51 protein-coding genes, 3 tRNA genes and 3 pseudogenes (2 of these 57 running past the window's edge) are annotated in these 56,533 nt (G+C 71.8%); 25 read left to right on the plus strand and 32 right to left on the minus strand.

Annotation, left to right across the window (positions count from 1 at the left end; all coding sequences use genetic code 11):
• Window positions 1-93 (plus strand): annotated as a pseudogene (locus OG470_RS08150) (replication-relaxation family protein) (it extends 845 nt beyond the left edge of the window).
• Between the two features lie 914 nt (window positions 94-1,007).
• Here OG470_RS08150 and OG470_RS08155 read toward each other — a convergent pair.
• The 3 genes from OG470_RS08155 to OG470_RS08165 form a co-directional block, all read right to left on the minus strand.
• Window positions 1,008-2,570, minus strand: a complete 1,563-nt coding sequence (locus tag OG470_RS08155; protein WP_328422320.1) for an AMP-binding protein — start codon at window positions 2,568-2,570, stop codon at window positions 1,008-1,010.
• A gap of 217 nt (window positions 2,571-2,787) precedes the next feature.
• Window positions 2,788-4,002: an acyl-CoA dehydrogenase family protein gene (locus tag OG470_RS08160; RefSeq protein WP_328422322.1), complete on the minus strand. Its 1,215-nt coding sequence runs from the start codon at window positions 4,000-4,002 to the stop codon at window positions 2,788-2,790.
• 1 nt (window position 4,003) lies between these two features.
• Window positions 4,004-4,456: an SCP2 sterol-binding domain-containing protein gene (locus OG470_RS08165; protein WP_328422324.1), complete on the minus strand. Its 453-nt coding sequence runs from the start codon at window positions 4,454-4,456 to the stop codon at window positions 4,004-4,006.
• 75 nt (window positions 4,457-4,531) lie between these two features.
• Here OG470_RS08165 and OG470_RS08170 point away from each other — a divergent pair, with 75 nt between their 5' ends.
• Entirely contained in the window at window positions 4,532-5,170 is a 639-nt protein-coding gene (locus tag OG470_RS08170; RefSeq protein WP_328422326.1) for a TetR/AcrR family transcriptional regulator, read from the plus strand.
• A 16-nt stretch (window positions 5,171-5,186) separates the two neighbouring features.
• On the opposite strand, the gene OG470_RS08175 is transcribed toward OG470_RS08170, so the two are convergent.
• Entirely contained in the window at window positions 5,187-5,834 is a 648-nt protein-coding gene (locus OG470_RS08175) for a DedA family protein (RefSeq protein WP_328426214.1), read from the minus strand.
• A 167-nt stretch (window positions 5,835-6,001) separates the two neighbouring features.
• Between OG470_RS08175 and OG470_RS08180 the strand changes: the two genes are divergently transcribed.
• Window positions 6,002-7,153 carry a sensor histidine kinase gene (locus OG470_RS08180; RefSeq protein WP_328422328.1) on the plus strand — a complete coding sequence of 384 codons (1,152 nt, stop codon included), beginning with the start codon at window positions 6,002-6,004 and terminating at the stop codon, window positions 7,151-7,153.
• Entirely contained in the window at window positions 7,150-7,791 is a 642-nt protein-coding gene (locus OG470_RS08185) for a response regulator transcription factor (RefSeq protein ID WP_328422329.1), read from the plus strand. Before OG470_RS08180 ends, OG470_RS08185 begins: the two co-directional genes overlap by 4 nt.
• A gap of 33 nt (window positions 7,792-7,824) precedes the next feature.
• On the opposite strand, the gene OG470_RS08190 is transcribed toward OG470_RS08185, so the two are convergent.
• From OG470_RS08190 to OG470_RS08220, 7 genes are all read right to left on the minus strand, one after another.
• On the minus strand, window positions 7,825-8,445 hold the full coding sequence (locus OG470_RS08190) for a DedA family protein (RefSeq protein ID WP_328422331.1): 621 nt from the start codon (window positions 8,443-8,445) through the stop codon (window positions 7,825-7,827).
• 79 nt (window positions 8,446-8,524) lie between these two features.
• Window positions 8,525-9,787, minus strand: a complete 1,263-nt coding sequence (locus tag OG470_RS08195; protein WP_328422333.1) for an adenylosuccinate synthetase — start codon at window positions 9,785-9,787, stop codon at window positions 8,525-8,527.
• Window positions 9,784-10,743 carry a hypothetical protein gene (locus tag OG470_RS08200; RefSeq protein ID WP_328422335.1) on the minus strand — a complete coding sequence of 320 codons (960 nt, stop codon included), beginning with the start codon at window positions 10,741-10,743 and terminating at the stop codon, window positions 9,784-9,786. Before OG470_RS08200 ends, OG470_RS08195 begins: the two co-directional genes overlap by 4 nt.
• A 9-nt stretch (window positions 10,744-10,752) precedes the next feature.
• Window positions 10,753-11,724, minus strand: a complete 972-nt coding sequence (locus tag OG470_RS08205) for a serine/threonine protein kinase (protein ID WP_328422337.1) — start codon at window positions 11,722-11,724, stop codon at window positions 10,753-10,755.
• The gene (locus OG470_RS08210; protein ID WP_328422339.1) at window positions 11,721-12,476 is read right to left on the minus strand and encodes an NUDIX hydrolase; all 756 of its coding nucleotides are present in this window, start codon (window positions 12,474-12,476) and stop codon (window positions 11,721-11,723) included. The genes OG470_RS08205 and OG470_RS08210 overlap by 4 nt, the downstream gene beginning before the upstream one ends.
• A gap of 92 nt (window positions 12,477-12,568) precedes the next feature.
• Entirely contained in the window at window positions 12,569-13,393 is an 825-nt protein-coding gene (locus OG470_RS08215) for a MaoC/PaaZ C-terminal domain-containing protein (protein WP_328426216.1), read from the minus strand.
• Window positions 13,394-13,545: 152 nt separating this feature from the next.
• Entirely contained in the window at window positions 13,546-14,964 is a 1,419-nt protein-coding gene (locus tag OG470_RS08220; protein ID WP_328422341.1) for a 3-oxoacyl-ACP reductase, read from the minus strand.
• Between the two features lie 55 nt (window positions 14,965-15,019).
• On the opposite strand from OG470_RS08220, the gene OG470_RS08225 reads away from it, so the two are divergent.
• The 3 genes from OG470_RS08225 to purB all read left to right on the plus strand — a co-directional run bounded on the left by OG470_RS08225 (window position 15,020) and on the right by purB (window position 19,786).
• Complete coding sequence (locus OG470_RS08225; protein ID WP_328422343.1) at window positions 15,020-16,312, plus strand: acetyl-CoA C-acetyltransferase; 1,293 nt, start codon at window positions 15,020-15,022, stop codon at window positions 16,310-16,312.
• 148 nt (window positions 16,313-16,460) lie between these two features.
• The gene (locus tag OG470_RS08230; RefSeq protein WP_328422345.1) at window positions 16,461-18,167 is read left to right on the plus strand and encodes a sugar ABC transporter permease; all 1,707 of its coding nucleotides are present in this window, start codon (window positions 16,461-16,463) and stop codon (window positions 18,165-18,167) included.
• A 197-nt stretch (window positions 18,168-18,364) separates the two neighbouring features.
• Window positions 18,365-19,786, plus strand: a complete 1,422-nt coding sequence (gene purB, locus OG470_RS08235) for an adenylosuccinate lyase (protein WP_328422347.1) — start codon at window positions 18,365-18,367, stop codon at window positions 19,784-19,786.
• 68 nt (window positions 19,787-19,854) lie between these two features.
• Here purB and OG470_RS08240 read toward each other — a convergent pair whose 3' ends face one another.
• The 3 genes from OG470_RS08240 to OG470_RS08250 all read right to left on the minus strand — a co-directional run bounded on the left by OG470_RS08240 (window position 19,855) and on the right by OG470_RS08250 (window position 22,789).
• Window positions 19,855-21,138: an IS110 family transposase gene (locus OG470_RS08240; protein ID WP_328416230.1), complete on the minus strand. Its 1,284-nt coding sequence runs from the start codon at window positions 21,136-21,138 to the stop codon at window positions 19,855-19,857.
• 379 nt (window positions 21,139-21,517) lie between these two features.
• Window positions 21,518-22,081, minus strand: coding sequence for a YbjQ family protein (locus OG470_RS08245; protein ID WP_328426218.1), 564 nt, complete (start codon window positions 22,079-22,081; stop codon window positions 21,518-21,520).
• Between the two features lie 24 nt (window positions 22,082-22,105).
• On the minus strand, window positions 22,106-22,789 hold the full coding sequence (locus tag OG470_RS08250; protein WP_328422349.1) for a S1 family peptidase: 684 nt from the start codon (window positions 22,787-22,789) through the stop codon (window positions 22,106-22,108).
• A 354-nt stretch (window positions 22,790-23,143) separates the two neighbouring features.
• Between OG470_RS08250 and purS the strand changes: the two genes are divergently transcribed.
• From purS to OG470_RS08270, 4 genes are all read left to right on the plus strand, one after another.
• A complete protein-coding gene (gene purS, locus OG470_RS08255; protein WP_328422351.1) occupies window positions 23,144-23,407 on the plus strand; it encodes a phosphoribosylformylglycinamidine synthase subunit PurS in 264 nt (87 codons plus the stop codon).
• Complete coding sequence (purQ, locus tag OG470_RS08260) at window positions 23,404-24,087, plus strand: phosphoribosylformylglycinamidine synthase subunit PurQ (protein WP_328422353.1); 684 nt, start codon at window positions 23,404-23,406, stop codon at window positions 24,085-24,087. Before purS ends, purQ begins: the two co-directional genes overlap by 4 nt.
• Window positions 24,088-24,154: 67 nt before the next feature.
• The gene (gene purL / locus OG470_RS08265; RefSeq protein ID WP_328422355.1) at window positions 24,155-26,881 is read left to right on the plus strand and encodes a phosphoribosylformylglycinamidine synthase subunit PurL; all 2,727 of its coding nucleotides are present in this window, start codon (window positions 24,155-24,157) and stop codon (window positions 26,879-26,881) included.
• Between the two features lie 4 nt (window positions 26,882-26,885).
• Window positions 26,886-27,641: a 2-phosphosulfolactate phosphatase gene (locus OG470_RS08270; RefSeq protein WP_328426220.1), complete on the plus strand. Its 756-nt coding sequence runs from the start codon at window positions 26,886-26,888 to the stop codon at window positions 27,639-27,641.
• A 93-nt stretch (window positions 27,642-27,734) separates the two neighbouring features.
• Here OG470_RS08270 and OG470_RS08275 read toward each other — a convergent pair whose 3' ends face one another.
• The gene (locus OG470_RS08275) at window positions 27,735-29,792 is read right to left on the minus strand and encodes a carboxypeptidase-like regulatory domain-containing protein (RefSeq protein ID WP_328422357.1); all 2,058 of its coding nucleotides are present in this window, start codon (window positions 29,790-29,792) and stop codon (window positions 27,735-27,737) included.
• Window positions 29,793-29,982: 190 nt separating this feature from the next.
• On the opposite strand from OG470_RS08275, the gene OG470_RS08280 reads away from it, so the two are divergent.
• The 5 genes from OG470_RS08280 to amcA all read left to right on the plus strand — a co-directional run bounded on the left by OG470_RS08280 (window position 29,983) and on the right by amcA (window position 34,668).
• Window positions 29,983-30,306 carry a sterol carrier family protein gene (locus tag OG470_RS08280; protein ID WP_328426222.1) on the plus strand — a complete coding sequence of 108 codons (324 nt, stop codon included), beginning with the start codon at window positions 29,983-29,985 and terminating at the stop codon, window positions 30,304-30,306.
• A 168-nt stretch (window positions 30,307-30,474) separates the two neighbouring features.
• Window positions 30,475-32,013, plus strand: coding sequence for an amidophosphoribosyltransferase (gene purF / locus OG470_RS08285; RefSeq protein WP_328422359.1), 1,539 nt, complete (start codon window positions 30,475-30,477; stop codon window positions 32,011-32,013).
• A gap of 61 nt (window positions 32,014-32,074) precedes the next feature.
• On the plus strand, window positions 32,075-33,229 hold the full coding sequence (purM, locus tag OG470_RS08290; RefSeq protein WP_328422361.1) for a phosphoribosylformylglycinamidine cyclo-ligase: 1,155 nt from the start codon (window positions 32,075-32,077) through the stop codon (window positions 33,227-33,229).
• A 130-nt stretch (window positions 33,230-33,359) separates the two neighbouring features.
• Complete coding sequence (gene amcB, locus OG470_RS08295; RefSeq protein ID WP_328426224.1) at window positions 33,360-34,463, plus strand: cyclophane-forming radical SAM peptide maturase AmcB; 1,104 nt, start codon at window positions 33,360-33,362, stop codon at window positions 34,461-34,463.
• Window positions 34,432-34,668: a multiple cyclophane-containing RiPP AmcA gene (gene amcA / locus OG470_RS08300; RefSeq protein WP_328422363.1), complete on the plus strand. Its 237-nt coding sequence runs from the start codon at window positions 34,432-34,434 to the stop codon at window positions 34,666-34,668. The genes amcB and amcA overlap by 32 nt, the downstream gene beginning before the upstream one ends.
• Before the next feature lie 143 nt (window positions 34,669-34,811).
• Here amcA and OG470_RS08305 read toward each other — a convergent pair whose 3' ends face one another.
• Window positions 34,812-35,027 carry a DUF3073 domain-containing protein gene (locus OG470_RS08305; RefSeq protein ID WP_328422365.1) on the minus strand — a complete coding sequence of 72 codons (216 nt, stop codon included), beginning with the start codon at window positions 35,025-35,027 and terminating at the stop codon, window positions 34,812-34,814.
• A 299-nt stretch (window positions 35,028-35,326) separates the two neighbouring features.
• Window positions 35,327-36,409 carry a Leu/Phe/Val dehydrogenase gene (locus tag OG470_RS08310; RefSeq protein WP_328422367.1) on the minus strand — a complete coding sequence of 361 codons (1,083 nt, stop codon included), beginning with the start codon at window positions 36,407-36,409 and terminating at the stop codon, window positions 35,327-35,329.
• 192 nt (window positions 36,410-36,601) lie between these two features.
• Here OG470_RS08310 and OG470_RS08315 point away from each other — a divergent pair, with 192 nt between their 5' ends.
• Complete coding sequence (locus OG470_RS08315) at window positions 36,602-37,441, plus strand: hypothetical protein (RefSeq protein WP_328422369.1); 840 nt, start codon at window positions 36,602-36,604, stop codon at window positions 37,439-37,441.
• A gap of 250 nt (window positions 37,442-37,691) precedes the next feature.
• Entirely contained in the window at window positions 37,692-37,901 is a 210-nt protein-coding gene (locus tag OG470_RS08320) for a BldC family transcriptional regulator (RefSeq protein WP_007073996.1), read from the plus strand.
• A gap of 77 nt (window positions 37,902-37,978) precedes the next feature.
• On the opposite strand, the gene OG470_RS08325 is transcribed toward OG470_RS08320, so the two are convergent.
• Window positions 37,979-38,368 (minus strand): PPOX class F420-dependent oxidoreductase, encoded by a 390-nt coding sequence (locus OG470_RS08325; protein WP_328422371.1) that lies wholly within the window; start codon window positions 38,366-38,368, stop codon window positions 37,979-37,981.
• A 54-nt stretch (window positions 38,369-38,422) separates the two neighbouring features.
• Here OG470_RS08325 and OG470_RS08330 point away from each other — a divergent pair, with 54 nt between their 5' ends.
• Window positions 38,423-39,202 (plus strand): class I SAM-dependent methyltransferase, encoded by a 780-nt coding sequence (locus OG470_RS08330; RefSeq protein WP_328422373.1) that lies wholly within the window; start codon window positions 38,423-38,425, stop codon window positions 39,200-39,202.
• A gap of 51 nt (window positions 39,203-39,253) precedes the next feature.
• Here OG470_RS08330 and OG470_RS08335 read toward each other — a convergent pair whose 3' ends face one another.
• Complete coding sequence (locus tag OG470_RS08335) at window positions 39,254-39,556, minus strand: hypothetical protein (RefSeq protein ID WP_074315850.1); 303 nt, start codon at window positions 39,554-39,556, stop codon at window positions 39,254-39,256.
• A gap of 176 nt (window positions 39,557-39,732) precedes the next feature.
• On the opposite strand from OG470_RS08335, the gene OG470_RS08340 reads away from it, so the two are divergent.
• Window positions 39,733-40,590 (plus strand): 3-hydroxyacyl-CoA dehydrogenase family protein, encoded by an 858-nt coding sequence (locus OG470_RS08340; protein ID WP_328422376.1) that lies wholly within the window; start codon window positions 39,733-39,735, stop codon window positions 40,588-40,590.
• Complete coding sequence (locus tag OG470_RS08345) at window positions 40,587-41,330, plus strand: enoyl-CoA hydratase/isomerase family protein (protein ID WP_328422378.1); 744 nt, start codon at window positions 40,587-40,589, stop codon at window positions 41,328-41,330. Before OG470_RS08340 ends, OG470_RS08345 begins: the two co-directional genes overlap by 4 nt.
• Before the next feature lie 65 nt (window positions 41,331-41,395).
• Here OG470_RS08345 and OG470_RS08350 read toward each other — a convergent pair whose 3' ends face one another.
• Window positions 41,396-42,739: an ABC transporter substrate-binding protein gene (locus tag OG470_RS08350; RefSeq protein ID WP_328422380.1), complete on the minus strand. Its 1,344-nt coding sequence runs from the start codon at window positions 42,737-42,739 to the stop codon at window positions 41,396-41,398.
• A 155-nt stretch (window positions 42,740-42,894) separates the two neighbouring features.
• Between OG470_RS08350 and OG470_RS08355 the strand changes: the two genes are divergently transcribed.
• Together OG470_RS08355 and OG470_RS37180 are read left to right on the plus strand one after the other, a co-directional pair.
• A complete protein-coding gene (locus OG470_RS08355; protein ID WP_328422382.1) occupies window positions 42,895-43,284 on the plus strand; it encodes a hypothetical protein in 390 nt (129 codons plus the stop codon).
• A gap of 201 nt (window positions 43,285-43,485) precedes the next feature.
• A pseudogene (locus OG470_RS37180) lies at window positions 43,486-44,189 on the plus strand (DUF2786 domain-containing protein).
• Between the two features lie 113 nt (window positions 44,190-44,302).
• On the opposite strand, the gene OG470_RS08375 reads toward OG470_RS37180, so the two are convergent.
• The gene (locus OG470_RS08375; protein WP_328422384.1) at window positions 44,303-44,824 is read right to left on the minus strand and encodes an SRPBCC family protein; all 522 of its coding nucleotides are present in this window, start codon (window positions 44,822-44,824) and stop codon (window positions 44,303-44,305) included.
• Between the two features lie 165 nt (window positions 44,825-44,989).
• Here OG470_RS08375 and OG470_RS08380 point away from each other — a divergent pair, with 165 nt between their 5' ends.
• Entirely contained in the window at window positions 44,990-45,874 is an 885-nt protein-coding gene (locus OG470_RS08380) for a hypothetical protein (RefSeq protein WP_328422386.1), read from the plus strand.
• Window positions 45,875-46,004: 130 nt separating this feature from the next.
• Here OG470_RS08380 and OG470_RS08385 read toward each other — a convergent pair.
• Window positions 46,005-46,634 (minus strand): annotated as a pseudogene (locus OG470_RS08385) (SDR family NAD(P)-dependent oxidoreductase); the annotation flags it as partial.
• A 240-nt stretch (window positions 46,635-46,874) separates the two neighbouring features.
• Window positions 46,875-48,227 carry an IS110 family transposase gene (locus tag OG470_RS08390; RefSeq protein WP_328422388.1) on the minus strand — a complete coding sequence of 451 codons (1,353 nt, stop codon included), beginning with the start codon at window positions 48,225-48,227 and terminating at the stop codon, window positions 46,875-46,877.
• A gap of 237 nt (window positions 48,228-48,464) precedes the next feature.
• Here OG470_RS08390 and OG470_RS08395 point away from each other — a divergent pair, with 237 nt between their 5' ends.
• Window positions 48,465-49,196 (plus strand): SHOCT domain-containing protein, encoded by a 732-nt coding sequence (locus OG470_RS08395; protein ID WP_328422390.1) that lies wholly within the window; start codon window positions 48,465-48,467, stop codon window positions 49,194-49,196.
• Between the two features lie 620 nt (window positions 49,197-49,816).
• On the opposite strand, the gene OG470_RS08400 is transcribed toward OG470_RS08395, so the two are convergent.
• The 9 genes from OG470_RS08400 to OG470_RS08440 all read right to left on the minus strand — a co-directional run.
• Complete coding sequence (locus OG470_RS08400; RefSeq protein WP_328422392.1) at window positions 49,817-50,323, minus strand: NUDIX hydrolase; 507 nt, start codon at window positions 50,321-50,323, stop codon at window positions 49,817-49,819.
• A gap of 1,096 nt (window positions 50,324-51,419) precedes the next feature.
• A tRNA-Phe gene (locus OG470_RS08405) sits at window positions 51,420-51,493 on the minus strand.
• A 99-nt stretch (window positions 51,494-51,592) separates the two neighbouring features.
• Window positions 51,593-51,666: transfer RNA gene (locus tag OG470_RS08410), tRNA-Asp, on the minus strand.
• Window positions 51,667-51,697: 31 nt separating this feature from the next.
• A tRNA-Glu gene (locus OG470_RS08415) sits at window positions 51,698-51,770 on the minus strand.
• 154 nt (window positions 51,771-51,924) lie between these two features.
• Window positions 51,925-52,713 carry a polysaccharide deacetylase family protein gene (locus OG470_RS08420; RefSeq protein ID WP_328422394.1) on the minus strand — a complete coding sequence of 263 codons (789 nt, stop codon included), beginning with the start codon at window positions 52,711-52,713 and terminating at the stop codon, window positions 51,925-51,927.
• A 42-nt stretch (window positions 52,714-52,755) separates the two neighbouring features.
• Window positions 52,756-53,736 (minus strand): MerR family transcriptional regulator, encoded by a 981-nt coding sequence (locus OG470_RS08425; RefSeq protein WP_328422396.1) that lies wholly within the window; start codon window positions 53,734-53,736, stop codon window positions 52,756-52,758.
• The gene (idi, locus tag OG470_RS08430) at window positions 53,726-54,346 is read right to left on the minus strand and encodes an isopentenyl-diphosphate Delta-isomerase (protein WP_328422398.1); all 621 of its coding nucleotides are present in this window, start codon (window positions 54,344-54,346) and stop codon (window positions 53,726-53,728) included. The genes OG470_RS08425 and idi overlap by 11 nt, the downstream gene beginning before the upstream one ends.
• Window positions 54,343-55,824, minus strand: a complete 1,482-nt coding sequence (gene crtI, locus OG470_RS08435; protein WP_328422400.1) for a phytoene desaturase family protein — start codon at window positions 55,822-55,824, stop codon at window positions 54,343-54,345. The genes idi and crtI overlap by 4 nt, the downstream gene beginning before the upstream one ends.
• A 28-nt stretch (window positions 55,825-55,852) precedes the next feature.
• Window positions 55,853-56,533, minus strand: partial view of a polyprenyl synthetase family protein gene (locus tag OG470_RS08440; RefSeq protein ID WP_328422402.1) — the 3' portion only. The gene runs 462 nt beyond the window's last position; 681 of the gene's 1,143 nt are visible here — the last part of the coding sequence; its start codon lies off the right edge, out of view; the stop codon is at window positions 55,853-55,855.

The raw sequence follows: 56,533 nt of genomic DNA on the forward strand, positions 1-56,533 counted from the left end.
CACCGCCTCATCGACGTGCCCTACAGCGACACCCACCACGACGACGAGTTCCCGACCCGCACCGCGCCCCGCACGAGCGTGCGGGCAGCCTGATGACCCAGGCCAGGTGGGGCGTCACGCGGCCTGCGAGGCCGACACGCCCGCCCCCACACCGCCCCCTAGGCGCGGCCGTCGACCGCCGTACGGCCCTACCGGGCGAGACAAGGGCGCGGGCGGCACACAGCCAGCGCCAAATATCGGCGACCACGCCGGTACTCACCCATCTGTCAGCACGGCGCTCCGGTGACAGGCCAGCGATCCAACCGCGCACTCACACCAGCCACCCGCGACGTGACAGATCGCGTGAGTGGCGACCCCGTTCGCTTCCGCAGCCACCGGAGGTACCCTCCGCGGCCCTCGCCCCTGTCGTCGGTCCATCGCTGTCTGAGCGAGCGGCACGACCTGGCGATCAACCCTGATGCCAGTTCCCACGAGAAGGAGTTGCCGATGACCCGATACCTCGACCTCACGCCATGAGCCGTCCTGGGAGGGACATGGCCACACGCCGTGACCAGCGATCACGCGCGAACACAACACACCCGTCGCCGGCGGCCAGCGTCACGAGGACATCCGCCGACGAGCCCGGGCCGCGCACCCCGACACCGAGCCCTCACCCCAGTCAGGGACGCTGTCGATGGCCACTACCTGACCGACCCCGAGACCGAAGACGAAATCCAAGCCCTCGCCGCCGAAGCCGGCCTACCCGACATCGACCAAGCCGCCAAGCTCGCCCGACTCCTGCGCTTGCACCACCAGCCCGCCGCCCCACCACACGCCGCTTGACCTGCGCCCGCCCCGCTGGGCGGGCGCAGCCGCTGCTACCGCCAGCCCGAACTCGGCAGGCAGGGCGGACTGGAATTACACCCTCGCCGAGGTCTACTTCGCCGTGCACGCCTCGGTGACATCCTGCAGGAGCTGGTCGAGCTGGCGCGGGCACCGGGCCTGACCCTCTACCCCTGATTGGTCGGTCAGCTGTAGTAGCGGCGTAGTTCGCGGCTGAGCACCTTGCCGGTGGCGTTGCGGGGCAGGAACTTCACGAAGACCACGTCCCGCGGGACGGAGAAGCGGGCCAGGTAGTGCCGGACGTACTCGCGGACCGCCTCGGGATCGAGCGTCTCGCCGGGGTGCAGGGCGAGGAACGCGGCCAGCCGCTGGCCGTACTCGGGGTCGGGTACGCCGATCACGGCCGCCTCGCGTACCTGCGGCAGTCGGGCGAGCAGGTCCTCCACTTCGGACGGGAAGACGTTCTCGCCGCCGGAGACGATCATGTCGTCGGCCCGGCCGTCGACGAAGAGCAGCCCGTCGGCGTTGAGTCGCCCGAGGTCGCCGGTGTCGAGCAGTCCGTCCCGGATCTCCCGGCTGCTACCGGAGGTGTAGCCCTCGAAGAGCATCTCGTTGCCGACGAAGATCCGCCCGACCCGGCCGTCGGGAACCGGCTTGCCGGCGTCGTCGAGCATCTGCAGGCGGGTGCCGTGCGGCGGCCGGCCGGCCGTGGTGGGCGCCTGGCGCAGGTCCTCCGGACCGGCGATGGAGGCCCAGGAGACCTCGGTGGAGCCGTAGAGGTTGTACAGGACGTCCCCGTAGACGTCCATGAACTTCGGTGCCAGCCCGCCGGGTAGGGCCGATCCGCTGATCGCGACGACCTTGAGTGGGGGGCGCGGGTCTGGTGGGGGCACTTCCAGCAGCCGCTGCACCATCACCGGTACGGCGAACAGTGCGTCGCACTGGTGTGCCACCAGGGCGGCGAGCGTGGCGGCCGGGTCGAAGCGGCGGTGCAGCACGATGGTGGCCCGCAGGGCGAAGCAGACCTGGAGGGCGGCGAACCCCCAGGTGTGGAAGATCGGTGCCGCGATCATCACCCGGTCGCGGGTGTGCAGTGGGATCCGGTCGATGATGGACACCAGCGGGCCGAAGCCGTTCGGCGTGGGGCGGCGGGCCCCCTTCGGCGCACCGGTGGTGCCCGAGGTGAGCACGATGATGCGGCCGTCCCGCTCCGGCGGGCGCAGCTCGCCCGGCAGTGCCCCGGCCACCATCTCCTCGCGGGCGCGTTCGTCGAGGCGCGACAGCTCGGTGGGGAGGCCGATGACCCGCTCGGCGAACTCGTCGTCGTGCACCAGCAGCCGGAGCTGCTGCTCTTCGGCGACGGTGGCCAGTTGGGCCGCGGAGAGCCCGGTGTTGACCAGGACCGAGTCGACGCCGAGCAGGGTGGCCGCGACGATCGTCTCGATCAGCCCGTGGTGGTTGCGGCAGAGCACGCCGATCCGGTCGCCGGCCTGTACGCCGAGGCCCGCTCGCATCGACCGGGCCATCCGTTCTGCCCGGTCGAGCAGGTCCTGATAGGTCAGCTCGACGCCGTCCTCGTCGATGATCGCCGGTCGGCCGGGGTCCCGGGCGGCTGCCTGGCGTAGCTCGCCGGCCAGGCTCCATCCCCACGTGCGCAAAGCGTTGAGCTGCGAGGCGACCCGGATCGGCCGGCCGGGGGTGAGCAGCCCTCGACGGGTCAGCGTGGCAATGACGAACGGCAGGTCCATGCCGCAGACCTCCTTGGGGGGTGCGCGGACGGGGCAAGGGACCCCCCGTCCGTCAGGGCGTCTTCCTTGATCATGCACTGGGCTCGGCACCCTGCCCAGCCGGCGGCGGCGCGGGGTGACGAAGACGGCACGGATCGTGGGATCAGGGGCGGTGGGTAGGGGAGTACGCCGGCAAGCCCCTGGCCGGCCCCGGCGAGACGGGACCGGCCAGGGCTGGTCAGCGGATCTGCATTCCGGAGATCGCCCGGGAGATCACCAGCCGCTGGATCTCGGAGGTGCCCTCGAAGATGGTGTAGATCTTCGCGTCCCGGTACCAGCGCTCCACCGGGTGGTCGCGGAGGAAGCCGGCGCCGCCGAGCAGCTGCACCGCCTTCTCGGTGACCGACACCGCCACCTCGCCGGCCTTGAGCTTGGACATCGAACCCTCGCCAGCGGTGAACGGGCGGTTGTTGCGGCCCATCCAGGAGGCCCGCCAGACCAGCAGCCGCGCCGCGTCGATCTCCATCCGCATGTCGGCCAGCGCGAACGCGACCGCCTGGTTCTCGATGATCGGCCGTCCGAACTGGACCCGGTCCTTGGCGTACTCCAGCGCGTACTCGTAGGCGGCCCGGGCCACGCCGAGCGCCTGCGCGCCCACCGTGGGTCGGGACAGCTCGAAGGTGCGCATCGCGGCCTGCCCGCTGGCGCGCTGCCCGGAGCGGGCCCGGTCCAGGCGTTCCAGCAGGGCGTCCCGGCCGCCGAGCAGGCAGCGGCCTGGCACGCGTACCCCGTCGAGGAAGACGTCGGCGGTGTGCGACGCCCGCAGGCCCAGCTTGCGCAGCTTGCGGGTGGCGGCCAGGCCGGGGGTGCCCGGCGGTACGACGAACGCCGCCTGGCCCCGGGAACCGAGCGTGGGGTCGACCGAGGCGGTGACCACGTGCACCCCGGCGATGCCGCCGTTGGTGGCGTACGCCTTCTGCCCGGTCAGCACCCACTCGTCGGTGGCCTCGTCGTAGACCGCCCGGGTGCGCATCGCACCGACGTCGGAGCCGGCCTCCGGCTCGCTGGTGCAGAACGCGGCGACGGCCGGCGAGTCGATGTCGCCGAAGCACTGCGGCACCCACTCGACCATCTGGTCCGGAGTGCCCGCGCCGTAGATGGCGGCGACGGCGAGGGAGGTGCCGAAGATGCTCAGCCCGATGCCGGCGTCACCCCAGAAGAGTTCCTCGCTGGCGATGGGAAGGGAGAGCCCGGTCGGGTCTGCCCAGCAGGTGGCGAGGAACTCGAAGCCGTAGAGGCCGACCTTGGCGGCCTCCTGGATCACCGGCCACGGGGTGTCCTCGCGCTCGTCCCACTCGGCGGCGGCCGGGCGCACGACCTCGGCGGCGAAGCCGTGCACCCAGTCGCGCAGATCCCGCTGTTCCTCGGTCAGGTCGAGCGAGAACTCGGCCATCTCAGGCCTTGGGGATGTCGAACAGGTTGGCGATGTTGGCGGCGAGGCCGAGGTCGCCCTTCGCCTTCAGCTTGCCGGTCATGAACATCATCACGGGGTTGGCGCCACCGGAGACGATCTTCAGGAACTCCACCGGGCCCATGGTCAGGCTCAGCTTCGGGTCGTGCTGCGGGGTCTCGTTCACGTCGCACTTGCCGTCGGCGATGACCACCTCGTAGGTGTCGCTGCCGCCGTCCGGGCGACCGGTGACGACCCAGTGGATGACCGCGTTGGTGGAGCCGGCCCGGTCCGCGCGGAACAGCGACGGCATCCGGCCGAACACCTCGCCCAGGATCTTGCCGCGCAGGTCACCGGACATCACCTGGGCGATCTTGTCGTCCGGGGTGGACTTGACCAGCTGGGCGAACTCCTTGGGGCCGACGTTGGCGAAGGTAGCCGGGTCGAAGTCAGTCATGGGGGAAACACCTCTCGGGCCGTCCGACTTGGTTACTCTGGCGTAACCCTACGCACGAGTAGGTATGCTCGCAAGGTGTCCACCCCTCCCGCCTTCAAGCGCCTGCCACGGGCCGTCCGTGAGCAGCAGATGCTCGACGCGGCCGTCAAGGTCTTCTCCCGGCGGGGCTTCCACGCCGCCAGCATGGACGAGATCGCGGAGGATGCCGGCATCTCCAAGCCCATGGTCTACGCGTACCTCGGCACGAAGGAGGAGCTCTTCGTCGCCTGCCTGCATCGGGAGGGCACTCGGATGATGCAGGCCATCGCCGGTGCGGCCGCCCCCGACCTGCCGGCCGACGAACGACTCTGGCGAGGGCTGAGGGCGTTCTTCGGCTTCGTCGGCGCGCACCGCGACGGTTGGGCCGTGCTCTACCGGCAGGCTCGGGGCGAGCAGCCGTTCGCCACCGAGCTGGCCACCATGCGGGCCCGGCTGGTCGAGGTGGTCGCCGGGATGCTCGATCACGCGCTGCGCGCCGAGGGCCGCGAGATCGCCGCCGTCGACCTGGAGGTCGTCGCGTACGCGCTGGTCGGCGCGACCGAGTCGCTGGCCGACTGGCTCGCGGACCACCCGGACGCCGACCCGGAGAAGACCGCCACCCGGATGATGAACGTGGCCTGGCTCGGCGCCGGCCAACTCCTGCACGGTGTCACCTGGCGCCCGCCGGCCGAATGACCGACCCGACCTGTCGTCACCGCGCCGGTGTCCGGCTCACCGGCGCGGTCGTCGACACCGACGGCCCGGAACGGCGGTGCCGGCCGAGCCAGCGGACCACCTCGACGACCAGGGTCACCGTCAGCGCGAGACCCAGACCGAGCAGCAGGCCGCGCAGCGGATCCTGCTCGAAGGCCATCCCGCCGAGGTAGCCGACCAGCGCCGAGTAGAGCCCCCACGAGCCCGCGGCGAGCGCGTCGAAGGCCAGGAAGCGTCGACGGGGATAGTGGATCGCCCCCATGGTGAGGGTGACCGCGGTCCGGCCGCCCGGCACGTAGCGGGCAACGGTGAGGATCAGACCGCCCCGGGCGGCGATTCCCCGGCGGGCACGCTCGACGGCGGCCCGGCGCCGGCCGTCGGGCGGAAGCCGGTCGAGCAGCCGGGTGCCACCACCCCGGCCGATGGCGTACGAGATGTGGTCCCCGACCAGCGCGCCGACGGCGGCCACCAGGATCACCGCGGGCAGGTACGGCGCGCCGGAGGCCGCGAACACCCCCGCGGTGATCACCGCTGTCTCGCTCGGCACCACCGGGAAGAAACCGTCGAGCACCGCGATCGTGAAGATCGCCAGGTACACCCACGGTGAGGACATCGTCTGATGTAGCAGGTCGAGCAGATCCATGATCTCGATGCTGGTGCCGGCGACGGCTCCCGCCATCGGCCAGTGGTCAGCCGGGCGACATCACTTAGGTAGCGTCCGGCCCGGACGGCGGGTAGGGGTCTTCCCCCACCGCACCCGGGTCTGTCGGGCGCGGGCGGCCCGACCCGCCGGTGGAGCCCTACGCTCGCTGCATGGCCTCCAGCGCCGTCGTGCTCCGGCGGGTCGTCGACCGGTACGCCTCGCTGCTGCTCGCCGTCGTGGTCGCCGCCGCTGTCTGGGCCAGTGCGACCGGCGCGATCGGGGTCCGCTCGCCGCTGCCGCCCGTCGTCGTGCTGCTCGTCGCCGTGGCCTCCGGTTGGGCCGCTGGCCTGGTCCGGGCCCGCCGCTGGCCGCTGTTCCTGGCCGCCGCGATCGGCTGGTTGGTGCTCGCTGCCGCGGCACCCGGGGTGGTCGCCTCGTACCAGGCGGGCCTGCGGCTGCGCGGCCGGCGGCTCACCGGGTTCCTCGTCGGGGCCGCCCTGGTGCTGGCCGGTGGGGTGCTGGTCGGGCTGGCGGTGGGCGGCGTGCGCCGGCTCACCACCGCCACCTTCGGCAACGTGCTGCTGCTCGCCGCCTGTCTGGTCGGATTTCCCCTGGTCGTCGGCCTCTGGGTGCGGGCGCGCCGGGACACGCTCGCCGCGCTACGGGACCGGGCCGAACGCCTGGAACGCGAGCAGGAGGCCCGTGCCGACCGGGTTCGCGCCGAGGAACGGACCCGGATCGCCCGGGAGATGCACGACGTGGTGGCGCACCAGGTGTCGCTGATGGTGGTGCACGCCGGCGCACTGGAGGTGACCGCCGCCGACCCGGCGACCGTCGAGGCCGCCGCGCTGATCCGCGAGACCGGCCGGCAGGCGCTCACCGACCTGCGCGAGGTGCTGGGCGTGCTGCGGCAGGCCGGTCCGGCCACGGTGCCGGAGCGCGGGCTAGACGCCATCGATGAGCTGATCGGGGAGTCCCGCTCCGCCGGGCTCCGGGTCCGGCGACGGGACGAGGGCGTGCCGTCGGCGCTGCCGGCGACCGTGGGACGCACCGCGTACCGGGTGGTTCGGGAGGCGCTGACCAACGTGCGCAAGCACGCCGCCGAGGCCGAGACGACGGTCTGCCTTCGCTACCTGCCCGACGGGCTGGAGGTGGTGGTAAGCAACGGCCCGTCCGAGGGCGGGCAACCCCTGCCCGGTGCCGGGCAGGGGTTGCTCGGGCTGCGCGAGCGGGTGGAACTGCTCGGCGGTCGGCTGGAGGCGGCGCCCGTCGACGCCGGGTTCCTGGTCCGGGCACTGATCCCGGTGGTGGATGCGGCGTGATCCGGGTGGTGGTGGTTGACGACGAGCAACTCGTCCGCGCCGGGCTGCGACTCATCCTGGAGGCGGCGGAGGACATCACGGTGGTGGGCGAGGCCGCGGACGGCGCTGGCGCGCTGGAGCAGGCCCACCGGTTACGCCCCGACGTCGTGCTGCTCGACGTGCGGATGCCGGGCATCGACGGGCTGACCGTCGCGCCCGAGGTGGTCGCCGCCGGACCGAAGGTGATCATGCTGACCACCTTCGACCTCGACGAGTACGTGCACCGCGCGCTGCGGGCCGGAGCGGTGGGTTTCCTGCTCAAGGACACCCCGCCCCGCGAGCTCGCCGCCGCCGTCCGCACGGTGGCCGCCGGGAACGCGATGCTCGCCCCGACGGTGACCCGGCGCCTGATCAGCTCGTTCGCCGAGCGTGGTCCGGCCCGTCGGGACGCGGCGCGCCAGCGACTCGCCCCGCTCACCGCGCGTGAGCTGGAGATCGTCCGGGAGGTGGCGCGCGGGCACGGCAACGCGGAGATCGCCAGGCGGCTGACGATGAGCGAGGCCACCGTGAAGGCGCACGTCAGTCGGGCCCTGGCGAAGCTCCAGGCGGGCAACCGGGTGCAGTTGGCGATCCTGGTGCACGACGCTGACCTGCTGTGAGGGTGGCAGCCCAGTCCAGTCCAGCCTGGCCGGTCAGTAGCGGGCGGCGGCGCGGCGGTGCGCCCGGCGACGCAGCCAACGGACGCCCTCGATGCCCAGCGTGACGATCACCGAGAGGCCGATCCCGGCGAGGATGCCCTTGATGGGGTGGCGCTCGAAGGCCAGCCCACCGAAGTAGCCGAGCAACCCGCAGTAGAGCGCCCAGGTGGTCGTCGCGATGCCGTCGTAGAGCAGGAAGGACCGGCGTGGGTAGCGCACCGCGCCCATGGTGAGGGTGACCGCCGTCCGGCCGCCCGGCAGGTACCGGGAGGTGGTCAGGATCAGCCCGCCGCGCCGGTCCACCGCGCGTCGGGCCCACTCGGAGCTGGCCCGCCGGCGGCTGCCGTGGGGAAATCGGGCGAGCCGGTTCGCGCCGCCGCCGCGCCCGATGGCGTACGAGATGTGGTCGCCGATCAGCGCGCCGAGCGCGGCGGTGGCGATCACCGCGACCAGGTTGGGATGAGCTCCATCGGCGGCGAACACCGCCGCGGTGATCACCGCCGCCTCGCCCGGTACCGCGGGGAAGAACGCGTCGACCGCGGTGAGTCCGAAGATCAGCAGGTACACCCACGGTGAGGTGACCAGCTGTCGGAGCAGGTCGAGCAGGGCTTCCATGCCCCCCATGCTCGCCGGGCGCGACCTGCCCGGTGGCCGAGTCGCCGGATCACCCGACTCCGGCCGCAGGCGTCAGGCGTCAGGCCGAGCGGACCAGGGCCGGCGGGGCGAGCAGCGGGCCGTGCGGGGTCTTGTCGCTGGCGGTGGGGCCGTGCGAGGTCAGCACCACCGGCGTGTTCAGCTCCGCGCACACCGCCTCCGCCCAGTCGGGCGGCGGGTCGTCGTACAGCGGGCGGGAGCGCAGCAGGCGGGCGGTGAGCGCGGCCTGCCGGTCCAGGTCGCCGGGCGGGCCCGGGGTGAGCCGGTCGGTGGTGTCGTAGCGGCGGCAGATCCGCAGCCCGGGGCCGGTGAGGTCGAGGTGGGTCAGCGCCAGGCCGTCGACCCCGCCGGCCGCGGCGAGGGCGTACCGGTGGGCGACCGCGTCGAAGTGGCCGAACCGGAACCGGCCCTGCCAAGGGTTCGTCGGGTTGTGTGGGTCGGCCAGTGGCAGGTCCGGGTCCTCGGTCACCAGCGGACCGGCCCCGTGCCGGGTGGTGACCAGCCGCAGCACCCCGATCCGGGTCGCGCCGTCGGGCAGACCCGCCTCGGCGAGCAGGCTGTCGGCGTTGGCGAACGTGGTGGTGCTCCAGGTGGTGTACGGGTGGAAGCCGTGCCACTCGTCGAGCAGCACGCCCTGCGCGCCCTCGAAGACGCAGGTCCCGGCGCGCAGCGCCCCGGCGAGCCAGCTCCGCTCGACGATCGCGACCCGCCCGGCGAACCCGGTGAACGCGGGCAGGCAGTCCTCGACCGGTGGCGCGTCCAGCGGGCCGAGTTCGGCGGTCAGTCGGTCCCGCAGGGCGGTCAGCCTGCGGCGCAGCAGCGCCGGGCTGTGGCAGTCGACGACCCGGGGTGCGTCGTCGGGGTGGGCGAGACCGTACGCGACGGCCTCGCCCACCCCCAGCCCGCAGGAGCCGTGCCGGTCGGCTCCCCGGGCGATCTCCCGGGCCCGGTTGGCGGCCCGGTGGTACGGGGTGGCGAGCAGCGCCTCTCCGTCGACGGTCAGCCGGTCGAGCGCGTCGGGCACCCCGACCGTGGCGAGATGGTCGGCCTCGGCGGCCAGCGCCAGCGGGTCCACCACCACGTGCCGCGACAGGTGCGTACGGACCCCGGGATGGAACGTGCCGGCGCCGAATTGCGCGAACGTGTGGTGCCGCCCATCGCGCAGCACGACGTTGTGCGCCGCCTGCGCGCCCCCGTTGAAGCGGACCACCGTGTGCACGGGGCGGGTGGCGCAGAGCCAGTCCACCACTGTGCCCTTGCCGGCGTCGCCGTAGCCGAGGTCGACCACCGCCACGTGCCTCACAGCCTGGTCACCTCACCGCCGGTGTCGCGGAAGGCCGGCAGCGTCGACACCTCGGCCCGCCGCCCCCGGCCGAGGCGGGCCAGCGCCTTCGACACGGTGCCGGTGGTGCCAGAGCCGGTGCGGTCCAGGTGGCGCAGGCCCTCGTCCAGGTCGATGGCCTGCTCACCGAGGCCGATGGTGAGCGCGATGGTCTCGCAGACCGCGTCGAGGTCGTCGAGCACGACGGCGTTCTGCCCGAGCAGGTCCCGCCAGAAGTCGAGCACCTTGGCGTTGCCGGCGTAGTGGCTGCCGGCGGGGAGCAGGTAGTAGGTGTCCCAGCGGCGGGTCACCTCGTCGACGACCTGCCGCAGCGGTACGTCCTCGGTCAGGTCGTCGCCGATCAGGCCGGCCACTTCCCGGGCCTTCGCCTGCGGGTACGCCAGCTCGTCGCCGATGATGAACAGGTAGCCGCGCCGGCCGCGCTTCTCCCAGCTGTCGGTGACGGTGTGCCGGGCCATGAAGTACATGGCCAGCTCGTACGACTCGCTCATCTGCCCGCCGCCACCGCCCTCCAGGACGATCCGGCCGAGGTCGTCGTCCATCCGGTTGTCCGACTCGAACTGGCCGACCTGCAACGGCACCCGGTCGCAGGTGGCGTCGCCGATCGCACCGAACATGATCTGCGGGTCGCTGGCGTAGCCCTGCCGTTGCAGCAGCCCGAGCAGCTGCGGCAGCTTGGTCTGCAGGACGCGCGGCACCTTGCGCATCGAGCCGGTCACGTCGAACAGCACCGCGATGGGCGTCGACCGGGGGTGCTCGTCGGAGTCGCGGCTCTCGCGCGTCGCGTCCCGGGGGTCGAGCGTGGGGTGCACGGTGCGCGCCCCACTGTCGCTGTAGGAGAACGCGCTGCGGCCGGTGGAGCGCCGGTAGCGGTCGGCGGCGTCGTACACGTCGGTGGACCAGATTCCACTGCCCATGACAGCTCCTTACGGGGTGAGGGTGAAGGGTCGGAAGGTGCGTGGCCCGTAGAGCCGGTCCAGCACCTGGTCGAGTTCGCGCAGCAGGCGCCAGGCGTCGTCGGGCCGGGCGTCCAGGGACCGTTGCCGGCAGCCATGGGCGAAGTTGAGCAGCTCGCGCGGCGCCTGGCGGTTCATCAGCGAGGTCATGCAGCGGCTGGCCATCGCAATGTCGGTGCCCGGCCCGCAGGGCAGCTTCTTGAGGACCTCGGGCGGGTACCAGTCCTCCTGGCCGGGCACCAGCGCCGGGATCGTGCTCCCGACGGGGGCGGAGAAGCACCAGTCGATCAGCACCACGCCGTGGGCGTCCGGCTCGATCAGCACGTGTCGCGGCAGGACCGCACCGTGCACCACGCCCGCCCGGTGGGCCAGGCCGAGCACCACCAGCAGCCGCCGCCACATCCAGGCCACGTCCCGGGCGTCCAACCCGTCGGGGTACGCGCGCCGCACCTCGTCGAGGTCGTGCAGGCCGGGCGCGGTGGCGAGCACGTTGATCCGCCGCTCGGCGCCGGTCGCCACGTCCCGGTGCCGGAAGTCGTCGACCAGCCGGGGCACGTACGGCAGGTAGCGCGGGTCGCCGCGCTCCGCGATGGTGCGCAGGGCGTGCGCCTCGCGGGCCATCAGGTCGTTGTCGGTGGGCCGTCGGGGGAGCTTGAGCAGCCGGTCGTCGCCGACGTCGTAGAGATCGGCCAGGTCGCCCGAGTGGACCGGCGGGCCGAGGCGATAGTCACCGAGGACGGTGACCTGCCGGGCCTGCCACCGCGTGGTGACGTGGATGAACGCCTCGGTGGCCTCGGCGCGTACCGCCGGGTCGGTCGGCAGACGGTCGGGATGCAGGGCCGCGACCAGTTCCCGGTAACGCCGGGCCGGCTGGTCCGCGCCGAACAGGTCGGCGTCGGTGCGGGCCGCCGTGACCAGGCGGATGGCCGCCGCGGTCCTCATCGCACCGTCTCCTCGCGGGCGGGGCGTAGCAGCGCCGGGTGCAGCAGCCGGGCGTCGCCAGCGCGGTAGAGCCGGGCGCGGGGGCCGCCCCGGGCGCCGCCGCGCTCGGTGCTGGCGCCTGTGCTCTCCACGAAGCCCGGCACGGAGAGCACCTTGCGGTGGAAGTTGCCGGCGTGCAGCGGGTGACCCCAGACCGTCTCGTAGACGGCGCGCAGCTCGCTGATCGTGAACTCGGCGGCGAGGAAGCGCGTGGCGAGCGGGGTGTATTCCAGCTTGGACCGGGCTCGCTCCAGCGCGTCGTCGATGATCCGGCCGTGGTCGAAGGCGAGCTGCCGACTGGTCAGCGCGGTCAACGGCAGCCAGATCGCGTCGTCGGCGTCGGTGCCGGCGGCCGGGTCCGGCAGGTCGGGGGCGAACGCGAGGTGCGCGACCGAGACGACGCGCATCCGCGGGTCGCGGTCGGGGGTGCCGTAGCTGCCCAACTGCTCCAGGTGTACGCGGCGCAACCCTTCGCCGCCGAGCCCGGTCTCCTCGGCCAGCTCCCGTCGGGCGCCAGCGGTCAGGTCCTCGTCGGGGCGGACGAAGCCGCCGGGCAGCGCCCAGTGCCCCTCGAAGGGTGGCTGGCCGCGCCGGATCAGCAGCAGGTGCAGTGCGTCGTCGCGAATGGTCAGCGCCACCACGTCAACGGTCACGGCGACCGACGGGTAGGCCCCGGGGTCGTACGCGGCCAGGAAGTCCTGCTCGTCAACCATGTCTCTCTCAATCTGAGAACATCTCGATCTGAGAAGAACTTAGCGCATGAGAGCAACCCTGCCAATCCCGAATCCGGGTCGGCAGGGGTGTCTCAGTGCAAGAGACCCGCCAGGTGCGGCCGGCCGCGCGAGTCGTGCAGGGCGAACCCACCGTCCGGCAGGAGGGCGAAGCTCACCGTGCTCGGCAGCGGTACGGGCAGCTTGAAGGCGACCTCGACGGTGTAGGCGTCCGGCAGCCGGCTCTCCAGCGCGGCCAGGCAGCGCGCCTTGCTCCACATGCCGTGCGCGATCGGCCGCCGGAAGCCGAACAGCCGCGCCCCGAGTCGGGACGTGTGGATCGGATTGTGGTCCCCGGACACCCGCGCATACTGCGTGCCGACGCGGGGTTCCACCCGCCAGTGGGCTGTGGCGGCCGGCGCCTCGGGGCGCCCGCTCCCGTCGCGCCGCTCACCGCCGCCGGGCTTGCGCTCCCGACCGAGGTACGTCGAGACGCCGCGCCAGACCTCCTCCCCGTCGACCGAGCCGACCAGCACCACGTCCACCTGCCGCCCCCGGTCGTGCGGGCGCAGGTTCTCCGCGTACGTCGTGAAGTCGAGGGTCTCGTCGGCGGTGATCGGGCGGCGCACGGTGATCCGGTTACCGACGTGCACCACGCCGGTCAGCGGGATGGGGAACTCTGGCGCGGTCATCAGTCGCAGGGTCAGCGGGAAGCCCATGACGTGCGGAAACGTAGCGGGCAGCCGGTCGGTGAGCCGGAACCCGCAGACCCGGTCGTAGTCGGCCAGGTGCGCCCGGTCGACGGTCACCCCGCGCGCGGCCAACTCGACCGCCGGCAGGCCGGGCCCGCGCCGCCCTCCGCCGAGGCCCGGCAGCGCACCGAGCAACGCCCGCCGGTAGAGCGCCCCGGCCGCCGGCATCCGGGGCAGCTCGACCGGGGTACGGCCGCCCGCGTCCGGCAAGCGTGCCGCGGCCCGGGTCTCCGCCGACAGCCTCTCCGTCGGGCCGTCGATCAGCTCGTGCAGGGACACGTCGTCCGGCCCGTCCGCCGGCTCCCGCCGCGCGCCGCCCATCACGCCCCCAGCAGGCTCTGGCCGCAGACCCGGACCACGTTGCCGCTGACCGCGCCGCTGGCGGGCCAGGCCAGCCAGCCGATCGTCTCGGCCACGTCCACCGGCAGCCCGCCCTGGGCCAGGCTGTTCATCCGCCGGCCCGCCTCGCGGACCACCAGCGGGATACGTGCGGTCAGTCGGGTCTCGATGAAGCCGGGGGCCACCGCGTTGACGCTGATCCCCTGGTCGCGCAGGGCCGGGGCGAGCGAGCCGACCAGCCCGATCACGCCGGCCTTGCTGGTGGCGTAGTTGGTCTGCCCCCGGTTGCCGGCGACCCCGGCGATCGAGGAGACCGCGACGATCCGCCCGCCGGCCGGAATCAGCTCCCGCTCCAGCAGCACGTCGTTGATCCGCTCCTGACTGGAGAGGTTGACGTCGATGACCTGGTCCCACCGGTCGGCGTCCATCCGGCCGAGCGTCTTGTCCCGGGTGATACCGGCGTTGTGCACCACCACGTCGACCCGGCCGTGCCGGCTGGCCAGGTGGTCGGCGAGCCGGGTCGGCGCGTCCGGTGCGGTCAGGTCGAGCTGGACGGCGGTCCCGCCGATGTCGTTCGCCACCGCTGCCAGCGCGTCCCCGGCGGCCGGGATGTCCAGCGCCACCACCTGGGCGCCGTCGCGGGCCAGCACCCGGGCCAGCGCGGCACCGATGCCCCGGGCGGCGCCGGTGACCAGCACGATCTGCCCGTCCAGCGGGCGGTCCCAGTCGGCCGGTGCGCTCGCGTCGCCGGCACCGACCCGAATGACCTGCCCCGAGACGTACGCGGACCGCCCGGAAAGAAGAAATCGGAGGGTCGATTCGAGGCTCGTGAGCGTGCCGGCTGAGAGGTCCGGGCCGTCCGGAAGGCTTGAGTGGTCCGGGCGGGCCTGGGCGGCGGTGCCGGTACGGGTCACGTAGACGAGTTGTGCGGTGCTGCCGCGGCCGAACTCCTTGCCGATGCTGCGGACCAGCCCCTCCAGGGCACGCTGGGCGGTCGCCTCGCGCGGCGTCGGGCACTCCTCCGGCGGGGTCCCCAGCACGATCACCCGACCGCTGGGCAGCACGGCCCGCGCCTGCGGGTGGAAGAAGTCGTAGAGCTGGCGCAGGCCGGTCGAGTCGGTGATCCCGGTGGCGTCGAAGAGCAGTGCGCCGTACCGCTGCGAGGAGTCACTGGCGGGGGCGGCGGCCGGGTCGGCCAGCTCGACCCCGGCGGCGGTCAGGATCTTGGTGGTCGGCTCGGCGAGCCGGCCGCCGGTGGCCGCGCCGAGCAGGGCCGGCCCGGGCAGCAGCGGGTCGCCGGGGTGGTGTCGGCGCAGTCGCGGCGGGTCGGGCAGCCCGAGGCGCTTGACCAGCGCGCGGCCGGCGGCCGATTGGACGAAGCTCGCGTACCTGTCGGTCATGCGCGTAGCCTACTGGCGAGTAGGGTTCGAGCAACACATCTCAAGGAGGCGGATCGTGCAGAGCATCCGACGGGTCGCGGTCATCGGCGGCAACCGCGTCCCCTTCGCCCGTTCCAACTCCCGCTATGCGGACGCGTCCAACTCGGACCTGCTCGGCGCGGCGCTGGACGGTCTGATCGCCCGGTACGGGCTGGCCGGCCAGCGGGTCGGCGAGGTGGTGGCCGGGGCGGTCCTCAAGCACTCCCGTGACTTCAACCTCGCCCGCGAGGTGGTGCTCGGCTCCCGGCTCGACCCGCACACCCCTGCGTACGACATCCAGCAGGCCTGCGGCACGGGCCTGGAGGCGGCGATCCTCGTCGCCAACAAGATCGCCCTCGGGCAACTCGACGTGGGCATCGCCGGCGGCGTCGACAGCACCTCCGACGCACCGCTCGCGGTCAACGAGGAGATGCGGCGCACGCTGCTCAAACTCAACTCCGCCCGGACGCTGGGCGAGCGGCTCAAGATCACCGCGAAGCTGCGCCCGCTCCAGCCGTTCAAGCCGGAGATCCCGCGCAACGCCGAGCCTCGTACCGGCCTGTCGATGGGGGACCACGCCGCCCGCACCGCGCTGCGCTGGCAGATCGACCGGCGGTCCCAGGACGAGCTGGCGCTGCGCTCGCACCAGCGGCTGGCTGCCGCGTACGACCGGGGCTTCTTCGACGACCTGATGACGCCGTACCTGGGGCTGACCCGCGACCAGAACCTGCGCCCCGACACCAGCCTGGAGAAGCTCGGCTCGCTCAAGCCGGTCTTCGGCACCCGGGAACCGGACGCCGAGCAGGCCACCATGACCGCCGGCAACTCCTCGCCGCTGACCGACGGCGCGTCGACCGTGCTGCTGGCCAGCGAGGAGTGGGCGAGTGCGCACAGCCTGCCGGTGCTGGCCTGGTTCAGCTGGTCGGAGACGGCGGCGGTGGACTTCGTGCACGGCGACGAGGGGCTGTTGATGGCCCCCACGTACGCGGTGCCGAGGATGCTGTCCCGGGCCGGGCTGACGTTGCAGGATTTCGACTACTACGAGATCCACGAGGCGTTCGCCTCGCAGGTGCTGGCCACCCTGGCGGCCTGGGAGTCGCCGGAGTTCTGCAAGGAGCGGTTGGGCCTGGACGCGCCGCTCGGTGCGATCGACCGGGAGAAGCTGAACGTCAACGGCTCGTCGTTGGCGGCCGGTCACCCGTTCGCCGCCACCGGCGGCCGGATCGTGGCGACCCTGGCGAAGCTGCTGGCCGAGAAGGGCAGCGGGCGGGGGCTGATCTCGATCTGCGCGGCCGGTGGCCAGGGCGTGACGGCGATCCTGGAACGCTGACGGCTGGGGCGTTCGCAGCCGTCGTACTGCGCAGGGCGGACGCGGGACCATTTCCGGTGACCGCGTTCCGGTGCCCCGGATGCTGGCGAAGGCTGTTGTCCTAGCCTGAGTCGTTCCTCTGTCTACAGTCGACCGAAGGATGGCTCCGGTGTCTGCCACCCCCATGCCCATGTCCGACCCCAAGGCTCCTCTCGCGCCGCCGCCGACGAGCCCGGCCGGTCCCGGGTCGTCCGGGGGCGTCGGGATCGGCCGGAGCGCCCAGGTCGTCGCCGGCCTGCTGCTGCTCGTGCCGGCGGCTGCCGCTCTGCTCTGGTCGTACGTGCTGCCGTCGGTCCGCACGCTGTCGGAGAGCTTCAGCCGCGGCGACGCGCTGGGCGGCCCGGCCGAGGCCGCCGGCGGCGACAACTACGCGCAGGTGTTCGAGCGCGGGTTCCTCGGCGACCTGGGCTACGCGCTGCTCCTCGCCCTCGTGCCGCTGCTGCTCGCACTGCTCGCCGCCCCGCTGCTCGCGCTCGCCGCGGCGCGGGCCGGCCGGGTGCCCCGGCTGCTGGCCCGGGCGCTGCTGACCTTGCCGCTGGCCGCCTACGCCCCGCTCGCTGTGGGGGCGGTGTGGACGATGGACCGGTTCGAGGCCGAGGGGGACGCCTGGGCGCAGGCGCCCACGCTGACCGCCGTACGCACCGTGGCGCTGCTGACGGCCGGGCTGGTGGTCGCGGTCGGTGCCACCGTCTTCCTCGCCGCGCTGCGCCGCAGCCCCGGCGGCGGCCGTTCCGGCCCGGCTGCCCTGGCCGTCGGCGGCGTCCTCGGGCTGACCGTCGTCGCGGTGGCCGTGCAGTCCTGGTCCCTCCAGTCGCCCGTTCTCTTGGGGCAGGGCGACCAGATCGGCCCGGTGGTGCGGATCGTCCGCGAGAGCCTGGTCCACTTCCAGTTCGGCGTCGGCGCCGCCGGCAGCGTGCTGCTGCTGGCGCTGCTGGCGGTGCTCGGCATCCTCGCCGTCGTCCTGCTCCTGGCCACCCGGACGAGGATCGCCTTCACCGGGTGGCGCGACCGCCCGGCCGACGACCCGGCCGTCCGCGCGGTCGGCACCCACAAGCCGGTTGCGCTCGGGCTGCTGGCGGTGGGACTGCTCGCGTTCCTCGGGGTGCTCGGCTATGTGCTGACGCCATGGCTGCGGGCGCTCACCTCGGACGCCGGAGAGTTGCCCGCCAGCCTCTCCGCCAGCGAAATTCAGGCCAACACCTGGCTTCCGCCACTGATCTCCACGGTGGTCGGGGTGGGCCTCGCCGCCCTGGCCGGCTTCGCCATCGGTGGCCTGCGCCCGCTTGGCCGCGCCAGCGAGCTGCTCCTGCTGCCGTTCGCGCCCTGGCTCTTCGTCGGCGACGGCCCGCTGGCCATCGCCAACTTCCTGCGGGCCCGTGAGGCCGACCAGCTCAACACCTTCGTCGGGTCGATCCCGCCGGGCTGGCTCTGCATCCCCGCGCTGGTGGCGTTCACCCTCTTCTTCCGGGGCCAGCGGGAACGCTGGGCGGGCGGCGGCCGGTTCGGCGCGACCATGCTGCTGCCCGCCCTCCCCCTGCTGGCGGGCGTCGGGCTGCTCGACTGGCTGGTCGGCGCGCAGAGCTGGCTCTGGCCGCAACTGGTGGTCCAGGACCCCGAAAATGCGCCGGCGACCAACCTGCTCGTCATGCGGATCGCCCAGTCCTTCGGCGCCGAGGACGCGGCGCAGGGGATGGTGGCCCAGGTGCTGCCGCTGCCGATGCTGGCGCTGTTCCTCGTCGCGTTCGTGGCGTTGCAGGTGGGCTACCTGGACCGGCTCGTCGTCCGGGCGGGGTCGACGGAGGAGCGGCGCGACTGACCGCGTGACCGCCGCACAGCAGCAGGCCGCCGCGTTCGATCCGGCGGTCGCCCTGGCCGGGCGGTAGGACGTCGGCGGGAGGTCGCCGGCTGGTGGCGTGCGCGCCGCCGGCCGGCGACCCCCCCGGCTGTCGCCGCTGGTGAGCAGCCGGACGTCCACAACGGGACCGCGTCCGCGGGCATGAAAGACTGAGGTACGTGACGATCCCGAACGTGCTCGCCAACCGGTACGCCTCGCCCGAGTTGGTTGCCCTCTGGTCACCCGAGGAGAAGGTCCGGATGGAGCGGCGGCTCTGGCTCGCCGTGCTCCGCGCACAGCGCGACCTCGGCGTGCCCGTGCCAGACGGCGTGGTCGAGGCGTACGAGCGGGTGCTCGACCAGGTCGACCTAGCCTCGATCGCGGAGCGGGAGCGGGTCACCCGGCACGACGTGAAGGCCCGGATCGAGGAGTTCAGCGCGCTCGCCGGGCACGAGCACGTGCACAAGGGGATGACCTCCCGGGATCTCACCGAGAACGTCGAGCAGCTCCAGGTGCGCGCGTCGCTGGAGTTGATTCGGGACCGGGTGGTCGCCACCCTGGCCCGCCTGGCCTGGCTCGCCCACGAGCACTCCGAGTTGGTGATGACCGGCCGTTCGCACAACGTGGCCGCGCAGGCCACCACGCTCGGCAAGCGCTTCGCGTCGGCGGCGGAGGAGCTGCTGATCGCGTACGAGCGGCTGGAAGACCTGATCAACTGGTATCCGCTGCGCGGGATCAAGGGGCCGGTCGGCACCGCCGCCGACCAGCTCGACCTCTTCGACGGCGACGCCGACAAGGTGGCCGAGCTGGAGCGCCGGGTGGCCGAGCACCTGGGTTTCACCCGGGTGCTGGACAGCGTCGGGCAGGTTTACCCCCGCTCGATCGACATGGCCGTGCTCGCCGCGCTCTCCCAGGTCGCGGCGGCACCGAGCAGCCTGGCCACCACGATCCGGCTGATGGTCGGCCAGGAGTTGGTCACCGAGGGCTTCAAGCCGGGCCAGGTCGGCTCCAGCGCCATGCCGCACAAGATGAACACCCGCTCGTCGGAGCGGGTGAACGGCTTCGCGGTGATCATCCGGGGATACCTGTCGATGGTCGGCGAGCTGGCCGGTGACCAGTGGAACGAGGGGGACGTCTCCTGCTCGGTGGTTCGCCGGGTGGCCCTGCCGGACGCGTTCTTCGCCGCCGACGGGCTGTTCCAGACCTTCCTCACCGTGCTCGACGAGTTCGGCGCGTACCCGGCGGTGATCAACCGGGAGTTGGAGCGGTTCCTGCCCTTCCTGGCCACCACGAAGATCCTGGTGGCGGCGGTCCGGCGCGGCGTCGGCCGGGAGGTCGCGCACGAGGTGATCAAGGAGCACGCGGTCGCCGTGGCGCTGGCCATGCGCGAGAAGGGCGCCCCAGAGAACGATCTCTTCGACCGGCTGGCCGCAGACGGCCGGCTCGGTCTGTCCCGCGCCGACATCGACACCCTGGTCGCCGACCGCACCGCCTTCGTCGGCGCCGCCTCCGCCCAGGTGGCAGCGGTCACCCGCCGCATCACGGCCGTCGTGACAGCCCACCCCGAAGCCGCCACCTACTCCCCACCCCCCATCCTCTAATCCGAAAACTGAGGGTGGGTGGGCGCGCGGCAGCGTCCGGCGGAGCCGGACTCGGTGTGGTGGTGCGGTCAGGCTGCGGTGGGTAGGTGGGTGCGTTCGGCGGTGACGGTGTAGCCGAGGGCTTCGAGTTGTCGGATGTGGTTGCGGGCGCGTCGTTCGGGGTTGACGCGGGTGTCGTAGAAGTCGGCGCCGAGGTCGTGGAATGTGGCCTCGGGGTCGTGGAGAAGGTGCCAGATGATGATGAGGGTGGATCGGCCGACTGCGACGATGGCGCGTTTGGCGCCGCGTCGGCGGGCGATGCGGCGATAGCGCTCGCCGAGGAAGGTGGGGGTGCGGGCGGCGCTGACGGCGATCTGGCCGAGGACGCGGGCCAGGTAGGGGTTGCCGTGGCTGGTGGAGCCGCTGCCTTTCTTGCGGCCTGCGGATTCTTTCACGGTGGGTGAGAACCGGGCCCATGAGGTCAGGTGGGCCGGGGTTGGGAAACGGCTCATGTCCACGCCGATTTCCGCGATGATCGCCCGCGCGGCCACCGGTCCCACGCCGGGGATGTGCTCAAGCCGGCTGGCCGCCTGCGCGAAAGGGGCGATGCAGACCTCGATCTGCGTGTCGACGTCGGCGATGTCGGCCTCGATCGCGTCGACGCGGGTGAGCATCTTGCTCAGCAGGAACGCGTGATGGTCGGTGAACCGACCGACGAACGCCTCTTCCAACATGCTGATCTTGCGGCGGAGGCTGGACCGGGCCAGTTGCGCGAGCTGGCGCGGGTCGCGTTCACCGGCGATCAACGCCGCCATCATGGCCCGCCCGGAAGTGCCGAAGATGTCGGAGGCGACCACGGACAGCTTGATCTGCGCGTCTTCGAGGAGCTTCTCGGCCCGGTTCTTCTCCGCTGTCTGCGCGGCGACGAGATCGACTCGATAGCGGGTCAGGTCGCGCAGCATCCGAATCTGCGGCGGCGGCACGAAACTCGGCCGCAGCATCTGCCGCTCGGCGACCTTACACAGCCACACCGCGTCCAACCGATCGGTCTTGGGTCGTCCCGGCAGGTGTTTGACATCGCGGGCGTTGACCAGCCACGTCTCGAACCCGGCTGCTTCCAGCAGATAGAACGCCGGCTTCCAGTAGTCGCTGGTCGCCTCCATCACCACCCGGGTCACACCCAAGCTGCGCAGCCGCTCGGCCATCCGCCCCAGCGACCGGGTCATCGTCGAGAAGGTCTCGACCTCCTGCACCCGCCGACCCGGTCTGTCCGGGTGGGGCAGCCGCACACAACACACGAGCGAGGACTTACCGATATCCAGCGCGGCGATCCGCTCGATGATCTCCTCGCGCTCCTGAGTCTCCTCCAACACGTGACCCTCCCTGCCCGCGCCGAACCCGCCAACGGCGTCGCCCGCGGTGACCACAGAGGGACAGCGAATCTAATCCTCGTGCTCGAAGCAACAGTGAAGGGCCCATCAGCGTGGCCACCAGCATCCGACTAACCCACGGCCTGAACCGAACCAAGGAGGCGACGACGTCAGCGGGCGACCCCACCACGGCACCACCAACCACCGGCACAGCGCAACAGGCGAGAACAGTTTTCAGCCCGGAACGGGCCACCCAACAGGGAGACGGAGACTAACCCCGCGACCGCCCCACTGGTTGATCATGAAGTTGTTGCCCCGACACGCCGAGGCGGAGGGCAATAACTTCATGATCACCGGGTCGGGGTGGGGTGGGTTGGGGTGGTTAGTCGCCGGTGGGGGTTTCTGCTGCGCTGCGGAGGTTGGGGGCGCTGGCTGGTTCGGCGATGCCGCCCGGTGCCTCCACGACCGTTGGCTGCTGCGCGGTCTCCGCCGCGATCGCGGGCTGGTCGGCGGGCATGATGTCCGGCATGACGGGTACGACGATCACCGCCGTGCCGTAGGCGCAGATCTCCATCCACATCTCGCCGCAGTCCCGGCTGTCGAACCGCATGCCGATCACCGCGTTCGCACCCAGCCGCAGGGCCTCCTCGCCGAGCCGGGCCACCGAGTCGGTGCGCCACCGGGTCAGGTTGTCCGGCGCCATCGGGTCGTACGCGCCACCGCGCAGGTTCTTGACCCCCTCGCGGTACGGGTTGCGCGTCCTGGCCATCGATGACACCACCTCACCGAGAATCTGGCGGATCTCGTAGCCGGGCAGTTGCTCCGTCGTGACGACCAGCACGTTTCCGATGCTGTCAGGAGCAGCGCGACCCGATCGTGTGCATTGTTCACCTGATCGGATGCTGCAAAACGACGCGGCGCGGACGGCCGGAACGACGCCGACCATCCGCACCGCGCCGGGCGCTAACCGTCAGACACCAGCCACCGAGGTGATCCAGGCCCGGTTGTACGCAACGCTGCCGTAGTTCTGGATGGTCGTCCCGTTGGCCGTGGAGGCGACGCCGACCTGCTGGCCGTTGTAGAACTGCGGGCCACCGGAGTCGCCGCGCCAGGCGTTGCCGTTGATCCTGGTGCTGCGGATGGCCTGCCCGCCGTACGCGTCGGTGGCGCTGTTGCTGGTCACCCGGACGGTGGCGGTCTTCAGTTGGGTGGACGCGGAGCAGCCGCTGTAGCAGGTCATGCCCCAGCCGTAGATCGAGTTCGTCGAGTTGATCGGCGGGTTGCTGTTGGCCAGCGTCACCGTCGAGGTGCTGACGGCACTGGAGAGCCGCATGAGGGCGAGGTCGCTACGGGTGTAGGTGGCGCTGATCGTGCGGGTGACCCCGCCGGAGGTGCGGTTCACGCTGCCGATCCGGACGGACATGGTGCCGCTGATGCAGTGTCGGGCGGTGAGCACCCACTGGGAGGCGATCACGCTGCCGGAGCAGGTGAACGAGCCGTTGCTGAGCACCGCGGCGGCCCAGGGTGCGGACGAGACGGTGCCGCCGCCGATGATGGGTTGCGGGCCGGCGGGGGCGGCGACGGCGCCGGAGGAGGCGCCGAGGACGCCGATCAGCGCGGTGCCGAGCAGGGCGAGCAGAGGGCGGATGCGCATCGGGGGACTCCTTGGACGGGGCGGGCCCGGGGTCGCCGGGCGCGGGAGGACGACAGCGGGGATCCCCGCTGCCGCTGACATCGAATCGTGTCGATGTAGATTAGGGCGCGCGGTGGCCGTTTTCAAGGATCTGATCGAGATTGATCAATGTAACGATTTGGCTACCCGCAGTGCCGTATATCGCCTGGTGAGGCCGCGTGTCACGCGTACTGGCCCGTTCCGGCCGCCGGTTATGTTGATCACTGCCTGAACTGCGGCCGGCCGGTGCGTCTGCGGCGGAATCTGCCAGGTAGGCTGGCTGCGCTCGCCCGTTGTGGGTCGGCACCCAACTGCGTACACAGTCAGGAGTGCCCAGTGCCTCGCGTCGTCGTCGACGTCATGCTCAAGCCCGAGATCCTCGATCCGCAGGGCCAGGCCGTCGCAAACGCGCTGCCCCGGCTCGGCGTCAGCGACGTCGCCTCGGTTCGGATCGGCAGGCGGATCGAGATCGAGTTCACCGGTGAACCGGACCTGGACCGGGCCCGGGAGATCGCCGACAAGCTGCTCGCCAACCCGGTCATCGAGGACTTCACCGTCCGCCTGGTCGAGACCGACGAGACCGCGGACGCCCGCTCGTGACCGCCCGGGTCGGTGTGGTCACCTTCCCCGGCTCGCTCGACGACGGGGACGCGGCCCGAGCCGTCCGGATCGCCGGTGCCGAGCCGGTTCGGCTCTGGCACGGTGACCCGGGGCTGTACGGGGTCGACGCGGTCGTGCTGCCCGGCGGCTTCTCCTACGGTGACTACCTGCGCTGCGGCGCCATCGCCCGGTTCGCTCCGGTGATGGAGACGATCGTGGACGCCGCCCAGGGTGGCCTGCCGGTGCTCGGCATCTGCAACGGCTTCCAGATCCTCTGCGAGGCGCACCTGCTGCCCGGCGCGCTCACCCGCAACCAGCACCTGCACTTCCGCAACCGGGACCAGATCCTGCGCGTCGAGTCGGCCGGCACCGCGTGGACCAACGCGTTCCAGCCCGGCCAGGAGGTGCTCATCCCGGTCAAGAACGGCGAGGGCTGCTACGTCGCCGACACGGCGACGCTGGACCAGCTCGAAGCCGAGGGCCGAGTGGTCGCCCGCTACGTCGGCGGCAACCCGAACGGGTCGCAGCGCGACATCGCAGCGATCACCAACCCTGCCGGCAACGTGGTCGGCATCATGCCGCACCCCGAGCACGCGGTGGAGTCGCTCACCGGCCCCTCGCTGGACGGCCTCGGCTTCTTCACCTCGGTCCTCAAGCACCTGGTGGGGGCGCCGGCGTGACCGGCGACACGATCATCGGTCAGCTCAACCGCCGGTCGGGCGGGCACGAGCGCAGCGAGGAGAGGTCATGACCACCCATCCGGACCCGGTACGGGACACTCCGGAGGCGTACTCCGCCCCGGCGCAGCCGACCGAGCCGCGCCCGGCGCAGCCCGCCGCCCCGGCGACCGCCCCCGTCCAGCCGGTCACCGCCGACTGGACCGACGGCGTGGACACCGTGCCGCGCGCCGGTGGCACCCCGGGCGAGCTGCAGCCGTACACCGAGCTGGGCCTTCGCGACGACGAGTACGACCGGATCCGGCAGATCCTCGGCCGCCGGCCCACCCAGTCCGAGCTGGCGATGTACTCGATCATGTGGAGCGAGCACTGCTCCTACAAGTCGAGCAAGGTGCACCTGCGTCAGTTCGGTGAGAAGACCCCGCACAGCGACCGGCTGCTCGCCGGCATCGGTGAGAACGCCGGCGTGGTGCAGGTCTCCGACGAGCTGGCCGTGACCTTCAAGGTCGAGTCGCACAACCACCCGAGCTTCGTCGAGCCGTACCAGGGCGCGGCGACCGGCGTCGGCGGCATCGTCCGGGACATCCTCGCCATGGGCGCCCGCCCGATCGCGGTGATGGACCCGCTGCGCTTCGGTGCCGCGGACCACCCCGACACCGCCCGGGTGTTGACCGGCGTGGTCGCCGGCGTCGGCGGCTACGGCAACTGCCTCGGCCTGCCCAACATCGGCGGCGAGCTGGTCTTCGACCCCTCCTACCAGGGCAACCCGCTGCTCAACGCGCTCTGCCTGGGCGTGCTGCCGGTCAACCGGCTGCAGAACAAGGCCGCCGCCGGCCCCGGCAACGTGGTCGTCCTGATGGGCGCCAAGACCGGCCGGGACGGCATCGGCGGCGTTTCGGTGCTGGCCAGCGCCACCTTCGACGAGGGCAGCGAGCAGCGCCGCCCAGCCGTGCAGGTCGGTGACCCGTTCACCGAGAAGCTGCTCATCGAGGCGTGCCTGGAGCTGTACGACGGCCAACTGGTGGTCGGCATCCAGGACCTCGGCGGCGCCGGTCTGACCTGCGCGCTCACCGAGACGGCCGCCGCGGCCGGCACCGGCATGCGGGTCTGGCTGGAGCGCGTGCCGCTGCGCGAGCCGTCGATGGACCCGCACGAGATCCTGGCCAGCGAGTCCCAGGAGCGGATGCTGCTGGTCGTCGAGCCGGACAAGCTCGACGCGGTGCTCAAGACCGCCGAGAAGTGGGGCGTGCTGGCCACCGCGATCGGCGAGGTCACCGCGCCGGAGCCGGACGGCCGTCCGGGCCGACTGCTGATCACCTGGCAGGACCACCTGGTGGTCGACGTACCGCCGGGCTCGCTGGTCGACGACGGCCCGGTCTACGCCCGGCCGATGCGCGAGCCGGCCGACCTGATCCTGCTCCAGGCCGACCGCGCCGAGACGCTGCCCCGCCCGGCCGACCCGGAGGCGCTGCGGGAGACCGTGCTGCGCATGATCGCGTCGCCGAACCTGGCCGACAAGACCTGGGTCACCGAGCAGTACGACCGCTACGTGCTGGGCAACACCGTGCTCGCCCAGCCGGAGGACGGCGGCGTGATCCGGATCGACGAGCGGACCGGGCTCGGCGTGGCGCTGTCCGTGGACGGCAACGGCCGGTACACCCGGCTCGACCCGTACAACGGCACCAAGCTCGCGCTGGCTGAGGCGTACCGGAACGTGGCGGTGACCGGCGCGAAGCCGATCGCCGTCACCAACTGCCTCAACTTCGGCTCCCCGGAGGACCCGGGCGTGATGTGGCAGTTCGCCGAGGCCGTGCGCGGCCTGGCGGACGGCTGCCTGGAGCTGGGCATCCCGGTCACCGGCGGCAACGTCAGCTTCTACAACCAGACCGGCGCGGCGGCCATCCACCCGACCCCGGTGGTCGGCGTGCTGGGTGTGCTGGACAACGTCGCCGACCGGGTGCCGATGGGCTTCGTCCCGCGCGCCGGTGGCGACCACGACCAGCTCTACCTGCTCGGCGAGACGAACGTGGAGCTCTCCGGCTCGGAGTGGGCCTGGGTGACGCACGAGCACCTCGGCGGCATCCCGCCGCAGGTCGACCTTGCCCGGGAGAAGGCGCTCGCCGACCTGTTGGCCGAGGCGGCCCGGGTCGGTCACCTGACCTCCGCGCACGACCTCTCCGACGGTGGCCTCGCCCAGAGCCTGGTCGAGTCCTGCCTGCGTCGCGGCGTCGGCGCCCGGATCGCCGTGCCGGAGCACTTCGCCGGCGGCTCGATGCCGTTCGTCTACCTGTTCAGCGAATCCGCCGCGCGGGCGCTGGTGTCGGTGCCGCGCGGTCACGACAAGGCGTTCGCGGCGCTCTGCGCCGAGCGGGGGGTGCCGTTCGAGCTGATCGGCGTCACCGACCCGGCCGGCGGCGCGCTGGAGGTGCACGGCCAGTTCCGGATCGGCCTGGACGAGCTGCGGGCCGCGCACACCGAGACGCTGCCCCGCCTCTTCGGCGGCGCGGCGGCCGTCGAGGTGCCCGCTCCGGCGGCTGGTGTGGCGGGCGCGGTCGAGGCCGTGCCGCTGCCGGTCGCATCGGACGCGGAGGTCGCACCGGTGGACCCGGCGGCGGTTGCCAGCGAGCCGATCGCTTCGGCCGGGCCGGCCCCGCAGACCGGGGCCGCCGAGCCGATCGCCGAGGCGCCGGTCGAGTCCGCCGAGCCGGAGCAGCCGACCACCGCCGAGCCCGCCGGGCCCGGCGGGTCGTCCGAGTCTGACTCCGGTGTCGCCGAACCGTCGCCTGACGAGCGCTGAGGCGTTGGCCGCGGCCGTCTACGGCCAACCCGGCTCCGGTGCCCGGTTCGACTGGGGGCTGACCGGGGCGGCCGAGCTCGGTCGGGTCTGCGCGGCGTTGGTGGTGGTGGACGTGCTCTCGTTCACCACCTCGGTGGAGGTGGCGGTCGGCCGCGGCATGCGGGTGCACCCGTTCCCCTGGGGTGAGCAGGCCGCCGATTACGCGCTGCGGGTCGGCGCGGTGGCCGCGGTGGGCCGTCGGCGGACGACAGCGGACCATCCGTGGTCGCTCTCGCCCGCCGCGCTGAGCACCGCGCCGGTTGTGGCGGACCTGGTGCTGCCCTCCCCGAACGGCTCGGCGATCAGCGCCGCCGCGAGCGCCACCGGGCTACCGGTGGTCGCGGCGTGCCTGCGCAACGCCCGCGCCGTCGGGCGTTGGCTGCGCCACCAGGGGTACGGCGCGGCGGACGCCCCGATCGGTGTGATCGCCTCCGGGGAACGCTGGCCGGACGGGTCGCTGCGCCCGTCGGTGGAGGACCAGCTCGGCGCGGCCAGCGTGCTGGACGCTCTTTCCGGCGTCCCCGGCGGGTTGTCGGTGGAGGCGGCCATGGCGCTCGCCGCGCTGGCCAGCACCCCAGACGTGCCCGCCGCGGTGCGCGGCAGCGTCTCCGGGCGCGAGCTGACTGAGAGTGGTTTCGCCGAGGACGTGGAGATCGCCGTCCGGGTCGGCGTGTCGGACGTCGTCCCGGTGCTCCGCCACGGCGTGTTCTCCGCCGCCTGACCCCGCGTCGATTTCACTGACCACGAGTGGATCCAGCAATAGCGAAACGGCTACCCGGAGATCCGGGTAGCCGTTTCCTTGCGTTGTGGTCGGTCAGTCATCCAGCCAGTCGAGGCGTCGGCCGCCCCGCTCGGTCGGCGGCGGGGTGTCCGGCCGGGTCCGGCCGGTCTGCTGGCCGTAGCCGCCGCTCTGGTCGTAGCCGCCCCGGTCGTCGTAGCCGCCGCGTTGCTGCGGGGGCTCCTGGCCGTAGCTGCCGCCCTGGTCGTACCCGCCGGCCTGCTGGCCGTAGCCGCCGCTCTGGTCGTAGCCGCCCCGGTCGTCGTAGCCGCCGCGTTGCTGCGGGGGCTCCTGGCCGTAGCCGCCGCCCTGGTCGTAGCCACCGCCCTGGTCGTAGCCACCGGCCTGCTGCCCGTAGCCGCCCTGGTCGTACCCGCCGGCCTGCTGGCCGTATCCGCCGGTCGGTTCGGCCGTCCGACCGCTGTACGGGGTCGTCGGGTCAGGCTGGCCGTAGCCCTGGCCCTGCTCCGGCTGGTAGACGCCGGTGGCGTACGGGTCGGCCGGGGCCGGGTACTGGGTGCTGTCGCCGGTGTACCGGCCGGTGGGCTCGTCGAAGCGCTCGCCATAGGCCGCGCCGCCAGCGGCGCCAGCGGGGGCCGTGTAGTCGCGGCTGCCGTAGCCGCCGCCGGAGGCCGGTGCGCCGCCGTAGCCGCCACCGGAGGCCGGTGCACCGCCATAGCCGCCACCGGAGGCCGGTGCGCCACCGTAGCCCGCGCCGGAACCGGGTGCGGCGCCGTAGGCGTCTCCGGCCGCGCCGGCACCGTAGCCACCCTCGGGGTTCGCCGCCGTGCCGTAGCCGCCGCCCGAGGCGGGAGCGTTGCCGTAGCCGCCGTACCCAGCGGGCGCTGGCTCCTCGCCGTAGCCGGCGCCGCCCCAGCCCTGCTGGCCAGCCGCGCCGTACGGCTGCGCGGGCGCGCCGTACGGGTCCGGCGGAACGTCGTCGACCACGGGGCGGTGCATCATCGTCGGCGCCTCGCTCAGCGCCGCGCCACCGACCATCGTCGGATCCGGTCCGCCTCCGGGCCGGCCGACCACCCGGGTCTGGTCGTCGGCGCCACGGAAGCCGCCGCGCGCCGCCGGGACCGCGCCGGCACCCGCCGGGGCGTCCTCGTCGTCGCCGTTCTCCTTGCGCTTCATCCAGAGCAGCACGATCGTGCCGACGCCCGCAGCCACCAGCAGGCCGCCGAGCAGGATGATCAGGTACGAGCCGAAGCCGCCACCGTCGTCCTCGTTGGCGGCGTTCGCCGCCGCGCCCGGGCTGGCCTCCTCGGAGGCCTGATCCTCGGCGCCCTCCTCGGTCGCCTCCTCGGTGGGGGTCGCCTCGGCGGAGGCCGACGGAGTGGGGCTCGGCGTCACCTCCACCTTGATCGCGAGGCTGATCCGCTGCCCGGTGATCGACTGGTTGGCGCTCGCGTTGAGCGTCTTGGTCGCCAACACGTTGTCGAAGCTCGCGCCCAGGTCGATCCGGCCCGGCGCGATCGGCTTCTCGGTGGTGCCGGTGAAGCGGAAGTTGCCGCTGCCGTCGCTGGTGGTGTCGTAGCGCCGGCCGGTGCTGTCCTGCAGCATGACGACCGCGTTCGGCACGGCCTTGCCGTCGGCCTGCACGACCACCTTGCCGGAGACCGACCGAACAGTCTGCGTCTGCTGCTGCTGCGGTCCGCGAACAGTGATGTCGCGTTCAGCGCTGTCAGAGTCGCCGCCAACGCTTGCACTGATCTGAACCTTGCCGGATTTGGTGTCGCCCGGAGCTACGTTGCCCGCAACCAGGTTAACGGTGTAGGTGCCGGACTCGCCGCGGTTGATCTCTTCCGTGAAGTCGCAGCGACCGTCGCAGCTGAGTTCGCCGAAGCTGGTGCTGACCTTGATGGTTACGGAGTCGGAGTTCAACGGTGGCAGCTTGACGTTGTTGTTCGTCACTCTGAACGAGAGGGTCGCCCGCTGCCCGGAGGTCAGGGTGCCCGACGATAGGCCGGTGATCTGTACACCGGGATCGGCGGCCAGGGCCGGTGTCGCGGGGACGGCGAGCAGAGCGCCAGCAACCAGCGCTACGACCACACCGGCCCGCTGCTTCCAGGCACGTCGGTGTGTTGACACGTCCACCGCCTTCCGGACTGACTTCCCTCAACCGGCGGGGCGCCGGGCCGGGGATTATCACGGTACGAATACGCCGTCGGCAACTATGCCTTGTCTTACTGGATCGGCGCGACCCAGGGCCAGCGTCGGGTGCTCTGCCTGCGGGTCGTATCGTCCCGTCGTGTCCTCTCCGTACAGTAAGTCCACCGCCATTGCGGCGGCATTGTCGGCGCTCGACGAGGGGCGTACGCCCGAACGGCCGGTGCTCCGGGAGGCGGTCCGGTCCTTGTTGGCCGTCCTCGCGGAGCGCGCCCCCGGCCGATCGGTGGAGGTACGCGTCCCACCATACGGTGCTGTCCAGTGCGTTCCGGGTCCTCGACACACCAGGGGAAACCCGCCAAACGTGGTCGAGATGGCCCCGGACACCTGGCTGAAGCTGGCCACCGGACGAATCGGTTGGACCGAGGCGGTTACCGACGGTCGAGTCCAGGTGAGCGGCGTCCGTGCGGACCTCTCCGCATATCTGCCCCTCTAGTTGCCCCAATGTCCGGGTGATCGTCACGCTCAGCAGGGAAATCGTGACTATCTGTATTGATGGCGATTCGCGTACACTGTCAGGCGACGACAGTGGTCCCGGCCGAGGAGTGTGGATCCGCCCCGTGATCTCCGCCAGGCCGGTCCAGACCAGCATGAGGGAGCGGTAGTGCCCCGAGGCGACGGCCGGCTGAGCCACGACCTTGACCCCCAGCGACCCGGCCCACAGGATGCCTGTGGCGTCTTCGGCGTCTGGGCTCCGGGCGAAGAGGTCGCCAATCTGACCTATTTCGGCCTTTATGCCCTCCAGCACCGCGGCCAGGAGGCGGCGGGCATCGCGGTGAGCGATGGCTCCGGTGTGGTGGTCTACAAGGATCTTGGCCTGGTGGCCCAGGTCTTCGACGAGCCCACCCTGGCCAGCCTGCGCGGCCACCTGGCGATCGGGCACGCCCGCTATTCCACGACCGGCGCCTCGAACTGGGAAAATGCCCAGCCGACCATCCGGTCGACCAGCTCCGGCACGACCATCGCGTTGGCCCACAACGGCAACCTGGTCAACACCGCCGAGTTGGAGAAGGAGGTCGCCGAGCGCGGCCTCGTCGCGGACGGCTCGACCAACGACACCTCCCTGGTGACCATGCTGCTGGCCAGCCGACCGGACCTGTCGGTCGAGGCGGCCGCGATGGAGGTGCTGCCGCAGCTGCGGGGCGCGTTCAGCTTCGTCTTCATGGACGAGTCGACCCTCTACGCGGCTCGCGACGCGCACGGCGTACGCCCGCTGGTGCTCGGCCGGTTGGAGCGCGGCTGGGTGGTCGCCAGTGAGACCGCCGCGCTGGACATCGTCGGTGCCAGCGTGGTGCGCGAGGTCGAGCCGGGCGAGCTGATCGCGATCGACGAGGACGGGCTGCGCTCCACCAGGTTCGCCGCGCCGGAGCCCAAGGGCTGTCTCTTCGAGTACGTCTACATCGCGCGCCCGGACGCAACCATCGCCGGGCGCAACGTGCACGCGGCACGGGTGCAGATCGGCCGGCAGTTGGCCAAGGAGCACCCGGTCGAGGCCGACCTGGTGATCCCCGTGCCGGAGTCCGGCACCCCGGCCGCGATCGGCTACGCGGAGGCGTCCGGCATCACCTACGGTGCCGGTCTGATGAAGAACCCGTACGTGGGGCGCACCTTCATCCAGCCGTCGCAGACCCTGCGCCAGCTCGGCATCCGGCTCAAGCTCAACCCGCTGCGAGAGAACGTCCGGGGCAAGCGGCTGGTGGTGGTGGACGACTCGATCGTCCGCGGCAACACGCAGCGGGCCATCGTGCGGATGCTGCGCGAGGCGGGGGCACTGGAGGTGCACGTCCGGATCTCCTCCCCGCCGGTCAGCTGGCCGTGCTTCTACGGCATCGACTTCGCCACTCGGGCGGAGCTGCTGGCCAACGGGTTGGACAACGACGGCATCCGGCGTTCCATCGGAGCCGACACGCTGGGTTACGTTTCGCTTCCTGGCCTGATCGCCGCGACCGAGCAGCCGAAGACCCGGCTGTGTCGGGCGTGTTTCGATGGGGAGTACCCGATCGAGCTGCCGGCCGGCAACCTGATCGGCAAGCACGTGCTCGAAGGGGTGGGCCGACGGGTCGCCAACTCGGCACCGGAAGCCCCACACACCAACGGCTCGCTCGTCGCCACTCCGGGTGGCGTGACCGCAAACCGCCCGTAGCACCAACCGGCGCGGCCCGGCCACCGCCGGTGCGGCACCGAGAACCACAAAGGGGAGAACCGTGACGCACGTGTCCGAGCGCAGCGGCGCAGGAAGCAGCCCGACCGGCGCCGGCGGCGACCGCCAGCTCTGGACGGCCGGCGCCGGCCGTCAGACCCGCAAACGCTCGGTCTCGTACGCCGACGCGGGCGTCTCGATCGACGCGGGTGACCGCGCGGTGGAGCTGCTCAAGTCGAAGGTGCGTCAGACCCGTCGCCCCGAGGTGCTGGGTGACCTCGGCGGCTTCGCCGGCCTGTTCCGGCTGGACACGACCAAGTACAAGAACCCGATCCTGGCTTCCTCCACCGACGGGGTGGGCACCAAGCTGGTGATCGCCCAGCAGATGGACATCCACGACACGGTCGGCATCGACCTGGTCGCGATGGTCGTCGACGACCTGGTGGCCTGTGGGGCCGAGCCGCTGTTCCTGCTCGACTACATCGCCACCGGCGAGGTGGTTCCGGACAAGGTCGCCGAGATTGGCGCGGGCATCGCCGACGGTTGCCGCTACGCCGGCTGCGCGCTGCTGGGCGGGGAGACCGCCGAGCACCCCGGCGTGCTCCGCCCGGACGAGTACGACATCTCCGCGACCGGCGTCGGCGTGGTCGAGGAGAGCGACATCCTCAGCCCGGATCGGGTCGAGGTGGGCGACGTGGTGATTGCCATGCGCTCCTCCGGCCTGCACTCCAACGGCTACTCGCTGGTCCGGCACGTGCTGCTCGGCGCGGCCCGGATGCGGCTGGACATCGTGATCGACGACTTCGGCCGGCAGCGGACCCTGGGTGAGGAGCTGCTCACCCCGACCAAGATCTACGCCAAGGACTGCCTGAAGCTGATCGCCGAGGCCGAGGTGCGGGTGCTGGCCCACGTCACCGGCGGCGGCATCCCCGGCAACCTGGTCCGGGTGCTGCCCGAGCACGTCGACGCGGTGGTCAACCGGTCCACCTGGAAGCCGCAGCCGGTCTTCGACCTGATCCAGTCGAAGGGTCGGATCGACGACCAGGACATGGAGTCGACCTTCAACATGGGCGTCGGCATGTTCGCGATCGTCTCGGCCGAGGACGCCGACCGCGCGCTGGCCACGCTGACCGGTCGTGGGGTCGAGGCGTGGCAGGCCGGCGAGATCATCGAGGGCACCGGCAACGTGCAGATGGTTGGCCAGCACACCCGCGGATGATCACGTTCTGGTGATCGTACGGGCACCTGATCAGGGCTTCACCCGAGTGGCCAATGCCGCCTAGCCTGAAGGGCACCCTCAGGCTAGGCGGAGGAGGGCGATGGCTGCTCGGGAACGGTCGTTCAGCGGGATGCGCGGTCTGGCCGCGGTCCCGTCGTACGTCGTCATGCAGCCCACCACCCTCTGCAACCTCGACTGCGCGTACTGCTACCTGCCGTTCCGGGCCGCCGACCGGCGAATGCCGGTGCCGGTGGCCGAGGCGGTGGCGGCGGCGGTCAACCCGTGGGCGGCGGCCGGTCGATTCTCCGTGGTGTGGCACGGCGGTGAGCCGCTGGCGGCCGGCCGGGAGCACCTGGCCGACCTGATCGCGCCGTTCGGGCCCCAGGTCGAGCACCACGTGCAGACCAACGCCACGCTGATCGACGACGACTGGTGCGACTTTTTCGCCCGGCACGAGGTGCGGGTGAGCGTGAGCGTGGACGGGCCCCGGGAGCGCAACGGCGACCGGGTCAACCGGGGAGGCCAGCCGGCGTACGACCGGATCCTGCGCGGGGTCGCCGCGCTGCGTCGGCACGGGCTGCCGTTCTCCGCGCTCGCCGTGGTGTCCAGGCCGGAGGCGGGGCTCGCCGCCGAGCTGTACGACTACTTCCTCGGGCTGGGCTGCGACGTGTTGGGCATCAACATCGAGGAGACCGAGGGGGTAAACACCCGCGACAACCGTCACGACGCGGCGGCGGTGACCGCCTTCTGGGCGGAGCTGGTGGCGGCCTGGCGCCGGGAGCCCCGGATTCACCTGCGCGAGATCGAGTGGTCGCTGCGCTACGCCGCGGCGGTGCTCGACAACTCGGCGGACAGCGTGCTGCCCCGCCGGCTGGACCCCATCCCGACGATCGGGCACGACGGCTCGGTGACCGTGCTCTCCCCGGAGCTCGCCGGCTTCACCGACCCCCACTACGGCGACTTCAGCAGCGGCAACGTGCTGACCACCCCGCTGGCCGAGATCCTCACGGGCGCTGCCGCGACGCCCTGGGTGGGCGAGTTCCTGGCCGGGGTGGAGTCGTGCCGGACGTCCTGCCCGTACTTCGGCTTCTGTGGCGGTGGCCATGCGGCCAACCGCTACTTCGAGCTGGGGCGTTTCGACGGTACGGAGACCGAGCACTGCCGCAACAGCAAGATCCGCCTATTGGAGGGAGTGTTGGAGCATGCCCGAGACCACGAGTCACCGGTTGCCTGAGCGCGAGGCGGATGACGCCCCGGACGGAGTCACCGAGCGGGTGCGGGAGGTGGCCCCGGGGCTCGTCGAGCTGCTTCAGGAGGCCGAGGACGCACGGCGGCTGCGGGCGGAGGTATCGGGCGGGGACGACGCCAGCGCGGTCTGCGCCTGGAACCACTTCGAGAACATCCCGACCTTCTACAACTGGAACAACCGGCCACGCTGACGGGGACCGCGGTCAGGGGCCTGTCGAACGGCCGGAGAGGTCTCCCGCCGGGCCAGGCCCCTGATCGTCGGTGCCGGTAGCGCTCTCGACGGGCACATGCGTGAGCACGCGGGGGTCACCGCGTGCTCAGCTACGCCGAGAGGTCAGTGGGTCGGACGAACCCAGGGATCCGGGTCGTCGTCCGCGTGATCCTCATCATCGTCGTCGACGAACTCTTTTGAGTCGTCGTCGAAGTGGTGCTCAGACTTACCAGCACCCGCCAGTTCGCGCTGCAAGGCGGTGAGGTCGGTGTTCGGGGAGTGGTACTTCAACTCCCGGGCCACCTTTGTCTGCTTGGCCTTAGCACGGCCGCGCCCCATGGCTCGACCCCCTCGCACAGAATGCGGGGCAGCCCGAAGGCGGGCCCCGATGACGTCAGGCATCTCTCGTGGCTCTTACGGTACATGGGGATGCCATCGTTCGGCACCTCGGGTTACCGTCAACCGGCTCTGCGCGTCGCGTCGATCCGGCCGTAACCCAGTGTACCCGGTAAGGAGCGGAACGGAGAGCACCCGTGACGCCGGGCAAAACGCACCAAACTTGACTCGGCCTCAGCTTACCGAGCCGGGCCGGCGGCGGGGCCCGGAGGCGGATCCGGTCGATCCGCCTCCGGGGTCGCTCAGCGCAGGTGGATCGTGCGCAGCCGGCCGACGTCGGCCATCCGCCGCTCGGCCAGACGGTCCGCGGCCACCGCCGGAGGAACGCCCTCGGCGTCCGCCAGGTGCAGGATCTCCCGGGTGGTGTCGTAGATCCGGGTGGCCCGCAGCTTCGCCCGGTCGAAGTTGAAGCCCTCGATCTCGTCCGCCACCTGGATCACACCGCCGGCGTTGACCACGTAGTCCGGGGCGTACAGGATGCCCCGGTCGGCCAGCAGCTTCTCGATGCCCGGGTGGGCGAGCTGGTTGTTCGCCGCCCCGGTCACCACCTTGGCCCGCAGCACCGGCACGGTGTCGTCGTTCAGCGCGCCGCCCAGCGCGCACGGGGCGTACACGTCGATGTCCGCAGCGACCAGCGCGGTGGGGTCGTCCACCAGGGTGACCTCCGGGTGGTTGGTGCGCACCCACGTCAGCGCCTTCGGGTTGACGTCGGTGGCCACCACCTCGGCGCCGTCCTCCAGCAGGTGCCCGGTCAGGTACTTGCCGACCTTGCCGAGGCCGACCACGCCGACCCGGCGGCCGCGCAGGCTCGGGGTGCCCCAGACATGCTCGGCGGAGGCCCGCATGCCCTGGAAGACGCCCCAGGCGGTCAGGATCGAGGAATCACCGGCGCCGCCGTGCTCGACGCTGCGGCCGGTCACGTAGCGGGTCTCCCGGGCGATGACGTCCATGTCCGCCACGTAGGTGCCGACGTCGCAGGCGGTGTAGTAGCGGCCGGCCAGCGACTCCACGAAGCGGCCGTACGCGCGCAGCAGCGCCTCGCTCTTGATCTGCTCCGGGTCGCCCCAGATGACCGCCTTGCCACCGCCCAGGTCCAGCCCGGCGAGCGCGTTCTTGTACGCCATCCCACGGGACAGGTCGAGCACGTCGGCGAGCGCGTCATCCTCGCTGGCGTACGGGTAGAACCGGGTACCGCCCAGCGCGGGCCCCAGCGCGGTGGAGTAGATCCCGATGATCGCCTTCAGGCCGCTCTGCTTGTCCTGGCAGAACACGACCTGTTCGTGTCCGGTCGATACCGGGTCGTCGGTGCTCGCGAATACGCCCATGACTGGCTCCTGGAATGGTGGCGTCCTTGTGGGACGCGGACCTGGTGGACCCCGGCGGGGATGCTGCCGGTGTCGTCGAGCCTAGTATCGGCCGGCGTGGGGGTGCCCGACGCGCTGCCGGCGTCCCACGTTGCGGCGCGCGTGGTCCGGCCGCTGACCGCGTCCGGGTGCGGTTCGTGGGAGGATCGCGCCGTGCCGTCGCTCTTCGCTTCTTACCTGCGCGTGTACGAACCGCTGACCGCCTTCGATCGGGACCGCCAGAGCTACTGGCGCCGCTACGTGTCGGAGGGGCGGGCCGTGGCCCCGGTGGAGGGGCCCGGCCGGCAGCGGACGGCGGTGATCGAGGCGCTGGGCGCGGGCTGGACCCGGCTACCGGACCTGCCGGAGGAGGCGTACGTCCTGGAGACGGACGACAGCCTGCTGGTCTGCCCCTGGAACCTGCGGATCCGAGTCGCTGAGGCGGCGCTCAGCGCCCGGGACGGGGTGCCCTCGGTGCTCGCCGACGCCTTCGTGCCGCCGGTGCTCGCCGGGCAGGCCAGGGCGGTGGTGGACGACTGGCGCAGTGGAGCCCGGGTGCTGGAGCACGGGGTGCCCCGGGTACACGAGCAGATCGCCACCTGGGGTGTGCCGCTGCGGTGGTTCGTGCTCTTCGACCCCTCCGAGCGGGACCTGGTCGCCCAGCCGGGCCGACGGGCGCTGCGCTACCGGACCGAGATCTCCAAGGCCCGCCGCCGCTCGTCACGGGCGCTGTCGGTGCTGCGTAAGTCGGTGGGCGAGGCGCCGATCACCGACGCGGTGGAGGAGGCGGCCCGCTGGCTGGAGGAGTTCCACCCGCGTTCGGTGGTGGAGCTGGACTACGGCGGCCTGGTCGATCTGCTCACCGACGAGACGTTGGCCGCGGACGACTCACCCGAGTTGGTCGCCACCGGTCTCGCCGGGCTGTCCCGCGGTGAGGCCGAGGAGGCGTCGGCCGCGTACGACAAGCTGGTGGCCCGGTGGCGCGCCGTGCAGCTGCTGGAGCGGTGCAACTAAGGCAAATCGCCCAAGGAGCACTCTCAAGGCGAGGTGTGCTCGTAGTTGACGCATCACGAACCGTGATCATGAGTCCGAATAAGGTACTTTCTGACATGTAAAAGTAGTAAAAATCGGGCATGGTTCATCCGTCCGTCTAGGGACCTTCATCCGTTCGGCCCATGTCGGACATCGGGGACTAGCCGGACCATGGGAGACGCGTCGGCCGGCGGGACCCCGGCCGATGTCTATACATGTGGAGGAGTGACCGATGGCATCGCGAACGCATGAACCAGAGCCGCTACTCACGCCGGCCGAGGTGGCGTCGATGTTCCGTGTCGACCCGAAGACGGTGACCCGGTGGGCCAAGGCGGGCAAGCTCAGCGCCATCCGCACCCTGGGTGGCCACCGTCGCTACCGCGAGTCGGAGGTCAGGGCGCTGTTGCAGGGCCAGATCCCGCAGCAGCGGCAGGGTGACTGAGCGCCAGTTTTTCCGGTCAGGGGCGGTGGATCTCGATCCGCCGCCCCTTTCCATGTCCGCCTCCGGCGCGCCCGGCCTCAGTCGCGCCCGTCGGCCAGCGTCACCCGGATGCTGACCGTGCCGCCCTCGCCGCGGCGCAGCCGGGTGCCGAGCAGGCTCAGCCGACCGAGCAGCCGGTACTTGTGCTTGAGCAGGTCGCGTACCCGGCCCGTGTCGCCGCCACCGTAGATCGTCGCGTGGGCGGGCACCTCAGCACCGTGCGGGCGGCCTCGCACGTCGCACGGCGCCACGGTCACCTCGCCGTTGCGGCGGATCCGCTTCACCTTGCCCGAGTCGGCCCGGGTCCAGACCGCCAACGCCTCGCCGTCGCGTACCGCCCAGACCGGCGTCGGCACCGCCCGACCGTCCTTGCGGAAGGTCGTGAGCAGGATGTACTTCTCGGCCGACAGTCTGTCCAGCGTGGTCACGCCGCCAGGATACGGCCGCTGCGGGCCGCTGAGTGGCCGGATAGCGTGAACGTCGTGACGGGGGATCCTCTAATCGGTGACGTTGTCGGCGAACTGCTCAGGGACACGCTCGCCGTGGCCTCCGGGGTGGGTCCCCGACCGCTGGTCGGCGGGCGACTGCCCCGGCCGGTCATCGAGATCATCGAGCGGGATGACGGATTGATCAACGGCGCGCCGGCCGCGCACTACCTGGACGCGCCGGCGGACTGGCAGCCGTACGACCACCGGGCCGTGGACCGGGCCGAGGGCGAGACGCTGGACATCGGCACCGGTGCCGGCCGCATCGCGCTGCTGCTCCAGGAGCGCGGCGTACCGGTCACCGGGCTGGACACCTCGGCGGGCGCGCTGGCGGTGAGCCGGCGGCGCGGGGTCCGGCGGCTGGTCCACGGCACCGTGGACACGCACGTCGCCGACGGCCAGCGGTACGACACGTTCCTGCTGCTCGGCAACAACCTGGGGCTGTTCGAGGGGCGGGAGCGGGCACCCGGGTTCCTGGCCGCGCTCGCCGCGCTGGCCCGGCCGGGGGCGCAGATCATCGCGCACGGCACCGACCCGTACGGCACCCGTGACCCGCTGCACACCGGCTACCACGAGCGCAACCGCAGCCGGGGTCGGCTGGGCGGCCAGCTACGGCTCCGGCTGCGCTACCGGGAGTTGGGCACCGAGTGGTTCGACTACCTGGTCTGTTCGGCGGACGAGTTCGCCAGCCTGGTGCACGGCAGCGGCTGGCGGCTGACCGATGTGGACGACCGCGATGCCCCGTACTACCTGGCTACCCTGCGCCTCGCCGACTGAGCACCCAGGTGAGGAAGGGCCCCGCGACAGGGAGGGGCCCTTCCCTACCTCTCAGACCTGGACGGTCGGGGGGAGTTGCTCGGGCGGAAGCCCGCCGTCGCCGTCGACCACCTCGTCCGGGGTGCCGTCCTCGTCGATGTCGACCATGGTGATGTCCACCTTGCCGTCACCGTTGGTGTCGAACTGGAACAGGTCGGCCTTGCCGTCGCCGTCGGTGTCCACCACCCACACGTCGGTGCGGCCGTCGTTGTTGGTGTCGGCGCGCAGCAGGTCGACCCGCTCGTCCCCTCGGGTCTCCACGGTCTCCCCGTCGGTGCTACCCGGGTCGGTGACGCTCTCCGGTGCCTGGCTCATGTCGACTGGTCCTTCCCTCGGTTGACGGGCCGTCTGTACCCGATCCCGCGCTCCCCCACGCATGGGCCGGGTCGCCGTGCTGCATAGGGTCGCACCATGAGCGAGCGGAGTGGGCGGAACACCCGGGCTGGCGTGGCGGGGACCCCGCGCGCCGCCGGGCGGGACAGGGAGGCGTGATGAGCGATCGTTTCGTGGTCGTCGGTGCCGGCACGATGGGGCTCGGCATCGCGTACGTGGCGGCCGGGGCCGGGTACGCCGTCGAGTTGGTCGAGGTGGACTCCGGCCGGGGCGCGACCGCACTGAACCGGCTCGCCGACCTGTGGGAGCGGGCGGTGCAGCGCGGAAAGCTGAGCGCCGACGAGGCTGCCACGAACCGGCTGCGGGTGACGCTGCGCCCGACCCTCGCCGAGGTCGCCCCCGCCCCGGAGGTGATCGTGGAGGCGGTGCCGGAGCGGCTCGACCTGAAGCGGGCGGTGCTACGTGACGCCGCCGCGCTGCACCCGGCGCTGCTGGGCAGCAACACCTCCAGCATCGCCATCGGCGAGCTGGCCGCCGGTCTGGACCGGCCCGAGGGCTTCCTCGGCCTGCACTTCTTCAACCCGGTCTGGGCGATGGCGCTGCTGGAGGTCGTGGTCGGCCCGGCCACCGCCGAGGAGACCACCGCCGCGGCCGTCGCACTCGCCGGCCGGCTGGGCAAGGACCCCGTCGTGGTACGCGACCTGCCCGGCTTCGCCACCTCCCGGCTCGGGGTCACCCTCGGCCTGGAGGCGATCCGGATGGTCGCCGACGAGGTGGCCAGCCCGGCCGACATCGACAAGGCGATGGTGCTGGGCTACCGGCACCCGATCGGGCCGCTGGAGCTGACCGATCTGGTCGGCCTGGACGTGCGGCTGGACATCGCCCGCACCCTCCAGGCCGCGTACGGGGACCGCTTCGCGCCGCCGCCGTTGCTGGTGGAGATGGTGGCCGCCGGGCGGCTGGGCAAGAAGTCCGGGCACGGCTTCTACCGGTGGCACGGCGGGGTGAAGCGGTGAGCGGGCTGCGGACCGAGGAACTGCCGGACCGGGTGGTGGTCACCCTGGACCGACCGGAGAAGCGCAACGCCATCGACGCCGACCTGATCGCCGAGCTGCACCAGGTCTGCGCCGAGCTGGAGGCGCGCCCCCGGCTGCTGCTGCTCACCGGTGGCGCGGAGGGCATCTTCGCCGGCGGCGCTGACATCGGCCAGCTCCGCGAGCGGGGCCGCACGGACGCCCTGGCCGCGATCAACTCGGCCGCCTTCGCCCGGATCCGGGCGCTGCCGATGCCGAGCGTGGCCGCCGTCGACGGCCCGGCGTTGGGCGGTGGCGCGGAGCTGGCGTACGCCTGCGATCTGCGGGTGTGTACGGCGCGGGCGTTCTTCGGCCAGCCGGAGGTGCGGTTGGGCATCCTGGCCGGCGCCGGCGCGACCCACCGGCTGCCCGCACTGATCGGTGAGGCCCGGGCCAAGGAGCTGCTCTTCACCGGCCGGCGGGTGGACGCCGCGGAGGCGCTGCGGATCGGCCTGGTGAACCGGGTCGTGGACGAGCCCGGTGAGCTGCTGACGGTGGCGCACGGGCTGCTGGACGAGATGGCCCAGGGCTCGCCGCTGGCGCTGCGGCTCACCAAGCTGGCGGTGGACGCACCGGCCGCCGCGCACCCGCAGCTCGACCTGGTCAGCCAGGCGGTGCTCTTCGAGGACGACGAGAAGCACCGGCGGATGACCGAGTTCCTGGAGCGCCGCCGGACCCGTTGACGCGGGGACGGAAACGGCCGCACCGGCGGAATGCCGGTGCGGCCGTCGTGGTCCGTGGTCGGTGCTCAGTGCCGGATCTGCACCCCGCTGTCGGCGAGCGCCCGGATCACCTGTGCGGACTCGCCGAAGCCGATGACCAGCACGGCGTCCGCGCCGAAGTCCTTGATCTCCTTGGCGCCGTCGGTGAAGTCCACCGGCGGGGCCTTGGCGTCGGCCGGCGGCTCGTAGGTGAGCAGCTTGAGCCGGTCGCCGGTGATCCCGGCTTTCTCCAGCTCGTCACGGACGGTGGCCTGAAGGCCCTCGCCGTAGGAGTCCTTGCGGGCGACGATGACGATCTTCTGCGACCCGTCGCGGAGGATCACGTCGGCCAGCGCCCGGCCCTGCAGGCTGTCCGGCGGTGCGGTGCGGAAGTAGAGGCCCTTGTCCTCCACGTCAGTCAGGCCACTGTCGGTGTTGGACGGCGAGAAGAGGATCTTCCCGGCCGCCACCACGTCCGGCAGCACCTCGCGGGAGATACCCGAGCCGCCAGCGCCGATGATCAGGCTGACGCCGTCCGCCACGTGCTTGGCCACGGTCGCCTTGGCCACCGCCGGGCTGGTGCCGTCGTCGCCGTCCACCCAGGTCACCGGCTTGCCCAGCGCGCCGCCACCGGCGTTGATCTCCCGGATCGCCAGCGCCGCGCCAGCGGCCATCGGCGGGTAGGCGATCGCCAGGTCACCGGTCTTCGGCAGCAGGCCGCCCAGGATCAGCGGCTCCTGGTCGGCGTCTCCGCCGGCGGGCTGCTTCCTCGGCTTCGGCGGCGCCTTGGTGCTCGCCGCCGACTCGGTGCCCGCCCCGACGAACTCGGTCTTGCCGTCGTTGATCTGCTGGCCGTCGAACGTCAGCGTGGCGTAGCTCGCGGTGGCCGGCTCGCCCTTGTCGGTGAAGCCCGCCCGGGTCAGCGACACGCTGCGGTACTCGATGTCCTGCCCGGCGCGGGCCAGCGTCAGGCAGGTCGCCGGGTCCTCGCAGCGCTGGCCGCCGTTGGTCACGCCGACGATCTGCTTGGCGATGGCCGCCGGGTCGGTGCTCCCGGCCAGTTGGGCGGCGAGCACTCCGATCACCACCGCGTCGTACGTCTCGGCGGAGTAGAGGTAGTCCGTCAGCGCCGGGTCGACGGACCGTAGCCGGCTCTTGAAGTCATCCGGCAGCGGGGTGAGCGGCGTGGTTCCCTTCATCCCGTCCACGAGATTGGCACGTTCCTTCAACTCCGCAGGATAGGAGTTGAGCATGTTGCCGTCCGTGCCGTAGAGGCGCACTTGTTGAGCGCTTCCCTCCTCGGCCTTTTCATCCCCGCAAGCGCTTGTGGCGAGCAGGATCGTCGCGCAGGCGGCCAGTGAGGCTGCCCGCGAGCGGCGTGATACGAACATGGTCGTCCTTCCTCCGGCGAAGGTCCGCTGCGCACATTAGCGTGCCGGGGCCAGCGGCGGGACCGTGGAGGTGGCCTAATGCGCAGGTCGCTCGCCTCGAACACGGATAGTGACGGTCGGGGTGGGCCTTGACCGGCCGTCCTACTGTGCGCTGGGTGACGGACCTACCACAGCAAACGATCGACGACGCGGCTTCCGTGCTCCGCTCGGCGCTGGCCGGGGATGGAGACGCGGTGGTGGGGACGTTCGACGCGGTCGTCGACCGTGCCGGCCTGAACGGCGCGTACGGGGTCGCCTGGTGCCTGGCCGCGACGATGGTCGGTGACGCACCGTCGGGCAGCGGGTGTGCCCTCGACTTCCCGGGGATCGACCAGGCTGACTACGACACCCGCTGGGTGGCCCGGTTCGTCAGCGCGTACGCCAACCGGGACGTACCGACCGGGGAGGCGCTCTTCGGTGCGGCGGTGGCCGACGGGCTGCTCCCCGACTGCCTGCTCACCCTCGCCGGCTCGACGATCGCCACCCTGCGCAGCCGGTCCGGCTGATGATGCCGGGCGCCCGTCGGGGGCGGCCGCCGCGCCCGGGTGGGTCGCTCAGGACGCGTTACCCGCGACCCTCGTGCTCGTCACGCAGCTTGTCGACCCGACCGTCAGCATAGGATGGTGAGACCGGTCAGGACGACGACACCGGCCGATCAGTGCAGGCTCGGCCCCGCGCCGGCCGGTGGATGTGATAGCTCTGGGGGCATGTCCGAGGCCATGCTCAGCAAGGTGCGCAAGCTGCTGGCCCAGGCCGAGGACCCGGCCTGCACGCCCGCCGAGGCGGCCGCGTTCACCGCCAAGGCCACCGAGTTGATCGCCCGTTACGGCGTGGATCGGGCGCTGCTCGCGGCCCGGGACCCGGCCACCGACCCGGTCGGCGATCGGGTGGTCGACATCGTCGCTCCGTACGCGACAAGGTCGGCCTGCTCGCCGCGGTCGCCGAACCACTGCGCTGCCGCTGTGTACGCCGCCGGCAGGGCAGCGAGTTCGCGCTGCACCTGTTCGGCTTCGCCAGTGACCTGGAGCGGGTCGATCTGCTCTTCACCTCACTGCTCGTGCAGGCGGCGCACGGCCTGGCCGGCACGGCGGTGCCGGCCGGCGAGCATCCGGCCGCCTTCCGTCGGTCCTGGCTCGCCGGCTTCGCGCAGGTGATCGGGGGCCGGCTCTGGGCGGCCGAGACCGCAGCGGCCAGCGAACCGGGTACGCCGTCGGTGGCGCTGGTGCTGGCCGACCGCTCCGACCGGGTGCAGCGCCGGCTGGCCGAGCAGTACCCGCGGCTGCGCACCGCACCACCGCGCCGGCTGGCCGGCACCGGATTCGGCTCCGGGGCGGAGGCCGGCCGCCGCGCGGACCTGGGCGGCCGGGACCTCGGCGGCGGCGCAGCCAGGGAACGACAGCTCGACCGCTGAGCCAACCGCTGCGGGGCCGCCGGAGGCGGCGTCGGTCACGGGCCGCCGGTGGCGGCGTCGGTCACGGGCCGCCGGTGGCGGCGTCGGTCACGGGCCGCCGGTGGCGGCGTCGGTCACGGGATGGGGCGGCGGCGCGAGACCGTGGCGAGGTAGCGGGTGAGCAGGTCGTGCCAGCCGGCGGTGAGCGCCTTGCGGTACCCCTCGGCCGCCTCACCGTGCCGGTCGAAGTGCCGGTGCTCCAGCTCGACGCGGGTGCGCTCGGGGCCGTCGGGAAGGAACAGCACCTCGACCTCGCTGGCCCGGGCCGGGTCCGGCACCGGCACCCGGTCGGGACCGAGCTGCCAGGCGAAGACCAGCCGCCGCGGAGGGTCCCAGGTGAGCACCCGGCCCCAGTCGGCGCGGAAGCCGTACGGGCCGATCTCGTAGAGCATCCCGCCGGCCCGCGGCTCCATGCCCAGCTCGGCGAGGGCCTCGGGGCCGGACCAGGTGTACTCGGTGACCCACCAGTCAGTCAGATCGTCGGTGAAAACCGCGAACGCGTGCTCGGCGGCGCCCGGGACGAGGAGGCTGCACCGTAAGGAGAACCGTTCCAGGTCCTGCCGGATGTCGGCCGGATCAGTCATCCCCTGTCCCATAGGCCCGGACCATACCGGCTGATGCCCCGGTGCGCAGCTTCGATGGGTGCCCGGTTCCGGACAGTGGGTTGTCGGACCGTCACGGACGGGATGCCCCGCCGGAAAGCGGGTAACCGCGCCGGACAACCCGGACGACCAGGCGGGTGTACGGCGGAGCGGGAGAGCATGAGCGAGAGCGCGCAGCAGCGGGAGCCGGACCAGGACCTCGACCGGCCGGGCCGGGTCGACGACGGTGGGGATCCGGACATCCTGCTCGACATTCCGAGGGTCGCCGTCGAGTCGATCAGGCTGGCGGTGGACGGGCTGGACGCCGACCTCTCGCTGCGGGCTCGACTGGCCAACCTGCTGGAGATCGACGCCGGCGTACGGGTGCATCTGCACAGCGTCGAGCTGGACATCAACGGCGTGCAGGCCGAGGCGCAGCTGCGGGTGCGGCTGGAGCAACTGGCGACCATCCTGGGCCGGGCGCTGGACACGATCGACAGCAACCCGCAGATCATCGAGACCCTTGGCCGGACGGCCGGCATCGCGATCAACGACGTCAACCGCAGCGCCCAAAAGTTGGCCGCGGGAGCCGTGGAGGCCACCGGCTCGGCGCAGCGCCCCGGCGGCGTACCCGGCGAACTGGGCCGGCGGGTGGGCACGGCCAGCCCGGTCGCCGATCGGCTCCGGCCGGGTGCTGGTGGCCCCGGGCCCGGTGCTGGCGGTCCTGGGCCGCGTGTCGGTGGTCCTGGCCCGGGTGTTGGTGGGCCGGATGTTGGTGGTCCCGGCCAGGGGGCCGGTGGCCCGGGGGCCGGCGAGCAGGAACGACCGAAGCCCGCCGCTACGGAAGGTCGGCGGCCGGAGGCGCAGGGACCCGAGAGTCAGCGTCAGCCTGACGGCGGCCAGGACGGCGGTGGCGTGTCAGGTGGGGCCCACGCCGCAGCCCAGAGCGCGGCTCAGCTCGCCGAGCAGGCGGGGGAGACCCTCCGGCAGGCCGGGCGCAGCGTGTGGGAGGCGATCCAGGGAGGCGTGGCGCAGCACCGCCAGCAGGGGCGTCGGGACCAGTGACGGCGGCGGAGCCGAGCCACAGGTGACAGTGCGAGCTGAAGAGAGCAGCCGCCCATCATGTTGTGATGGGCGGCTGCTCCTGTCGTCCGCTGCCTGGCCGGGATGTCCACGTGCCGAGGGACAGGTGTGCTCAGAGCGTCTTGACCTGGCCGCCGTCGAGGACGAACTCGGCGCCGGTGGTGTTGGCGGAGTGGGCGGAGGCAAGGGACAGCACCAGGTGGGCGACCTCGCTTGCCTCGGTGATCCGGCCGGTGCTGATCGCCATGCTCTGCGGCACGACCTCGTCGAGCGCCTGCTGGGCGGTGACACCCGCGCCGGCGGCAACGGCGTGCGCGAAACCGTCAGGCCCGGTCCAGAACGGGGTCCGCACCGGGCCGGGCGAGACGGCGTTGACTCGCACACCGCGCGGCGCGAACTCCTCCGACAGGGTCTTTGTCAGGTTGGACATCGCCGCCTTGGCTGCGGAGTAGTCGACCACCATCGGGAACGGCAGCCGTGCATTGATGCTGCTGATGTTGACGATCGTTCCGCCGTTGTCCACCAGGGCGGGCAGGGCCGCTCTGCTCGTGCGTACGGCGCTGAAGAACGTCACGTCGAACACGCGCGCCCACTCGGCGTCGTCGACGTCGAGGAATCCTGACCGGACGCTGCCGGCGCCAACGTTGTTGACCAGTACATCCAGCCGCCCGTACGTCGACAGCGCGGCGTCGACGAGCCGCTGCGGGGTTTCCGCATCGGTGATGTCGGCCAGCACCACGGTGGCGCTGCGACGAAACGTCCTGTCATCAGCGTAAGTCGTTTTGTGTCAAGCTTTTGGTCGGTGCCTCGGCCGTCGTCTGTCCCTGCATAGCGGTGATGGGGTTGGTCCCCAGCAACGTGTAATCGGGTTGATGAGACGACGGGCCGGGGCTGCCCGTGATGACAGGCGAGATCACAGTGCGTGTCTCAATGCCGCGTAGGGCTCGCCCCCGGCCGTCAGCTTGAACGCCGCGACGATGAATCAGGCGGCTAGAGCCACCTGCCTGCGGTGGTGGTTGCCGTAGGTGGCGATGTCGGCGTTCCATGCTCTTCCGGCGGTGATGACGGCGTGCAACTGGCGCAGGATCGCCGCGGCGATGACGGTCTGGGCTTGGGTCGCGGTGAGCTTGTTGGTCTCCCGGGTGGTCAAATGCTGGTAGCGGGCGGCATAGACGGCGTTGCTGCGCTGGGCGCCCCAGACCGCCCGCCAGGCGGCCAGACGCAGCGCGGGTCGGCCCTGGCCGGTGAGTTTGGTGCGACCAACGAACGTCCCGGACAGTTTCTCCCGCGGTGCGAGGCCGGCGTGCTTGACCAGGGCACGGGCGGAAGCGAACCGGTTCGGGTCACCGGTCTCGGCGAGGATCGCCGCCGCGCCAACCGCGGATAGGCCGGGGATGGAGGTGGCCAGTTCGGTCAGCTTGAGCTCGTCGAGGACGCGGGTCATCCGGGTCTCGGTGTCGGCGAGCTTGTCGGTGGCGGTGTGCCAGTCCTGCAGCAGGAACGCGACCCGCTCCAGCGCACCGGGCCGGTGGGCGGTCACCCCGGTGGGGTCGGCCAACGCGGTGAACAGGTGCCGCAGGATGCGCAGCGAGGGTTTGCACCCGCCGCGGCGGGTGATCTCACGGCGCACGGCCTGCTCGAACCGGGCCGCACCGAGGCGTCGGGTGCGGGCGAGGTCGCCGCCGTCACGCTGGCAGATCACCGTCATCGCTGCAGCCCAGGTGCGGGACCGAAACGGCTGCTTGGCGGCATCGAGCGCGGCGGGCCAGACACACTCGAGCAGCGCGCGGATCTGCTGGACCTGGCTGACCATTTCGATGATGAGCTGTTCGCGGCGGGCGCCCAGATGCCGCAGCCGGCCCCAGGTCTCATCGATCGGCTCGGGTACGTAGCAGCGCAGCTGCGCGGTCAGCCGAGCGATGAGCACCGCATCCTTCTCATCGGTCTTGTCCGAGGTCAGGTCCTCAGTGCGCCGCGCCCACGACGTCAGCATCGGCTGCACACACACGAACGGCATTGCCCGGTCCGCAGCGAGCTGGCCGAGGACCCGCCAGCGGTGCCCGGTCGGCTCGCACGCCACCGTCACCCCCGCCCACCCCCTCGCCGCGGCCCGCTCGGCGGCCCAGTCCAACGCTGCACCCAGATTCCAGGCCCGGCAGCGGAATGTCTTACGGGCCAACACTTTCGAGTCGTGATCGGTGACGACGACCATCTGCTTCGCGTCGGCCAAGTCGATCCCCACGATCGCGTTGGTCACCGGCACCAACGCCCGCAGCCGAGCAAGCCGCGCGTTGCGGTTGCGATCACCCCGGGACACACCGCTACCGTTACCCATGAACGTCCTCCTCCTGCGATGGGACACCAAGCCCGACAAGCGCATCAGGGGGACGTTCCTACGTCCTGCATCGACACGCAGAACGTCTTTCTATGCCGAGAGTGTGTCGAGGCGCCGATCGCGTCCCATCGACGGCCGCTGCTAGCGTCACCGGCAACCGTTGAGAAGGGAGTGCCGATGGTGGATCGGGCGAAGGTCGGTGGACGGCCGCGGTCAGTAACGATTGCAGTGACTCTGATGACCGTCGTGGCCGTCGGGTATCTCGCAGACGCGATGGCGGTCGCCGTTGGGGCAGCTGCGTACCCGGACCGTGTGCGGGAGGCACTGAACACCTCCGAGGTCGACCCACGCGCCTTTGACGTTATCAAACCACTGGCCTCGGCATTGCCCTACGTCGCGGCGTTGATCACCGCCGTGGCAGCACTGGTCCTACTGGGTATCGCGGCCTCAGTGCGTGCGGGGCACTTCGCGGGCCGCATCATCGCCTGGATCGCGATCGGTCTGTCCCTGATGTGCAGCTTCTGCGGTCTGGGTCAAGCTGGTACGCCCGCTTTCAGCGGAATCTTCTACGTGTCCGCGTTCACCCGTGACGCCTCCGGAACTAACACGTTCGTCCAGCGGTTGCCGGCCGCGTACCCGCCGGCCTATCAGTACCTCAGCGCCGGCTTTGCCCTCTTCGCGATGCTCGCCCTGATCGTCGTCGTCGTGCTGCTCGCGCGACCCTCAGCCAACCGCTTCTTCCGTCCGGTCAGACAGCTGGCACCGCCGCCAGCAACTCATTACCTGGCCGACTCGGCGCCAGCAACTCATTACCTGGGCGACTCGGCGCCAGCGCCGGTCGCTGGGGCAGCCCGTCCGATCATCGGCCAGATTTCCCAACTGTCGGTGCTGGTCGGGCAGCATCAACGCGGCGAGTTGACCGACGAGGAGTTCGCTGCGGCTCGCCAACAACTGCTCGGTGGCCCCTGATACCAGCACGTCAGACATGCTGGTATCCACCCGGCGGGAGACGCAGCTGCGCGCCCTCAGGGTCACACTCGCACCTCCCGCCATCGGCCACTGCGCGGTAACGCCCGCACATGCCGCGATCAGCGTGCTGAGGTGTCGCAGATCAGTTGGCGGACACGTGTCGCACATCAGTCGACGGAGGACACATCAAGTTCAGCCATCGCTGGCACGGCGCGCACTGCCGAATTCCGCTCTATCAGATCAAGGCGGCCCGCAAGCGGGCCGCGCCGGCCCGGCCCCGGCCTGCTGGCGACCTCCGGCCGGCATCGGCCGGGCCGGCCGGCCACGCTGACGGACGACACGATCTGAAGACCTCGGGGCTCCGCCCCGAACCCCGACCCTCCTCAGAGATCAGCCGGGAGCGGATCACCTCGCCGGGCACCACAAGGGCTACCAGCCTCCCCGGACGGGGCCAAGGTCGTTCGTCCGGTAGGGCGCTCCACCTTGTCCCCGTCCGGGGAGGCTGGACGGTCTACGACTGCCCGACGAGGAGATCCGCCAAGCCCTGGAGCGTTATACGGCACAAGGCGACGACAGACACCACTTATCCATGTCGCGCACCAGCGTCCGGGCCAAAGGCTTCATGAGCTGCCGGACATGGTCAGCGCGTCGTGCTGCTCCCCTGGACGAGCGAACCAGGCGCCCTCAGGGTTGGCGAGGGTGGTATCGATCCGGAGCTTTGCGGTCGGTTCCATCTCTGGCAGCGCCCTGACCGAAAACCATCGCACGGCCAGCGCCTCGTCGTCGTTGACCCGCGCGTGGCCGCCGGCTGGACGACAGCGGAACCAGACGTTCATGTACTGGCAGGTATCGCCGTTGGGGTAGATGCGAGGGTAGAGCGCGACGCCCGCGATGCTTTGGACAACGACCTGCACGCCGGTCTCTTCCTCGACCTCGCGGATGACAGCGTCTGCCGGCTGCTCGCCTGGCTCGACCGCTCCTGCTGGAAGTGACCAGCATCCGTTGTCGGCGCGTCGCACAAGGAGGATGTCGTCTTCGTTGAAGACCAAGCCACTGACCGAGGGCAGCATCAACAGCTGTTGCCCGGCTTTCGTACGCAGATCCCGGAGGTAGGGAGAGATCGCCATCGAGGGAGCGTACCGACTTTGGGTCACACCGACACGGGCCATTCACGGGCCAGTAACCGTGGCACCCCGCGGTCATGGACGGGCACGAGAGGCAACGAGCTCCGCCGCCGGGTGCAGGCGTTTCGGGCAACACGGCCGGTTGAGCGCGCTCTTCCAAACTGACGGTCTGAGTTCCGCGCGGGCAGCTCGAAACTAGTCTCCACCGCCATCCGCGCCCCCATCCGGCGGAGGGTGATGCATGTGGTCAAGCGGCCCGTCGTCGGACCGGGAGTCTCGTGGCCTGAACAGACTGATCACCATGAGCACCAGGAGGGTGAGCGTCATCGCGATGACGAACACAAGCCCCGCCGTCTCAACCATCGACACCACCAGGCGAGCCTATGAGTGGCAGGGGGGTGAGTCCAGGCGGCGCAGTCCGCATCTAGTCCGCAAGAGGTCGACGGACAGCGGGGAGTGGTGAGAGATGCCGAGAGGTATCTCCGCTGCTAGAAGGCCATCCGGGCAGCTCGCCGGGTCGCCCATCTTGATCTCATAATCCCTCGGTCGCGGGTTCGAGTCCCGCCCGCCCCACCTCGTTAGACCCCTGCTTAGCCAGGGGTGACGGGGATGGCAGCAGAAGCGGGAGGCGGTCAGGCCCACCACTTCGGGTACCACCTCAGGACCTCTTCCGCAGACTTCGGCGGCTTGGACTCCCTCTCCCGCCACGCAGCAATGGCAGTCGGACCATGAGCCACCAGTCCCCCGGCGAGGAGAAGTGGCGACGTGACCTGTTCGGGCCAGCCCAGCCACAACCCGACACCCGACGCAAGCAGGAGCAGAAGCCCTGCGAGCTGCGTCATCCGGAGACGCGGGCGCTTCATGCCTGCAAGTCTACGTTTGATCGACAACGAGGCCGAGTCCCCGAAGCCGGCAGCGGCGTACGGGATGGCAGCAGAAGCGGGGCGGCGTGCGATCTGCGTGCGATAAGTGGCGGTGATCGCGAGCCAAGAGCGGGCAGCCACGGGCAACGGCGACCGATGCGGCCGGGGCGCCGAAAGCAAGATCCCCACCGGCGTTTCCGCTGGTGGGGACCTCTGTAGCCCGGCGAAAGGCTATGTGGCCAGGGGCGGGGTCGAACCGCCGACCTTCCGATTTTCAGTCGGACGCTCGTACCAACTGAGCTACCTGGCCGTGTCGCTCGGCTCATGCTACCCGCCAACCGGATGAACCGCTGGCAGGGTCACACGCTCCGATACGCAGAACGCCGCGCTGGGCGCGGCGTCGGCGCTGCGGTCCTGACGGGACTTGAACCCGCGACCTCCGCCTTGACAGGGCGGCGAGCACTCCAACTGCTCCACAGGACCTAGCTTGTGTTGCTCCGGCTTGCGCCGGTCGTGCCCCCAACGGGATTCGAACCCGTGCTACCGCCTTGAAAGGGCGGCGTCCTGGGCCGCTAGACGATGAGGGCGGCCCCGCCATCATTGCACATTCGCAACTTCTAGCGGACTTGCTCCCATCCGGCCCCGCCGGAGGCTTGGAAAGCATACGTGATGCTCGGTCGGTCGACAAAACCGGTATGGCCGAAGCCTTGGATCAGCGCATAACCGCAGGTCAGGCCCGGTCTAGCGGAGTCGGGCGATGCCGTAGCGGCGCTTCAGGTCGGCGATCAAACGCGGGCAGGCGGCAAGCGTCGCGGCCCGGTCGCCGCCGCCGTCGTGCAGCAGAACGATGGCCCCGGGCCGGGCGGCGGAGTGGATCCGGTGAGCGATCGTGGCGGCGGTCGGCTTGCCCCAGTCCTGCGGGTCGACGTTCCAGTGCAGCGGACGCATGCCAAGTTCCTTCGCCACCGCGAGTACTTCCTTCGTCCAGCGACCGCCCGGTTGCCGGTAGAAGGGCACCGGCGCGCCCGGGGTCGCCGCCTGGATGGCCTTGTTGGTCCGGGTCAGGTCGGCGCGGATCTCGGCGATCGGCCGCCGGGCGAGGTCGAGATCGTGCCGCCAGCTGTGGTTGCAGAGCTGGTGCCCCTCCCGGACGATCCGCCGCACCAGCTCCGGGTGGCGTTGCACCTCATGGCCAACCATGCAGAAGGTGGCGGTCACCCGGGCCGCCCGCAGTTGGTCGAGCACCTTGGGCGTCCAGGCCGGACTGGGCCCGTCGTCGAAGGTCAGCGCCACCGGGCCGACGCCGGTGTTGCGGCGCAGGCCGTCCGGGAGCTTGGCCGGCAGCGGCCGCAGCGGAGGCTTCGGGGGCTTGGTGCGGGTCGGGCGCGGCGACGTGGTGGGTTTCGGCGGCGTGGTCGACTCCGCCGGCTGCGGCGCGCCGGCGGGTGCGATGGTGCCGTCCGGTTGGGCGCAGCCGGACAGGGCCAGCACCATGGCGAGGACGGACGCCAGGGCGGCGCGGGCTTGCATCTGTCGCTCCCGGGGGGGTCGGGGTAGGCGGACTCCCCGACGCTAACGGACGTCGCCGAGAGCCGACAGTCCCGTGAGGCCCCCCTTCGACTGGTCCAGTGAGTCACGGACCGCGACGGCGAGCGAGACCGCCTCGGCCAGGCCGACCGGCCGCACCACCCCGGCGGGCAGCGTGTCGGCCCGCCAGCCGGGGCCGGCAGCGAGTACCAGCAGCGGGCGGCGTGGCGCGGCGAGCAGCGCGCTGAGCTGGGCGGGGTCGGCGGTGGCCCGGGTATGTGACCAGAGCACCACGGCGGCCGGCCCGGTTCGGTTGACCGCCTCGACGAGGGCGGCCACCGGCACCCGGGCGCCGAGCATCCGGTAGCTGACCCCGGTCTCGGCGAGCGCGGCGGCCATCGCCTCCAGTGGCAGGCTGTGCTGCTCCTCGTCGGCGCAGGAGAGCAGGATCCGGGCCGGCCCGGTGGGCACGGTGGCCCGGCTGGCCGCCGCGAACGCCTCCGACACGCAGCGGGAGATCAGGTGTTCCACCTCGATCAGGGCGCCGGTGGCGGCGTGCCGGTCGCCGATGCCGACGAGCACCGGGCGTAGCAGGCCGTCCCAGGTGGCGACGACCCCGCTGGCGGCCAGAGCGTGCGCGATCGTCTCGCTGATCGCCGCACCGTCCAGCCGCATGGCGGCCCGGGCCAGCCCGCGGGCGGCGGGGCCGGCGCGGCCCACCGGGATGGTTCCGCCGCCGCCGTCCCGGCCGGGCGTGCGGATGCGACTGCGGATGACGACATCGGCGGGTGTCGAATCCGGTGCCTGGCGGGCCCAGCGGGCCGCGTCGGCGGGGCTCACGCCGTCGGCGGTGAGCCGTCGCATGATCTCGAGGCGCGCCAGGTCGGCCGGCGTGTACCGGCGATGGTGGCCTGGGACGTGTTCGCTGGGCCCGAGTCCGTAGCGCTGGTGCCAGGTGCGCAGGGTGGTGACCGCGACCCCCAGCCTGCGCGCCACGGCGCCCGCGCTCAGCGGCTCATCGGCCACCTGACCGCTCCGCCGCATCATCCGCCGACGATCCGGACGGGGTCACGGCCTGGCCGGGTGCGTCGGACGTCGGCCCCGAGGGGCGCAGCAGCCGGTTCACCACCCCGCCCAGCCAGGGTGCGTACGACCGGGGGTCCAGGTCGAGGTCGGCCTCCAGTGCGGCGGGCTCGGCCCAGCGCAGCTCGGCCACCTCGTCCGGGTCGGGCAGCAGCGGGGCTCCGGGGCGGAACTCGCCCTTCAGCACATGGTCGTACTCGAACTCGACCCGTCCGGTGGCCGGGTCCTCGGCGTAGTAGACGTAGACGCCCACCTCGGTCAGCTCGACCGGGCCAGTGCCCAACTCCTCGCGTAGCCGCTGGTTGGCCGCGTCGGCGAGCGGTTCGCCCGGCCGGGGGTGGCCGCAGCAGGAGTTGGCCCAGCGCAGCGGGAACCGGGTCTTGACCGCGGCCCGCCGCTGGAGCAGCACCTGGCCGTCCGGGTCCACGAGCAGCACCGAGAAGGCCCGGTGCAGCCGCCCCGGCGGTTGGTGGGCGGCCGCGACGGTGGTCTGGCCGCGGGCTCGGCCGGCGTCGTCGACCAGCTCGACGAGGTGCTCCTCGCGGCTGCTCACCGACCCTCCCCGGTGATCCGGCCGGCGGCCAGCTTGCCGGATATCAGCACCATCGGCACGCCGACCCCGGGCTGGGTGCCGGAGCCGACGAAGACCACGTTCGACAGGTCGCGGTGCAGGTTCGACGGGCGGAACGGGCCGGTCTGGAAGAGGGTGTGCGCGGCGGCGAACGGGGTGCCGGCAGCCATCCCCTGCTCCGCCCACTCGGCCGGCGTGATGGCCTGCAGCACCTCCACGCCGGCGCCGAAGCCGACGTAGCCGCGCTCCTCCAGGGTGCCGATCAGCTGGTCGCCGTAGCGGCGGGTCAGGTCGCCGCGCCACTCGAACGGCGCCCGGTCGAGGTTGGGCACCGGCGCGAGCACGTAGTAGGTGTGCCGGCCCGGCGGGGCGACCGACGGGTCGGTCCGGCTCGGGTTGGTCACCAGCAGCGACGGGTCGGTCATCAGCTCACCCCGGCGGATGACCTCATCGAAGGTGCCCTTCCACGCGCGTCCGAAGTGGATGTTGTGGTGGGCGATCTTCGCATATCCCTGGCGGGAGCCGACGTGCAGGACGACGCAGGACGGCGAGTAGGTGAGCCGGCGTTTGGGAGCCGCCGGGAGCAGGTCCCGGTAGGCGACCGGCAGGTCGGGGTTGAGCACCACCACGTCCGCTGGCACCAGCTCGCCGTCGGCGGTCAGCACGCCGGTGGCCCGGCCGTTCGCGGTCTCCACCCGGGTCACCGTGGTGTCGTACCGGATCTGAACGCCGTGCTTCTCGGCGGCGCCGGCCATCGCCCGGGAGACCGCGTGGATGCCGCCGCGCGGGAAGTAGACCCCCGCCACCGAGTCGAGGTACGCGATGACCGCGTAGATCGCCAGCGCGTCGTGCGGGGCGAGCCCGGCGTACATCGCCTGGAAGGAGAAGATCCGCTGGGTGCGCGGGTCCCGAAAGAACTGGTTGATCTTCGTCTGGAGGCGGCGGAAGGCTCCGCCGGTGAGCAGCTTGAGCAGGTTGCCGGTGATCAGGTCGGTCGGCGCGTCCAGGTTGCGCTCGATGAAGTCGGTCCGCTCCAGCCGCCACAGCTCCCGCGCGTAGTCGACGAAGCGCAGGTAGCCGTCGGCCTCACGCGGCCCGCACACCCGGGAGATCTCGGCCGCCATCCGGGTGGCGTCGGTGAGCACGTCGAGGGTCGAGCCGTCCGGGTAGTACGCCCGGTACGCCGGGTCGAGTGGCGTCAGGTCGAGCCAGTCGCGCAACTCCTCGCCGACCGCGCCGAGCGCCTCGGCGATCAGGTCGGGCATGGTGAGCACGGTCGGGCCGGTGTCGAACTCGTAGCCGTCCACGGCGAGCCGGCCGGCCCGCCCGCCGGGCACCGGCTCGCGTTCCAGCACGGTCACCTGCCGACCGCTGCCGGCCAGGTGCAGCGCGCAGGCCAGCCCACCCAGCCCGGCGCCGACGACCACCACCCGGTCAGTCCGTCCCGTCACCGTCCGCACGTGACCACCTCCTCGAAAAAGTTGCTCATCAGGCCCGCCGGTCGGTGGCGGCGACGGCCAGACCGGTCAGCGCCGTCCGCGCCGTCCGGTCCACGGGTGCGGCGTCGAGCGCGGCCAGCGCGTCGCCCACCCGTTCGGCGATCATCCGCTCCACCCGGGCCACGGCGCCGGTGTCGGCGACCAGTTCGGCGAGTCGGTCGACCGGCCCCGCACCGGCCCGCTCCAACGCGCTGAGCTGGGCCGGCGTGGCCAACTGCCGGGCCAGCATGAGCAGCGTGGTCGGCTTGCCGGCGCGCAGGTCGTCACCGGCCGGCTTGCCGGTGGCGGCCGGATCGCCGTAGACGCCGAGCAGGTCGTCGCGGAGCTGGAACGCCTCGCCGACGGCCAGGCCGTAGCGGGTGTACGCGGCGATCAGCGGGGCGTCGGCGGGAACGCCGGCCAGGCAGGCGCCGAAGAGCAGCGGTCGCTGGACGGTGTAGCTCGCCGTCTTGTAGCGGGCCACCCGCAGCGCCCGGTCGACCGACCAGTTGGCGGCGTCGTTCTCGCCGAGCACGTCGAGGTACTGCCCGGCGACTGTCTCCACCCGCATCTGGTCGTAGCAGCGGCGGACCTCGAACAGCCGGGTCGGCGGCACGGTGGCCTGTGCCAGCAGCCGGTCGGCCCAGACCAGGCAGAGGTCGCCGATGAGGATGGCGACGGCCTCACCGAA

Origin of the sequence: Micromonospora sp. NBC_00389, assembly GCF_036059255.1 — a bacterium.
Classification (GTDB): Bacteria; Actinomycetota; Actinomycetes; order Mycobacteriales; family Micromonosporaceae; genus Micromonospora.

Coding starts and splice junctions, on each gene's coding strand:
- OG470_RS08155 (WP_328422320.1), bottom strand. CDS start 2,570: ATGGACCTGCCGTTCGTCATTGCCACGCTGACCCGTCGAGGGCTGCTC.
- OG470_RS08160 (WP_328422322.1), bottom strand. CDS start 4,002: ATGGCCGAGTTCTCGCTCGACCTGACCGAGGAACAGCGGGATCTGCGC.
- OG470_RS08165 (WP_328422324.1), bottom strand. CDS start 4,456: ATGACTGACTTCGACCCGGCTACCTTCGCCAACGTCGGCCCCAAGGAG.
- OG470_RS08180 (WP_328422328.1), top strand. CDS start 6,002: ATGGCCTCCAGCGCCGTCGTGCTCCGGCGGGTCGTCGACCGGTACGCC.
- OG470_RS08190 (WP_328422331.1), bottom strand. CDS start 8,445: ATGGAAGCCCTGCTCGACCTGCTCCGACAGCTGGTCACCTCACCGTGG.
- OG470_RS08200 (WP_328422335.1), bottom strand. CDS start 10,743: ATGGGCAGTGGAATCTGGTCCACCGACGTGTACGACGCCGCCGACCGC.
- OG470_RS08205 (WP_328422337.1), bottom strand. CDS start 11,724: ATGAGGACCGCGGCGGCCATCCGCCTGGTCACGGCGGCCCGCACCGAC.
- OG470_RS08210 (WP_328422339.1), bottom strand. CDS start 12,476: ATGGTTGACGAGCAGGACTTCCTGGCCGCGTACGACCCCGGGGCCTAC.
- OG470_RS08215 (WP_328426216.1), bottom strand. CDS start 13,393: ATGCCGGCGGCCGGGGCGCTCTACCGGCGGGCGTTGCTCGGTGCGCTG.
- OG470_RS08220 (WP_328422341.1), bottom strand. CDS start 14,964: ATGACCGACAGGTACGCGAGCTTCGTCCAATCGGCCGCCGGCCGCGCG.
- OG470_RS08245 (WP_328426218.1), bottom strand. CDS start 22,081: ATGGTCGGCGTCGTTCCGGCCGTCCGCGCCGCGTCGTTTTGCAGCATC.
- OG470_RS08250 (WP_328422349.1), bottom strand. CDS start 22,789: ATGCGCATCCGCCCTCTGCTCGCCCTGCTCGGCACCGCGCTGATCGGC.
- purL (WP_328422355.1), top strand. CDS start 24,155: ATGACCACCCATCCGGACCCGGTACGGGACACTCCGGAGGCGTACTCC.
- amcB (WP_328426224.1), top strand. CDS start 33,360: ATGCGCGGTCTGGCCGCGGTCCCGTCGTACGTCGTCATGCAGCCCACC.
- amcA (WP_328422363.1), top strand. CDS start 34,432: ATGCCCGAGACCACGAGTCACCGGTTGCCTGAGCGCGAGGCGGATGAC.
- OG470_RS08305 (WP_328422365.1), bottom strand. CDS start 35,027: ATGGGGCGCGGCCGTGCTAAGGCCAAGCAGACAAAGGTGGCCCGGGAG.
- OG470_RS08310 (WP_328422367.1), bottom strand. CDS start 36,409: ATGGGCGTATTCGCGAGCACCGACGACCCGGTATCGACCGGACACGAA.
- OG470_RS08320 (WP_007073996.1), top strand. CDS start 37,692: ATGGCATCGCGAACGCATGAACCAGAGCCGCTACTCACGCCGGCCGAG.
- OG470_RS08335 (WP_074315850.1), bottom strand. CDS start 39,556: ATGAGCCAGGCACCGGAGAGCGTCACCGACCCGGGTAGCACCGACGGG.
- OG470_RS08340 (WP_328422376.1), top strand. CDS start 39,733: ATGAGCGATCGTTTCGTGGTCGTCGGTGCCGGCACGATGGGGCTCGGC.
- OG470_RS08350 (WP_328422380.1), bottom strand. CDS start 42,739: ATGTTCGTATCACGCCGCTCGCGGGCAGCCTCACTGGCCGCCTGCGCG.
- OG470_RS08375 (WP_328422384.1), bottom strand. CDS start 44,824: ATGGGACAGGGGATGACTGATCCGGCCGACATCCGGCAGGACCTGGAA.
- OG470_RS08380 (WP_328422386.1), top strand. CDS start 44,990: ATGAGCGAGAGCGCGCAGCAGCGGGAGCCGGACCAGGACCTCGACCGG.
- OG470_RS08390 (WP_328422388.1), bottom strand. CDS start 48,227: ATGGGTAACGGTAGCGGTGTGTCCCGGGGTGATCGCAACCGCAACGCG.
- OG470_RS08395 (WP_328422390.1), top strand. CDS start 48,465: ATGACCGTCGTGGCCGTCGGGTATCTCGCAGACGCGATGGCGGTCGCC.
- OG470_RS08400 (WP_328422392.1), bottom strand. CDS start 50,323: ATGGCGATCTCTCCCTACCTCCGGGATCTGCGTACGAAAGCCGGGCAA.
- OG470_RS08420 (WP_328422394.1), bottom strand. CDS start 52,713: ATGCAAGCCCGCGCCGCCCTGGCGTCCGTCCTCGCCATGGTGCTGGCC.